Genomic DNA, 57671 nt, shown 5'->3' with positions numbered 1-57671 from the left:
CTGGGCGCGTCGCGTTCGGCACAGCTGCCGAACGTGCCGACGTATGCCGAGCTGGGCTTCAAGGACATGGGCGAGGGCGGCTGGTTCGGCATCGTCGCCCCGGCCGGCACGCCGCCGGCGATCGTCAACAAGCTGAACCAGGCTATCCACAAGGCCATGCAGAACCCCGAGTTCAAGCGCAAGGTGGAAGAGTCGGGCGGCACGCTGGTGCCGACCACGCCGGATCAGTTCAAGGCCCAGATCCAGCAAGCCATGGCGCGCTATGCCCGCGTGGCCAAGGCCGCCGAGATCAAGCTGGACTGAGGCATGGCTGAAGCGAATCATCAGGGCGCGCTGCCGCCGGTCATCGTGCGGCTGCCGGAAGGGAAGGCGCTGCCGCTGGTGTGCGACTCGCCGCATAGCGGCACCGTGTACCCGGCGGATTTCGGCGCGGCGATCCCTGCGGCGCGGCTGCGCGGCGGTGAAGACACGCACGTTGATGCGCTGTGGGCAGCGGTGCCGGCGGTCGGCGGCACGCTGCTGGCGGCTACGTTCCCGCGGGTCTATATCGACCCGAACCGGATGGCCGACGATATCGACCCGGACCAGCTGGACGGGGCGTGGCCCACGGCGCTGGCGCCGGGACCGAAGACCAGCCTGGGCTATGGCCTGGTCTGGAGCCGGATCGATGCGAGCACGCCGATCTACGATCGCCGGCTGTCCGTGGCGGAAGTGCAGGGGCGTCTGGACCGCTATTACCGCCCCTACCATGCGGCGCTTGCCGAGGCCGTGGAGGGCGCATACCGGCGCTTTGGCGCGGTCTGGCACCTGAACCTGCACTCGATGCCGAACAATGCCTATGAGCGCCTGAAGATCGACAGCCCGCACCCGCTGGCGGACTTTGTGCTGGGAGACCGGGACGGAACCACCTGCGAGCCGGGGCTGGTCGACCTGGTCGACCGGGAACTGCGCAACATGGGCTACACGGTTGCGCGCAATGACCCCTACAAGGGCGTGCAGCTGATCGCCCAGATCGGGCGGCCGGCCGAGCGGCGTAGCAGCCTGCAGATCGAGATCCGACGCCCGCTCTATATGGACGAGGCGACGCGGAAACGGAATGCCGGGTTCGATACCTTGCAGCGCGACCTTGGCAGGCTGGCGGAGCAGGTTGCAGCATATATCCGGGCCAGCCTCTGAGCAGCTTGTTCCACGTGAAACATTGGCCGGGCCTTGTGCCCGGCCTTTTTGTTTCACGTGGAACATCGTGGCACCCCAGGCGTCGCTTGCCGGCCACGCGCAGGTATCGTCCACATCATGTTTCACGTGAAACATGGTGCCGGTCGAAAAGCGGCCAGACGAATGCCGCTATAATTTCGCATTCCCGCATTTTCCCGCCAGCCTCCCGGAGGAGGTGTCCCATGCTTTACCCAAAAGAATTCGATGTCATCGTCGTCGGTGGTGGTCACGCCGGAACTGAAGCAGCACTCGCGGCCGCGCGCATGGGCTGCCAGACGCTGCTGCTGACCCACAACATCGAGACGCTGGGCCAGATGAGTTGCAATCCGTCCATCGGCGGCATCGGCAAGGGACACCTGGTCAAGGAAGTGGATGCGATGGGCGGCGCCATGGCGGCCGCCACGGACGAGTCCGGCATCCAGTTCCGCATTCTCAATTCCAGCAAGGGACCGGCGGTGCGCGCCACGCGCGCGCAGGCGGACCGTGTGCTGTATCGCAAGGCGATTCGTACTCGCCTGGAAAACCAGCCGAACCTGATGCTGTTCCAGCAGGCAGTGGATGACCTGATGGTCGAGGGCGATCGGGTCGTCGGCGCCATGACGCAGGTCGGCATCGCCTTCCGCGGGCGGGCCGTGGTGCTGACCGCCGGCACTTTCCTGGACGGCAAGATCCACGTCGGCCTGGACAACTACACTGGCGGGCGCGCCGGAGATCCGGCTGCAGTATCCCTGTCGGCGCGCCTGAAGGAACTGAAGCTGCCGCAGGGCCGCCTGAAGACCGGCACGCCGCCGCGCATCGACGGCCGCACCATCGACTTCTCGGTGATGGAAGAACAGCCTGGCGATCTGGATCCGGTGCCGGTGTTCTCCTTCCTGGGCCGTCCGGAGCAGCACCCGCAGCAACTGCCTTGCTGGATCACCCATACCAACAGCCGCACGCACGACGTCATCCGTGGCGGTCTCGACCGTTCGCCGATGTACACCGGCGTGATCGAAGGGGTGGGGCCGCGCTACTGTCCCAGCATCGAGGACAAGATCCATCGCTTTGCCAGCAAGGAAAGCCACCAGATCTTCCTGGAACCGGAAGGGCTGACCACCAATGAGTTCTACCCGAACGGCATCTCGACCAGCCTGCCGTTTGACGTGCAGCTGGAGCTGGTGCATTCGATCCGCGGCCTGGAGAACGCGCATATCCTGCGCCCTGGCTACGCCATCGAGTACGACTACTTTGATCCGCGCGGCCTGAAGTCATCCCTGGAGAGCAAGGCGATCCGCGGGCTGTTCTTTGCCGGCCAGATCAATGGCACCACCGGCTATGAAGAAGCCGCCGCGCAGGGCCTGCTGGCCGGCATCAATGCCGGTTGCTACGTGCGCGAGCGTGAAGCCTGGACGCCGCGTCGCGACCAGGCCTACCTGGGCGTGCTGGTCGACGACCTGATCACGCGCGGTGTGACCGAGCCGTATCGCATGTTCACCAGCCGTGCCGAATTCCGCCTGAGCCTGCGCGAGGACAACGCCGATATGCGGCTGACGGAAGTCGGCCGTGAGCTGGGTGTCGTTGACGATGCACGCTGGGATGCTTTCAACCGCAAACGCGACACTGTTTCACGTGAAACAGAGCGGCTGAAAAGCACATGGGTGAACCCGGCCATGCTGCCGCCGGAAGACGCCGTGCCGTTGCTGGGCAAGCCGATCGAACGCGAGTACAGCCTGGCCGACTTGCTGCGCCGGCCGGAAGTCCGCTATGAGTCGCTGATGGCGCTGCAGGGCGGCCGCCACGCGCCTGAAGCACCGCTCGACGCCGATGCCATGCTGGCCGACCAGATCCGTGAGCAGATCGAGATTGGTATCAAGTACCACGGCTATATCGCTCGCCAGGCTGCCGAGGTCGACAAGCTGGAAGCCAATGAATCGACCCGCCTGCCCGAGAATCTCGACTACACCGAGGTACGCGGGCTGGGCTTCGAGGTCAGCCAGAAGCTGAACCAGCACCGCCCGGAAACGCTGGGCCAGGCATCGCGCATCTCGGGCGTGACTCCGGCGGCGATCTCGCTGCTGCTGGTACACCTGAAGAAGAAGGGGCTCGGCCGAACGCGCGCCGACTCGGCTGCCGTTGGCGGCAACTCGGAAGAGGCGGCCTGAGTGGCGGGCGCTCGACACACCATGACAGACGACGCCACGCAGCGTCGTCGCCTCGAAGCCGGTCTCGCCGAGATCGGGCTGGTATTGGCACCGGTACAGATCGACAAGCTGTTCGACTACCTCGCGCTGCTGCGCAAATGGAACGGCGTCTATAACCTGACCGCGATCCGCCACCCCGATGAGATGCTTACGCATCACATGCTGGATTCGCTCGCGGCAGTGCCCGCGCTGGCCGCTGCCGCGCGTTCTGCAGAGATAGGTACGCCTGCGCGGGGCAGGGTGCTGGACGTCGGCTCGGGCGGCGGCATGCCCGGGCTGCCATTGGCGATTGCTTGTCCCGACGTGTCGGTGCTGATGGTCGACATCGTGCAGAAGAAGACCGCATTCCTGACGCAATGCCGCGCCCAACTCGGCTTGGTCAACGCCGCGGCGCACTGGGGCCCGGTGGAAAAACTGGACGATGCGGACGGCTTTGCCGTGATCACGTCACGTGCCTTTGCTGAACTGACCGACTTCGTGAACCTGTCGGGCCAGTTGCTCGCGCCGCACGGCAAGCTGATCGCCATGAAGGGCGTTTATCCACAGGCGGAGCTCGACCGGATGGAAGCCGCGGGACTGATGGCCAACTGGCAAGTCGACGAAGTACCGCGCCTCACTGTGCCGGGACTGGATGCCGAGCGCCACCTGGTGGTGCTGTCGCGGCGCGCAGGCGCGCACGCATGACCTACGCCGCGGCGCTGCAAGCAGTGCCGCGAACTGCCGGCCATGAGGCTGGCCGGATGAATTGAAGCAGGAGCCTCAGGAACATATGGCCAAGGTATTCGTGATTGCAAACCAGAAGGGCGGGGTGGGCAAGACCACCACGACGGTGAACCTCGCCGCCGGCCTGGCCGCGCAGGACCAGCGCGTGCTGCTGGTCGACCTGGATCCGCAGGGCAATGCCTCGATGGGTTCGGGCATCGACAAGCAGGCGCTGGAACACAGCGTGTACCAGGTGCTGGTTGGCCTGGCCAGCGTCCCGCAAGCGCGCCAGAAATCCGAGACCGGCAGGTACGACGTGCTGCCGGCCAACCGCGAGCTGGCCGGTGCCGAAGTCGAACTGGTCGAGCTCGATCACCGCGAGCGCCGGCTCAAGCAAGCCATCGACGCAGTCGACGACGAGTACGACTTCGTGCTGATTGACTGCCCGCCGTCGCTGTCGCTGCTGACGCTGAACGGGCTGTGCGCGGCGCATGGCGTGATCGTGCCGATGCAGTGCGAATACTTCGCGCTCGAAGGGCTGTCCGACCTCGTCAACACCATCAAGCAGGTGCACGCCAACCTGAACCGCGAGCTCAAGGTGATCGGCCTGCTGCGCGTGATGTTCGACCCGCGCGTCACGCTGCAGCAGCAGGTGTCGGCACAGCTCGAATCGCACTTCGGTGACAAGGTGTTCAAGACCCTGATCCCGCGCAACGTGCGCCTGGCCGAGGCACCGTCCTATGGCATGCCGGGCGTGGCATTCGATCCGTCATCCAAGGGCGCCAAGGCGTACCTGGACTTTGGCGCCGAGATGATCGCGCGCGTCAGGCAGCTGGGCTGAAGCTCGAGGAGGCATCGACCATGAGTACCGCAAAGACGCCGGCAAAGAAGAAGGGCCTGGGCCGGGGCCTGGAAGCATTGCTGGGCGGTCCCGCCGAGATCGTCGAGACAGCGAAGCAGGAGGGCGCGCCCAGCGTGTTGCACGTGGACCAGTTACAGCCCGGCAAGTACCAGCCGCGTACACGCATGGATGAAGGCGCGCTGCAGGAGCTCGCCGCCAGCATCCGCGCGCAGGGCCTGATGCAGCCGATCCTGGTGCGGCGCGTGGCCGAGCCGGATCGCTACGAGATCATTGCGGGCGAACGCCGTTACCGCGCGTCGAAGCTCGCGGGCCTGGACCAGGTGCCGGTGCTGGTCAAGGACGTGGCCGACGAAGCCGCGGCCGCGATGGCGCTGATCGAGAATATCCAGCGTGAAGACCTGAACCCGCTGGAAGAAGCGCAGGGCATCATGCGCCTGATCCGCGAATTCAAGTTTACGCACGAGCAGGCCGCCGAGTCGGTGGGCCGCTCCCGCAGCGCCGTGTCCAACCTGCTGCGCCTGCTGAACCTGGCGGCGCCGGTGCAGACCATGCTGATGGCGGGCGATCTTGACATGGGTCACGCGCGCGCGCTGCTTGCTGTCGACGGCGCCAATCAGATCACGCTGGCGAACCAGATCGTCAACAAGCGGCTGTCGGTGCGCGAGACTGAAAAGCTGGTGGCGTCCACGCTCAAGCCGTTCGACCTGAGGTCGCTCAAGCAGAAGGGCGTGAACAATATCCGCGACGTGGCGCGGCTGGAAGAAGAGCTGTCCGATGCGCTGGGGCTCTCGGTGCAGATCAAGGTGGGCGCGCGCGGCAAGGGCCAGCTCACCATCCACTTCAGCGACAACGATGCGCTCGATGGGGTGCTCGCGCGGCTGCGCGAATCGCGCGAAGGGCAGCAGGCAGCCTGAAATAGCGGGCGATAACCGGCCATTGCGAGGGTAACTGTTGCATCGAAGCAGCAGTGGCCGGTGCGATTATCGGTATACGTGAGGCGTACCCGCTAATCCACCATCATGCGCAGGGTCCACTGCGCAATCCAATTACGTCAAACATCATTGCGGCGCAATTTTTGTGAAGCCATCATGCAATCATGATGGCAACCGTTGTGCGCAACGCACTGCAAGCTAACTGTAAGCAGATTGACGCGAATCAGTAGTTCCCCTTAAAATCGTGCGGTTTGAATTCTGGTCGGGCCGATAAGTTCCGGCCTGAATGAGGCAGGCAGGTAGTGGTTCGAGACCGTCAGCAGCGCAGCGCCGGTTCCCGTCAGGAAGATGACTGGGACGACTGGAAAGAAGGCGCAGAACGTGAAGATGAAGCTGTCGATCCGCTGTCGCACGCCGATGCGGTGAAGCTGTTTGGCGAACGCGCGCTGCGTCCTTCGCGCATGACCCCGGGCAAGGTTGTCCTGGCGCAGGTGATCGTTTCCCTGCTGTCAGCATTTTGCTGGGCGTTGTTCGGGAAAGAGGCGGGGCCGTACGGCTGGTCAGCGTTGTTCGGCGGCATGGTGTGCTTCGTGCCGAGCGGATTCTTCGCATTCCGGCTGTGGGTGGCGCGGGATCGCGCATCGGTCGGCGGGCTGGTCCTGGGTGAGGCGATCAAGGTGTTCGCCACCGTGGCCATGCTGGTGCTGGTGGTGGTGCTGTACCGGGATCTGCGTTGGGTACCAATGCTGGTCACGTTCCTGCTGGCGCTCAAGACTTACTGGGTGGTGGCCCTCGCGATGCGCTAGGCCGCTGCACAAGACAGGTGCTTCATCCGGAGGTGGGGCACCGAAACGGAATATCAAGATGTTTCCGTGGCGGTTTCACCGTGGTTTCACAGCGGTGACACCGGACACGGTCAAGGTTGGAAACCCGCTTGCATTGCGGTGACCGGCGAATCCGCCGAAGGCAATGCAAGACGCGTACCGGGTGCCGCACAGGAGTAGCGGCGCGCGGCCCGAAGATTTCGCAATATACCGTTCGATTCGACAATGGCAGAAGCTACCCAAAGCGCGGAACACGTGCTGACACCCTCCGGCTATATCGCCGAACACTTGCAGAACTTGAACTCGGTCGGCGGCAAGCAAGCGTCGGTGGTCGATTTCTCCGTGATCAACTATGACACGGTGTTCTGGTCGGTCCTGTGCGGCGCCATCGCCGTGCTGTTCCTGTATGCCGCCGCGCGCCGCGTCACCTCGGGCGTGCCGGGCCGCTTCCAGGCCTTCGTCGAGATGATCGTCGAGATGGTCGACGACCAGGCCAAGGGCATCATCCACGGCGACCGTTCGTGGATCGCTCCGCTGGCGCTGATGGTGTTCTGCTGGATCACCATGATGAACGCGATCGACCTGATCCCCGTTGACTGGGTCAACGGCCTGAACAGCGTGCTGGGCATCTTCCACCTGCATATCCCGCACCACCGCGCGGTGGCCACGGCCGACCTGAACGGCACGCTGGGCATGTCGTTCGCGGTGCTGATCCTGATGATCTACTACAGCTTCAAGATCAAGGGCGCAGGCGGCTTCATACACGAACTGTTCTCGGCCCCGTTCGGCGCCAAGTGGTACCTGGCCCCGTTCAACCTGGTCCTGAACATCATCGAATTCCTGGCCAAGGCCGTTTCGCTCGGCATGCGGTTGTTCGGCAACATGTACGCCGGCGAACTGGTGTTCCTGCTGATCGCGCTGCTGGGTTCGATGTGGACGTTCGGCGCCGACCTGAGCGCGCTGGGCTTCGTTGGCCATGTGCTGGCGGGTGCAGTCTGGGCGATCTTCCACATCCTGATCGTGCTGCTGCAGGCCTTCATTTTCATGATGCTGACGCTGGTGTATCTCGGCCAGGCTCACGATCACCACTGATCAGTGCTGATTGCCGCAGGTTTCAAGTTTTTGGTTTTTTGGTTTTTTGATTTTTTGGTTCTAAGTCTCTCTAAATTAAAGGAGTCGTCATGCAAGAATTTCTCGCCAACATCCAGGGTCTGACCGCTATCGGTATCGGCATCATCATCGGCCTGGGCGCTATCGGCGCCTGCCTGGGTATCGCCCTGATGGGTGGCAAGTACATCGAAGCCTGCGCACGTCAGCCCGAGCTGATGAACCCGCTGCAAACCAAGATGTTCCTGCTGGCCGGCCTGATCGACGCGGCATTCCTGATCGGCGTGGGTGTTGCAATGCTGTTCGCCTTCGCGAACCCGCTGCTGGCTGTCATCAAGTAATTCTTTTCGGTCTGCATGATGCTGACGGGCGGCGCGGGCCACCAGCCCAGCCGCCTTTTGTGCATTTATCTGTAGTTTGATTACCGAAAGGAACACACCATGAATCTGAACGCAACGTTTTTTGCGCAGATGGTCGTGTTCTTCATCCTGTGGTGGGTTGTTGCCAAATTCATTTGGCCGCCGCTGGTGAAGGCGCTCGACGAACGCGCAACGAAGATCGCCGATGGCCTCGCCGCTGCCGAGAAGGGCAAGGCCGAGCTTGAACTCGCCAACAAGCGTGTGGACCAGGCCATGGCCGAAGCCCGCACCGAAGGCGCCCAACGCGTCGCTGACGCCGAGAAGCGCGCCCAGCTGACGGCCGAAGAGATCAAGCAGAACGCCCAGGCAGAAGCCGCACGCATCATTGCCCAGGCCAAGGCCGACGCCGAACAGCAGGTTACCCGCGCGCGCGAAGAACTGCGCGACCAGGTCGCCGTGCTGGCCGTCAAGGGTGCCGAGCAGATCCTCAAGCGTGAAGTGAACGCGCAGGTCCACAGCGACCTGCTCAATCAACTCAAGGCTGAGCTCTAATCATGGCTGAAACCGCAACCATTGCCCGTCCCTACGCTGAGGCGCTGTTCCGCGTCGCCAGTGAATCGAGCGCAGGCAACCTGGGTGCATGGTCCGAGCTGGTGTCGGAAATGGGGCTAGTTGCCGCCAATGCCGACATGAAGGCGGTCGCCGACGATCCGAACGTTCCCGGCGACAAGCTGGCCGAACTGTTCCTGTCGGTGCTGAAGTCCCCGGTCAGCGACGAGGCACGCCGCTTCGTCAAGCTGCTGGTGGAGAACGGCCGCCTGACGGTGATGCCTGACATCGCCGAACAGTTCCATGCGCTCAAGAACGCCCGTGAAGGGTCGTCGGATGTCGAGATCACCAGTGCTTTTCCGCTGGAAGATGGTCAGCTGAACGACCTGGTCGCCGCACTCGAACGCAAGTTCGGCCGCAAGCTGTACGCGCAGGTGGCGGTGGACCCGTCCCTGATCGGCGGCGTCAGCGTCAAGGTTGGCGACGAAGTGCTCGACACCTCCGTGCGTGCGCGCCTGGCAGCCATGCAAACCGCGCTGACCGCCGCCTGAGCGGCAGTCCGACGGATTGAAGAATTAGGAGCATTGTGATGCAACTGAACCCCTCAGAAATCAGCGAGCTGATCAAGACCCGCATCTCGGGTCTTGGCGCCGAAGCTGAAGTGCGCAACACCGGCACGGTGATTTCCGTGACCGACGGTATCTGCCGCGTGCATGGCCTGTCCGGCGTGATGCAGGGCGAGATGCTGGAATTCCCCGGCAACACCTTCGGCCTCGCGCTGAACCTCGAGCGCGACTCGGTCGGCGCCGTGGTGCTGGGCGACTACGAACACATTTCCGAAGGCGACACGGTCAAGTGCACCGGCCGCATTCTGGAAGTGCCCGTTGGCAAGGAACTGCTGGGCCGCGTGGTGAACACGCTGGGCCAGCCGATCGACGGCAAGGGCCCGATCAACGCGAAGCAAACCGACGTGATCGAAAAGGTCGCGCCGGGCGTGATCGCGCGTCAGTCGGTGAGCCAGCCGGTGCAGACCGGCCTGAAGTCGATCGACTCGATGGTGCCGATCGGCCGTGGCCAGCGCGAGCTGATCATTGGTGACCGCCAGACCGGCAAGACCGCCGTTGCCGTGGACGCGATCATCAACCAGAAGGGCAAGGGCATGTACTGCGTGTACGTCGCCATTGGCCAGAAGGCTTCGACTATTGCCAACGTGGTGCGCAAGCTGGAAGAGCACGGCGCGATGGAATACACCGTCGTCGTGGCTGCTGCCGCTTCGGACTCGGCCGCCATGCAGTACCTGGCTGCCTACGCCGGCTGCACGATGGGCGAATACTTCCGCGACCGCGGTGAAGACGCGCTGATCGTTTATGACGACCTGACCAAGCAAGCCTGGGCCTACCGCCAGGTGTCGCTGCTGCTGCGCCGCCCGCCGGGCCGCGAAGCCTACCCGGGCGACGTGTTCTACCTGCACTCGCGTCTGCTGGAGCGTGCTGCCCGCGTGAACGAAGACTACGTCGAGAAGTTCACCGACGGCGCCGTCAAGGGCAAGACCGGTTCGCTGACCGCGCTGCCGATCATCGAAACGCAGGCTGGCGACGTGTCCGCGTTCGTGCCGACCAACGTGATCTCGATCACGGACGGCCAGATCTTCCTGGAAACCGACCTGTTCAACGCCGGTATCCGTCCCGCCATCAACGCCGGTATCTCGGTGTCGCGCGTGGGTGGTGCAGCACAGACCAAGGTGGTGAAGGGTCTGTCCGGCGGTATCCGTACCGACCTGGCCCAGTACCGTGAACTGGCTGCGTTCGCGCAGTTTGCTTCGGACCTGGACGATGCGACCCGCAAGCAGCTCGAGCGCGGCCGCCGCGTGACCGAACTGCTGAAGCAGGCGCAATACCAGCCGCAGCAAGTGTGGCAGCTGGCCGCTTCGCTGTTCGCCGCCAACAACGGCTTCCTCGACAATGTGGAAGTGAAGGACATCCTGCCGTTCGAGAAGGGCCTGCACGACCATCTGAAGACCAAGTACGCTGACCTCGTCAACCGCATCGAAGAGACCAAGCAGCTCTCGAAGGAAGATGAACCCGCCCTGCGTGCCGCCGTCGAGGATTTCAAGAAGTCCGCCGCGTTCTAACCACCGCGTGATTCCACGACATCCCTGCCGCGCCTGAGTAGTCAGGCGCGGCAGGGACTCGGACGGAGAGGAAGATATGGCCGGAACGAAAGAAATTCGAACCAAGATCAAGAGCGTGCAAAACACGCGCAAGATCACCAAGGCGATGGAAATGGTCGCCGCATCCAAGATGCGCAAGGCGCAGGAACGGATGCGCAATGCCCGCCCCTATGCCGAGAAAGTGCGCAACATCGCGGCGCACCTGGCTTCTGCCAACCCCGAGTTCAAGCACCCGTTCATGCAAGAGCGCGAAGTCAAGCGCGTCGGCATGATCGTGGTCACGACCGACAAGGGGCTGTGCGGCGGCCTGAACACGAACGTGCTGCGTGCGGTGACCAACGAGCTGAAGAGCCTGCAGGGTCGAGGCGTGGATGTGCAAGCCACTGCCATCGGCAGCAAGGGCATGCAATTCCTGAGCCGCATCGGCGCCAAGGTGGCCTCGAATGTGGTGCAGCTCGGCGACACCCCGCACCTGGAAAAGCTGATCGGCGCGATCAAGGTCCAGCTCGACGCATTCACCAACGGTGAAGTCGACGCGGTGTACCTGGCGTACACCAAGTTCATCAACACGATGAAGCAGGAACCGATGGTTGAGCAGCTTCTGCCGCTCGCCGCCGACAAGCTGTCGCAGACGGAAGAAGAGAAGCGCGCCTACTCGTGGGACTACATCTACGAGCCTGACGCGCAGACCGTGGTGGAAGAGCTGTTGGTCCGCTACGTCGAGGCGCTGGTGTACCAGGCCGTGGCCGAGAACATGGCGTCCGAGCAGTCGGCGCGCATGGTGGCCATGAAGGCAGCATCCGACAACGCGAAGAACGTGATCGGCGAACTGCAGCTGGACTACAACAAGACCCGGCAGGCAGCGATCACCAAGGAACTGTCGGAGATCGTCAGCGGCGCGGCAGCGGTCTGAGGCGTCAAGAATTCAAGCTATCGGAGATACGAAATGAGTATCGGAAATATTGTGCAGTGCATCGGCGCCGTGGTGGACATCGAGTTCCCGCGCGACGCGATGCCGAAGGTGTACGACGCGCTGGTGCTGGAAGACAGCGGCGAAACGTCGTTCGCCGAAAAGGGCCTGACGTTCGAAGTCCAGCAGCAGCTGGGCGATGGCGTGGTGCGTACCATTGCCCTCGGTTCGTCGGACGGCCTGCGCCGCGGCATGCCGGTGAAGAACACCGAAGCGCCGATCTCGGTGCCGGTGGGTCAGGGTACCCTGGGCCGCATCATGGACGTGCTGGGTCGCCCCATTGACGAAGCTGGCCCGATCGCTTCGGACGAGCGCCGCGCGATTCACCAGAAGGCACCGAAGTTCGACGAACTGTCGCCTTCGACCGACCTGCTCGAAACCGGCATCAAGGTGATCGACCTGATCTGCCCGTTCGCAAAGGGCGGCAAGGTGGGCCTGTTCGGTGGTGCTGGCGTGGGCAAGACCGTCAACATGATGGAGCTCATCAACAACATCGCCAAGCAGCACAGCGGTCTGTCGGTGTTCGCCGGCGTGGGCGAGCGTACCCGTGAAGGGAACGACTTCTACCACGAAATGAAGGAATCCAACGTGCTCGACAAGGTGGCCATGGTGTTCGGCCAGATGAACGAGCCGCCGGGCAACCGTCTGCGCGTGGCGCTTTCCGGCCTGACCATGGCCGAGAAGTTCCGCGACGAAGGCCGCGATATCCTGTTCTTCGTCGACAACATCTACCGCTACACGCTGGCTGGTACCGAAGTGTCGGCACTGCTGGGCCGTATGCCTTCCGCCGTGGGCTACCAGCCGACGCTGGCTGAAGAAATGGGCAAGCTGCAGGAGCGCATCACCTCGACCAAGACCGGCTCGATCACCTCGATCCAGGCCGTGTACGTGCCCGCGGATGACTTGACCGACCCGTCGCCGGCAACCACCTTCCTGCACCTGGACTCGACCCTGGTGCTGTCGCGTGACATCGCCGCTCTCGGTATCTACCCCGCAGTGGACCCGCTCGACTCGACCTCGCGCCAGATGGACCCGCAGGTTGTGGGCCAGGAGCACTACACCGTTGCGCGCGCAGTGCAGCAGACCCTGCAGCGCTACAAGGAACTGCGCGACATCATCGCGATTCTGGGCATGGACGAACTGTCGCCGGAAGACAAGATGGCCGTGAACCGCGCGCGCAAGATCCAGCGTTTCCTGTCGCAGCCGTTCCACGTGGCCGAAGTGTTCACGGGTTCGCCGGGCAAGTACGTGCCGCTGAAGGAAACCATCCGTGGTTTCAAGATGCTGGTGGACGGCGAGTGCGATCACCTGCCCGAGCAGGCGTTCTACATGGTCGGCTCGATCGACGAAGCCTTCGAGAAGGCCAAGAAGATCCAGTAAGCCTTGTTTCGATGCCCCCGCTTTGGCGGGGGCGGCGGTGCATCGCGCCAAGCGGTGCAGCCGCCAGAAGCGAAGCGATTGGAGAAAGGATCAGATATGGCAACCATTCTTGTAGACGTCGTCAGCGCGGAAGCGTCGATCTTCTCCGGCCAGGCGAAGTTCGTGGCGCTGCCGGGCGAGTCGGGTGAGCTGGGCATCCTGCCGGGCCACACGCCGCTGATCACGCGCATCCAGCCGGGTGCGGTGCGCATCGAGAAGGAAGACGGCAGCGAAGAGTTCGTATTCGTTGCCGGCGGCATTCTCGAAGTGCAGCCCAAGCACGTCACCGTGCTGGCCGACACCGCTATCCGCGGTGGCGACCTGGACGAAGCCAAGGCCCAGGAAGCCAAGCGCGCGGCCGAAGAGCTGATGCAGAACCAGAGCAGCGACCTCGACCTGGCACGTGCCCAGAGCGAGCTCGCCGTGGCGGCTGCGCAGCTGGCTGCCATTGCCCGCCTGCGTCGTAAGAAGTAACGGCTTCGGTAGTCCTGTCGCGATGTTGTTTTTTCGATGCGACATTTAAAAAAAGGCAGCCGCGAGGCTGCCTTTTTTGTGGGCACAGCGATATGCTTTCGTCCTGCCTGGACAAAAAAAAGCGCGCGGGCCGGGGAGGCTCCGCGCGGACGGGAAAATCCCTTCGAGGGGTCAATTCGAAGGAACGGGTTCGGTCCAGGTGACAATCAAGGCGCATCGGATACCTGGTATCCGCAACAGGCTGCAAAGGCCACGCGCTAAAACGGTCTTCCTGGTGTTCCGGTCCAGCGGCAATTTTGCTGGATCGGAAAATCGGGTTGCTGCAAGAAACGCTACAAAAAGGCTTTCTTCACCACGCCCCTTTAGGTCTGCACAGCAATCTTTGCTGGGGCGCCGCACCCCGGACAGCGGGTGTGTCAATGCATTGTGGGGGAAACTCCCCGGCATGGCAGTAACAAAATGTATCGTTTTGCAAGAAGTTGAAAGCCACTGGCACCAATGCCCGCCGTGCGCGCCACTTTTGTGCAAGTTACGAGCAAGTTTGCCGTTGTAACGTGCCGATAGCGTATCATTCCCGGCTTGTTTTTCGTGTTCGCTCTCGCACCATGTCCATGTGGCGATTCGCGGTTACGATTTGATACGTCCCCAGCGCTGGCCCGCCTCGGGCCGACGGAAGCCGGACAGTTATCCCCGGTTATCCTGCAGTTGTTCAGCCGTTATCCCAAGATTTATCCCGCAGTTATTCACAGTTTCACAGCCGGAGCCGCAATGCACCCAGAGATGCAGCCAGCGATACATGCCATGCTGGCGATGAAGACCGTGGCCGTGGTCGGCCTGTCGGACCGGCCGGAGCGCCCCAGCAATGAGGTGGCGGAATTCCTGCAGGGTCACGGCTTCCGTATCGTGCCGGTGAATCCACGCCACGCTGGCGAGCGCATCCTTGGCGAAACCTGTCACGCCAGTCTGCAGCAGGCGGCCGAGGCGATGGCCGCCAGCGGCGCACGCATCGAGTGGGTCGACATCTTCCGCCGTGCCGAGGATACGCCCGCGGTGGTCGATGACGCCATCGCCATCGGCGCGCGCGGGGTCTGGCTGCAGCTTGGCATCGTCAACGATGAAGCCGTGCGCCGCGCCGCCGCCGCGGGACTGCTGGCGGTCCAGGACTGCTGCAGCAAGATCGAGCTGACGCGCGCACTGGCGGCGCCGCGCTAGGTTGCCCAAGGCGCGCTCAGCCGCGCCGGCACTGGCCCGTTTTCGTTTTTACAAGCCCTCGCAACCATGGCCATCGATCCCGAACTGACCGCCTACTATCGCCGCCTGGCCGAGCGCTATGCCGGCGCGCCCGTGGCTGCCGACGCCGCCGCGCGCCGTACCCGCTTTGCCGAGATCGCCGCGGCTTCGCAGCTGCCGGACCCCGAGGGCATCGCCGTGCGGGACCTGCAGATCCCGCTGGCGGGCCGCACCCTTGACGCGCGCCTGTTCCAGCCGCAAAGCGAGGCCCGGCCGCGGCTGATCGTGTACTTCCATGGGGGCGGCTGGGTCATCGGCTCGCTCCAGACCCACCATACCGTGGCGGCATTGCTCGCCGCGGATACCGGTTGCGCGGTGGTCAGCGTCGACTACCGGCTGGCGCCCGAGCATCCATTCCCCGCGCCTTGCGAAGACGCCATGGAAGCGGTGGCGTGGCTGGCGGGCCAGCGCGAGGCGCTGGGCCTGGCACCAGCCTTCCTGGCGCTGGCCGGCGACAGCGCGGGTGGCCATCTGGCGGCGCAGGCCGCACAGCAGCTTAACGGCGGCAACGCGGTGCGGGTCGACGCCCAACTGCTGATCTACCCCGTCGCGGCGCCGGTACTGGCCACGGAAAGCTATCGGGCCTTTGCCGACGGTCCCGGCCTGACGCGCGACGAAATGGCATGGTTCTGGACCCAGTTCATCGGCGCCGGGGCTCTTGCGGAAGGAGTGGCGCATGCCGACCCGCGCGTGCACCTGATGGCCTCAGCGCCGGTTCGGCCGCCCGCGACGGTGATCGTGGTCGCGGCCCACGACGTGTTGCGCGACGATGGTCTGGCCTACGCCGACTTCCTGGTGCGCCACGACGCCGCGGTGATCACCATCGAGGCCAGTGGCATGGTCCATGGCTTCGCGCGGCTGCAGCCGGAAGCCCAGCGTGCGCGCGAATGGATGCGGCGTGCCGCCGATGCCTTCCGCGACCTGCTCGACGACGCCTGAGCGTGGCCGCAGCGCATCGGGCCCATACCCTGAAGCGCCGGCACGCTTCGCCCATCCCTTAGAATGGCGGTCTTACGAGGATGACCATGACCGCACTGCAGAACGATACCTTCCTGCGCGCGCTGCGCCGCCAGCCCACCGAATACACGCCGCTGTGGCTGATGCGCCAGGCAGGCCGCTACCTGCCCGAGTACAACGCCACGCGCGCGCGCGCCGGCAGCTTCCTCGGGCTGGCCAAGAACCCGGGCTACGCCACCGAGGTGACCCTGCAGCCGTTGGACCGCTATCCGCTGGACGCGGCCATCCTGTTCTCCGACATCCTGACCGTGCCCGATGCCATGGGCCTCGGCCTCTCGTTCGCCCAGGGCGAAGGCCCGCGCTTCGCGCATCCGCTGCGCTCCGAAGCCGACGTGCAGAAGCTGGCCGTACCCGACATGTCCTCGTTGCAATACGTGTTCGACGCGGTCAGCGAGATCCGCCGCGCGCTGGTGCAGGACGGCCGCCAGCGTGTGCCGCTGATCGGCTTCTCGGGCAGCCCGTGGACGCTGGCGTGCTACATGGTCGAAGGCGGCAGCTCGGACGACTTCCGCACGGTCAAGGCAATGATGTATGGCCGCCCGGACCTGATGCACCGCATCCTCGAAATCAACGCGCAGGCCGTCTCTGCATACCTGAACGCCCAGATCGAGGCGGGCGCGCAGGCAGTGATGATCTTCGACACCTGGGGCGGCGCGCTCGCCGACGGCATGTACCAGGCGTTCTCGCTGGCCTATATGCGCCGCGTGCTTGCCGGACTGAAGCGCGAGCACGCCGGCGAGCAGGTGCCGGCGATCGTCTTTACCAAGGGCGGCGGACTGTGGCTGGAAGCGCTGGCCGATACCGGTGCCGACGCGATCGGGCTGGACTGGACCGTCAACCTGACCGAGGCGCGCCGCCGTACCGGCGGGCGCGTGGCCCTGCAGGGCAATATCGACCCCACCGTGCTGTTCGCGCCCGAAGCGGCGATCCGCGAGCAGGTGCGTGGCGTGCTGGACAGCTACGCCGCGGGCGGCGGCAGCGATGGCCACGTGTTCAACCTCGGCCACGGCATCTCGCAGTTCACGCCGCCCGAGCATGTCACCGTGCTGGTCGACGAAGTGCATGCCTACAGCCGCAAGCTGCGCGACGCGCAGTAGTGACCCGCGTGATATGCGCCGCGGCCGTTGGGCTCGCGGCGCCCCGCGCTGCAGCGAAACGCGCCGGCGCGTACCCGGTGATGCGGGAGCCGCGCCGTTACGCCTGTCAAGTTAACTTTTTCGCCAGCATTCGCCAAAAAGGTGCTCGGAGTTGATTCTCGGGGCTTGACTTATGCACACCGATAGGTTTGCCGCAGTGCAAGAGAGGGTAATGCCTTAACCTATCCGGGGGATGTTTGCAAGGTCTTGATTTTTAAGGCTTTGGAAGATTTGCAAAGCGTGGGCCGATGCCAGTGGATCCCTTGATTTCCGGGCCTTCCGGGCGCTCCCGAGCGACTTTTCAACAAAGTTATCCACAGGGGCGATGGAATTAGTGGAAAACCAGTCATCTATCATCGACTTAGGGCCACATTTGAAGTTTTACTTTAAGTTGATGTTGCGCCGCACACAAAAACGCCTGCGGCCGCCGTGCTGCCGCCCAAAGCACAGCGATCGTGCGACTGGCGTGCACCAGGTCGGGTCCGATGGCGGACGATAGCGGCGCCAACGCCATATTGCGGGGCGACCCGGCCATCGCCCTGCCGATCGTCCGTGTAGCGCTGGATACACCCGCCGACGATTGCTTCGACTACCTGGCGACGCCCGAGGTCGCGACCGGCGACCTCGTCGTGGTGCCATTTGGCCGTCGCAGCCTGGTTGGCGTAGCCGTGGAGCGCGCTGCCACCTCCGATGTGCCGCCCGACCGGCTGCGCCCGGTGGCGCAGCGCCTGGACTGGATGCCGCCGTTGCCGACCGACTGGATCGCGCTGGCCGCGTTTGCGGCGCGATATTACCAGCGCCGCCTGGGCGAGGTCATGCTCCCTGCGCTGCCGCCGGCGTTGCGTGAAGCCGACAGTTGGCCGGGCCTGGCACAGCGTGCCCGCACCGACGAATATCGCCTGCTGCCCGGGCATGTGGATAACTTGCTGGCCGCCGTGCCGCCGCGCGCGCGCAGCGTGCGGGCGCTGGCGCAGGCGCTCGCCGAACGCGCGGCCGTCGGCACGCCAATGGCGCTGGCCGATGCGCGCGCGCTGTGCGCGGCGGCACCGGCCCGGCTGGCCGAATGGCAGGCCGCCGGCTGGGTCGAAGCCGATCGCACCGCGCGGCTGCTGCTGCCGACTGCGCCGATGCAGGCGCCGTCCGCGGCCCCTGCCTTGCATGACGAGCAGCGCGCCGCGGTGCAGGCGATCGCCGAAGCGCAGGGTTTCTCCCCGTTCCTGCTGCACGGCGTTACCGGCAGCGGCAAGACCGAGGTCTACCTGCACGCCATGCAGGCCGTGCTGGAGCGCGACCCGCACTCCCAGGTGCTGATGCTGGTTCCAGAGATCAACCTGACACCGCAGTTGCAGACGCGCATCGCCGCGCGTTTCCCGCACCTGCCGCTGGCGGTGCTGCACAGCGGCCTGGCCGACCAGGAGCGCAGCCTGCAGTGGCTGGCCGCGCATCGCGGCGAGGCCCGGATCGTGCTGGGCACGCGCATGGCCGTGATGGCGTCGCTGCCGGCACTGGCACTGATCGTGGTCGATGAGGAGCACGATACGTCCTACAAGCAGCAGGAAGGGCTGCGCTACTCGGCCCGCGACCTGGCGGTGTGGCGGGCCAAGCAGCGCGGCATCGCCGTCGTGCTGGGTTCGGCCACGCCGTCGATGGAAACCTGGTGGCGGGCGGGGCAGGGCACTTACCGCAAGCTGGTGCTGCGCGAGCGCGCCCAGGCGGATGCCGCGTTGCCAACCGTGCGGCTGGTCGACCTGAACCATGAGCGGCAGCGCCAGCGCGCGCTGTTCGAAGGCCTGTCGGTGCCGCTGCTGGAAGCGATCGACGCCCGCCTGGCGCGCGGCGAGCAGAGCCTGCTGTTCCTGAATCGCCGCGGCTACGCGCCGGTGATTGCCTGCGACAGCTGCGGCTGGTTGTCCGGCTGCCCGCGCTGCTCGGCGTACCTGGTGCTGCACCGGCCCGAGCGGCGCCTGCGCTGCCACCACTGCGGGCTGGAGGCCCCGGTGCCGCACCACTGCCCGGATTGCGGCAATGTCGATATCGCGCCGCTCGGCCGCGGCACCCAGCGCATCGAGGAAGCGCTGGCGGCACGCTTCCCGCAGGCGCGCATCGCCCGCATCGACGCCGACTCGACCCGGCGCAAGGGCAGCGCGCAGGCGATGTTCGATGAAGTCCACGCCGGCGAAGTCGACATCCTGGTGGGCACCCAGATGGTCGCGAAGGGCCATGACTTCCAGCGCGTGACGCTGGTCGGCATCGTGCACCCGGACGCCGCCATGTTCAGCCACGATTTCCGCGCCGCCGAGCACCTGTTCGCGTCGCTGATGCAGGTGGCGGGGCGCGCCGGACGCGCCGGGCTGCCGGGCGAGGTGCTGATCCAGACCCGCTACCCGGATACCCCGGCATTGCAGGCGCTGACGCGCCATGACTATGATGGATTCGCGGCCAGCCAGTTGCGAGAGCGGCGCCAGGCCGGGTTGCCCCCGTTCTGCTTCCAGGTGCTGGTCACCGCGGAGCACGGCGAGCTGGAGCGGGCGCTGCAGTTCCTGCAGGCAGCGCGGCGGCACGCCGATTCGTGCCGGATGGCGGCCGAGGTGCAACTGCACGACCCGGTGCCCATGTCGATGGTGCGCATCGCCAACCGCGAGCGCGCCCAGATGCTGGTCGAGGCGACCTCAAGGCCGGCACTGCAACGGTTCATGGCTGAGTGGGTACAGACTTTCGCAGAGGTAGGAACGGAGGTGAAGGGGGTGCGCTGGCAGCTGGAAATCGACCCGCTCCGGATATGAAGCGACAGCGGCGGGCTGCGCAGGTGCAACCCATTTTTCAGGGTTAACGCTAGGGTTGCACAAGGTTGCACCTTGAGGTTTTTCGGGAGTAAGATCGCGCCAGCTCACAGGCTGCGGCCGGTCGTGCGTCCATGCCTGCGGCATCGGCGCGGCGGTACCGGCGGCGCCCCAGTTTTCGGAGAACTGCCCGCATGGCCACCACCACTCTCGGCGTCAAGCTCGACGACGCCTCGCGCGATCGCCTCAAGCGTGTCGCCCAATCCATCGACCGCACGCCGCACTGGCTGATCAAGCAGGCCATCTTCACTTACCTGGAGCAGGTCGAGCGCGGGCACCTGCCGCACGAGACCAGCGCCGCCGGCTCGGCCGACTCCGATGGTTCCGACGCCCCCGACCTGGTCGCCGCCGACGGCGCGCCGCAGCCGTTCCTGGAATTCGCGCAGAGCATCCAGCCCCAGTCGGTGCTGCGTGCCGCCATCACCTCAGCCTACCGTCGTCCCGAGACCGACTGCGTGCCGGTGCTGCTGGAGCAGGCACGCCTGCCGCAGCAGCAGGCCGAGGCAGCCATCAAGATGGCCAAGAAGCTGGCCACCGCGCTGCGCGAACAGAAGGTTGGAACTGGCCGCGAAGGCTTGGTGCAGGGCCTGATCCAGGAATTCTCGCTGTCGTCGCAGGAGGGCGTGGCGCTGATGTGCCTGGCCGAGGCGCTGCTGCGCATTCCCGACAAGGCCACTCGCGATGCGCTGATCCGCGACAAGATCAGCGGCGCCAACTGGCAGTCGCACCTGGGCCAGAGCCCGTCGCTGTTCGTCAACGCCGCCACCTGGGGCCTGCTGCTGACCGGCAAGCTGGTCGCCACGCATACCGAATCGGGCCTGACCAAGGCGCTCACGCGCATCATCGGCAAGGGCGGCGAGCCGCTGATCCGCAAGGGCGTGGACATGGCGATGCGCCTGATGGGCGAGCAGTTCGTCACCGGCGAGACCATTTCCGAGGCGCTCGCCAACGCGCGCAAGTACGAGGCGCAGGGCTTCCGCTACTCCTACGACATGCTCGGGGAAGCGGCCATGACCGAGGACGATGCCGCACGCTACCTGGCTTCGTACGAGCAGGCCATCCATGCCATCGGCCAGGCTTCGCGCGGTCGTGGCATCTATGAAGGCCCGGGCATTTCGATCAAGCTGTCGGCGCTGCATCCGCGCTACAGCCGCGCCCAGCACGAGCGCGTGATCGGCGAGCTGTACGAGCGCCTGAAGTCGCTGACGCTGCTGGCCCGCCAGTACGACATCGGCATCAATATCGATGCCGAGGAAGCCGACCGGCTGGAGATCTCGCTCGACCTGCTCGAACGCCTGTGCTTCGAGCCCGAGCTGGCCGGCTGGAACGGCATCGGCTTCGTGGTGCAGGGCTACCAGAAGCGCTGCCCGTTCGTGATCGACTACCTGATCGACCTGGCCCGCCGCAGCCGCCACCGCCTGATGATCCGCCTGGTCAAGGGCGCCTACTGGGACAGCGAGATCAAGCGCGGCCAGGTGGAAGGACTGGAGGGCTACCCGGTCTACACGCGCAAGGTCTACACCGATGTGTCGTATGTCGCCTGCGCGCGCAAGCTGCTGTCGGTGCCGGACGCGATCTATCCACAGTTCGCGACGCACAACGCGCACACGCTGTCGGCCATCTACCAGATCGCCGGCCACAGCTACTACCCCGGCCAGTACGAGTTCCAGTGCCTGCACGGCATGGGCGAGCCGCTGTACGACCAGGTGGTCGGCCCGACCGCCGACGGCAAGTTCAACCGCCCATGCCGGATCTACGCGCCGGTCGGCACGCATGAGACGCTGCTGGCCTACCTGGTGCGCCGCCTGCTGGAGAACGGCGCCAACACCTCGTTCGTAAACCGCATCGCCGACGACACCATCTCGCTGGACGAGCTGGTGGCCGATCCGGTTGCCGTGGTCGAGGCCATGCACCGTGACGAAGGCACGCTGGGCCTGCCGCATCCGCGCATCCCGTCGCCGCGCACGCTGTACGGCAAGAGCCGTCCCAACTCGGCCGGCATCGACCTGGCCAATGAACACCGGCTGGCGTCGCTGTCGTCGGCGCTGCTGGCCGGCACCAGTGAGCGCCAGGTTGCCGAGCCGATGCTGGGCGCGGAGGTGCCGCGCGCGGCCGACGCCATCACCACGCCCGTGCTGAACCCCGCCGACCACCGCGACGTGGTCGGCCAGGTCACCGAAGCCAGCCAGGCCGACGTCGACGCCGCGCTGCAGGCAGCCGTCAATGCCGCGCCGATCTGGCAGGCGACGCCGCCGGACGTGCGCGCCGCCGCGCTGGAGCGCGCCGCCGACCTGATGGAAGCGCAGATGCAGTCGCTGATGGGCATCATCATGCGCGAGGCCGGCAAGACCTTCTCCAACGCCATCGCCGAAGTGCGCGAGGCGGTGGACTTCCTGCGCTACTACGCCGCCGAGATCCGCCGCGGCTTCGACAACGAGACTCACCGCCCGCTGGGCCCGGTGGTGTGCATCAGCCCGTGGAACTTTCCGCTGGCGATCTTCACCGGCCAGGTCGCCGCGGCGCTGGCCGCAGGCAACCCGGTGCTGGCCAAGCCCGCCGAGCAGACCCCGCTGATCGCCGCCGCCGCGGTGAAGCTGCTGCGCGAAGCCGGCGTGCCGGCCGGCGCGGTGCAGCTGCTGCCGGGCCGCGGCGAGACCGTCGGCGCCGCGCTGGTGGGCGATGCCCGCGTCAAGGGCGTGATGTTCACCGGCTCGACCGAGGTCGCGCGCATCCTGCAACGCAATGTCGCCGGCCGTCTCGACGCCGCCGGCCGCCCGATCCCGCTGATCGCCGAGACCGGCGGCCAGAACGCGATGATCGTCGACTCCTCGGCGCTGGCCGAGCAGGTGGTCGGAGACGTGGTCAACTCGGCCTTCGACTCGGCCGGCCAGCGCTGCTCGGCGCTGCGCGTGCTGTGCCTGCAGGAGGACGTGGCCGACCGCGTGCTGGAAATGCTCAAGGGCGCGATGCAGGAACTGACCATGGCCAACCCGGATCGCCTGTCGACCGACGTCGGCCCGGTGATCGACGAAGAGGCGCGCGCCAACATCGTGCGCCATATCGACGCCATGCGTGCGAAGGGCCGCCGCGTCCACCAGGCCGATCCCAATGCCGCGCAGGGCGCCAGCTGCCGCAACGGCACCTTCGTGCCGCCGACGCTGATCGAGCTGGACAGCATCGAGGAACTGAAGCGCGAGGTGTTCGGCCCGGTGCTGCACGTGGTGCGCTTCCCGCGCGCGGCGCTCGACACCATGGTCAGCCAGATCAACGGCACCAACTACGGCCTGACGCTGGGCATCCATACCCGCATCGACGAGACCATCTCGTTTATCGTCAGCCGCGCCCATGTGGGCAACCTGTACGTGAACCGCAATATCGTCGGTGCCGTGGTCGGCGTGCAGCCGTTCGGCGGCGAGGCGCTGTCGGGCACCGGTCCCAAGGCGGGCGGCCCGCTGTACCTGCACCGGCTGCTGTCCGTGTGTCCGCAGGACGCGGTGGCACGCAGCGTACGCGCGGCCGACGTGACCAACCACGCCGAGGCGGTCGGCCCGGACGATGAAGCCGTGCGCGCCGCCGAAGCCTTCCGCAACTGGGCCGGCACCGAGCTGCCCGCGGTCGCCGACGCCTGCGCGCGATTTGCCGAGGCATCGCCGTCGGGCCTGGCAGTGACCCTGGCCGGCCCCACCGGCGAGCGCAACACCTACACGCTGCTGCCGCGCGAACACGTGCTGTGCCTGGCCGCGCAGGAGGCCGACCTGGCGCTGCAGCTGGGCGCCGTGCTGACCGTCGGCGCGCGCGCCGTATGGCCGGAAACCCCCGTTGCGCGGGGGCTGTTTGCGCGCCTGCCTAAGGGCGTACAATCGCGCGTCCGCATGGTGGCTGACTGGACTGCCGCGGACATCGCCATCGATGCGGTGCTGCACCACGGCGACTCCGACCAGCTGCGCACGGTGTGCGAGCAGGTGGCGGCGCGCCCGGGGCCGATCATCGGCGTGCAGGGGCTGGCGCAGGGCGAGCCGACCGTCGCGCTCGATCGCCTGCTGATCGAGCGCTCGCTGTCGGTCAACACCGCTGCCGCGGGCGGCAATGCAAGTTTGATGACGATCGGCTGAGGCATTCTCGGACGACGCGTCTTGTCGAAGCGCGCACCGGTGGCGGCGATCCTGCCCCGGCGCGCATACCAAGGAGGGCGCGGCACTGCCAGGCCGCGCCTAGAAAAATACGCCGCCCAGGGCGCCATACCGGCACCACGCGGCACAGAGTGGCACCAATTGGGACCCAAGGAGATCTGATGAGCTCGACATTCCACAAGACGGCACTGACCGTTGCCCTGACCCTGGCCGGCCTGACCGGCGCCTCCGCCGCCTTCGCGCAGGCGCAGGAAATCAAGCTGGGCTACGCCGGCCCGATGACCGGCGGCCAGGCCCAGTATGGCAAGGACATGCAGAACGGCATCGTCCTCGCGATCGAGGACATGAACGCCACCAAGCCCAAGATCGGCGGCAAGGAAGTCAAGTTCGTGCTGGTCTCCGAAGACGACCAGGCCGACCCCAAGACCGGCTCGGTGGTCGCGCAGAAGCTGGTCGATGGCGGCATCCAGGGCATGCTCGGCCATTTCAACTCGGGCACCACCATTCCGGCGTCGATGGTCTACAACCGCGCCGGCATTCCGCAGATCGCCATGGCGACCGCGCCGGAATACACCAAGCAGGGATTCAAGACCACCTTCCGCATGATGACTTCCGACACCCAGCAGGGTTCGGTGATCGGCGCCTACGTGGTGAAGAAGCTGGGTGCGAAGAACATCGCCATCGTCGATGACCGCACCGCCTACGGCCAGGGCCTGGCCGACGAGTTCGAGAAGGCCGCCAAGGCCGCCGGCGGCAAGATCGTGCGCCGCGAGTTCACCAACGACAAGGCGGTGGACTTCAAGGCCGTGCTGACCAACATCAAGCGCAGCAACCCGGACATCATCTTCTACGGCGGCGCCGAGACCCAGTCCGCGCCGATGGCCAAGCAGGTCAAGGAACTGGGCATCAAGGCCCCGCTGGTGTCGGGCGAGATGTCCAAGACCGACAACTTCCTGAAGCTGGCCGGTCCTGCCGCCGAAGGCACCGTGGTGTCGCTGGCCGGCCTGCCGCTGGACCAGATGCCGGGCGGCGCCGCCTACGAGAAGAAGTACGAGAAGCGCTTCGGCTCCAAGGTGCAGACCTACTCGCCGTACTCGTATGACGGCGCCACCGCGATGATGACCGCGATGGTCAAGGCTGGTTCGGCCGATCCGGCGCGCTACCTGCCGGTGCTGGCCGCGACCAGCATGCAGGGCGTGACCACCAAGACGCTGGCCTATGACGGCCGCGGCGACCTGAAGGACGGCGGCATCACCGTCTACAAGGTGGTGGGCGGCAAGTGGACCGTGCTGGAAACGGTCGGCGGCAAGTAAGCAATCAGTGCCCGCCAGGCAGGACGCCACCCTCGGGTGGCGTTTTGTTTATGTGCAATGGCTTAAAGAAAGCGGCCGCCGTGCCGATGGTTGTCCGGATGCGGATCGCCCTCATGGCGCATAATCCCGCACTCGCTTACCAAAAATGCAGAAGGAGCAGTACGTGTCCGTGCCGGAAGTCAGCTACGACCACGCCATCGAGCTTGCCAACCAGGGCCGCTTTGCCGACGCCCTGCAGATCGCCGACCAGCTTGCGCAGGCCCGGCCCGAGGTGGTCGATTTCGTCACGCTGCGCGCGCGGCTGCACTTCGACAACGGCGATGCCGCCGCGGCGCTTGCCGTGCTGGACGAGGCACTCGCGCGGCTGGACAGCCTGCCGCTGCAGCCGCCGCACCGCTGGGCCTCGCGCGGCGTGATCGCGCACCGCTACGGCGCCATGCTGATGAGCCTGGGCCGCGACGCCGAGGCGCGCCCGTGGCTGCATGAGGCCGCGCAGCGCAGCGGATTGCTGTCGGGCGAATGGCCGGCGCATTTCCACGCCGGCCTGGCCGCGCTGCGCATGAACGACATGGCTGCCGCGGCGCGCTACTGGCACGACCTGATGTTCCGCAATCCCGACCTGGGCGCGGAAGACATCGCGCCGCTGGTGCAGGACTACATTGCCCGCGCCGAGGGCGCCGGCGTGCCGGTGGAGCCGCTGATGCGCGTCTGCCTGGGGCGCGTGGCGCTGGACAACCCGCACCTGCTGCAGCTCGACGCCGATGCCGGCGACGCGCTCGCCGCCGACCAGGCCGCCCGCGTGCTGGCCGAACATCCCGACCACCCCGAGGCGCGCCGGCTGCGCGCGCCGCTGCGCTGGGGCGTGGGCGACACGCAGGGCGCGCTCGACGACCTGGCCGTCTACCTGCGCCAGGTGGCCGACCCGCAGGCCCAGGTACGCGAACTGGCCTGGCGCCATCAACTGGCCAAGGCCGGCGCGCAGGATGCCGAACGCGAGCCCTGGCAGCGCTTCGCCATCACCGACAAGTCCGACGACGGCGCCGCCTACTACCGCGCCGCCATGGCGCTGGGCGAGTTCATCGATGAAGTCCCCGCCGCCGAGGCGGCGCTGCGCCCCGCGCTGGTGGCCGCGTGCCGCCATGGCGTGAGGTGCTACGACCACTATTTCGCCACCGGCCAGGGCGATGCCGCCGGGCACGGCGGCAATGCCGATCCGCACGTGTATTCATTGTTGTGCCGGCTGCTGGCGCGCAGCCTGCCTGCCGATGCCGCGCACCTGGAAGAGCGCATCGCGCTGCATCGCCAGGGCATGGCCGCCAGCGAGTTCATCGACCACTGGATCGACCTGCTCGACTGCCATGCCGGCGCGGGCCAGCACGGCAAGGTGGTCGAGCTGGCCGGCGAAGTGCTCAATCGCTATCCGCTCGAGCGCAACCCGGCCGATGTCACCTGGGCCTTCAGCCGCCTGATCGCGGCCTGGAAGTCCATGGGCGGCGCCGAGCCGGCCGAGGCGGCGCGCGCCGCGATGGCGCACATGGACGCGCGCCTGGATGCGCTGCCGGTAGAGGCCCGCAGCGAGGCCGCGCACCCGATGGCGCATGCGCGCGCTCACTTCGCCGCGCTTCTGCAGGCACAGATGGCGCGCATGGACGAGCATGACCGAGCCGACGCGCTGGCCGAGATCGAGGGCCAGCAGCGCCGCGCGCTGCTGGTCGAGGATGCCTGGCTGTACAACCGCTTCGGCCTGCTGTGGCGCGAGCTGGGCGAACCGGAGCGCGCGCTGCCGATGTTCGAGCAGGCGGTCGCGCTGACCGAGGGCGATCCCGAGGACCAGGCCGGGCCGCGCCTCCAGCGCGGCCTGGTCCACAACGCCTCGCGGCGCCATGAAGCGGCCATGGCGGACTTCGCCGCCGCCTTTGCCGTGCGCGACGACTGGGATGCCGAGGTATGCCTGCGCGTGGTCGAGTCGGCACTCGGGCTGCAGCAGCGCGAGACGGCGCTGGCTTACTTTGAAAAGGCCCGGGCACGCGGCGCCGCGCAGGGCGCCACGCGCACTTTGTACACGCAGGTCGAGACGGCGCTGAAGTCAACTCGCCCGCGCTGGAAGGTCTGGGGCGTCTGATGCGTCGCACGGGTGTGCGGACGCGCTGAGTTCCGCACAAAATGTAAAAAACGCCATCCAGAAGATGGCGTTTTTTGCGCGAACTTGACCGAAGTTCGTAAGGCGTTTGGTACGGTGTCGGACAATCACTGACATGGATTGTGATGTGCTTACATTACCATGTCGACCATGAACGGACTGAGCCAACTATTCCCAACTCTTCCCCTCGCCCCAGGCGGCTTGTTCTGGGTCGGGCTCGCGCTGGTAGGCGCGGGCCTGGCGGGGGAAGTCAGCCGCCGCTGGCTGCGCTGCCCGCGCATCGTGGGCTATGCCGTCGCCGGGCTGTTCGCCGGCATGCTCGGGCGCGGCATCGTCGACGAGAACATGATCAACCAGACCCGTATCCTGATCGATATGGCGCTGGCGCTGGCCCTGTTCGAACTCGGGCACCGGCTGTCGCTGACCTGGCTGCGCGCCAACCGCTGGCTGCTGCTGACCAGCGCCTTCGAAAGCGTGCTGACCTGGGGCCTGGTCGCGGCGGTGCTGCAATGGATCGGCGCCTCGCCCGGCGTGGCGATCCTGGCCGGCGGCATTGCCGTCAGCACCTCGCCCACCATCGTGCTGCAGCTCAAGAACGAACTGCGTGCCGAGGGCCAGGTCACCGAGCGGCTGATGGCAATGGCGGCGCTGAACAGCATCTACGCTGCCGTGATCGTGCAGGTGGCCACCGGCTGGCTGCATTCCGAATACGGCAACCTGGGCGCCGCCCTGCTGCACCCGCTCTACCTGCTGGTGGGCTCGTGCCTGCTGGCATGGGTGGTGGGCAAGGTCGGCCACGTGATCTATGAGCGCATGTCGGCCGATGATCACTACAGCTTCCTGGTGCTGGTGGGCCTGGTGCTGTTCACGCTGGCGCTGACCCGGGTACTAAAATTGTCGATGCCGCTGACGCTGCTGCTGGCCGGCGTGGTGTTCAAGCACCAGGACAGCCAGCCGCACGTCTGGCCGCCGCACTTCGGCAGTGCCGGCAGCCTGCTGATCATCGTGATGGTGGTGTCGCTGGGCCTGCCGCTGACCGCGCATGACTGGGCCGTGGGCGGCGTCTATGCCATCGTGCTGGTGCTGCTGCGCCACCTCGCCAAGTTTGCCGGCGTGATGTCGCTGGGATCGTTCTCGGGCCTGAGCATGCGCCAGTGCATGGCACTGGGGCTGGCGCTGGCGCCGATGTCGGGGCTGGCCTACCTGCTGATGAGCGACGTCGCGCGCATCTACCCCGGCACCGGACAGCCGCTGGCCGCTATCATCCTGTGCGCGCTGGCGATCGAACAACTGCTCGGCCCGGTGTTGGCAGCGTGGGCGCTGCGCTTCGCCGGCGAATCCCGGGCCAATGGAGGAGGGCGCTGATGTCGCTCGAATCGTTCAAGCAATCCGAGGCACTGACCTTCGGCGTGGAGCTGGAGCTGCAGCTGGTCAACCGCCACGACTATGACCTGGCGCCGTTCGCGCCCGACCTGCTGCGCGCACTCAAGGGCGCCGAGCATGCCGGCGACATTAAGCCGGAAATCAGCCCGTCGATGATCGAGATCAGCACGGGCATCTGCCACAGCTACCAGCAGGCGCTGGACGAGCTGACCACCATGCGCAACCTGATGGTGGCCGCCTCGCGCTCGCTCAACCTGGGCATTTCCGGCGGCGGCACGCATCCGTTCATGCAATGGGCCGACCGCACCATCTCGGACTCGCCGCGCTACCAGTACATCTCCGAGCTGTATGGCTACCTGGCCAAGCAGTTCACCGTATTCGGCCAGCACGTGCATATCGGCTGCCCGAGCGCGGACGAGTCGCTGTTCCTGCTGCACGCCATCGGCCGCTACGTGCCGCACTTCGTTGCGCTGGCGGCGTCGTCGCCGTATGTGCAGGGTGTCGATACCGGCTTTGCCTCGGCGCGCCTGAATTCGGTCGCGGCGTTCCCGATGAGCGGGCGCGCGCCCTTCCTGCTGACGTGGGACGCCTTCACCGCGTATTTCGAGAAGATGCGCAATACCGGCGTGATCGAGAGCATGAAGGACTTCTACTGGGATATCCGGCCCAAGCCGGAATTCGGCACCATCGAGGTCCGCGTGATGGACACGCCGCTGACGGTGCAGCGCGCCTGCGATATCGCCGCGTATATCCAGATGCTGGCGCGCTACCTGTTGTTGTCGCGCCCGTTCATGCCGCAGGAAGACGACTACCTGGTGTACACCTTCAACCGCTTCCAGGCGTGCCGCTTCGGGCTGGATGGCGAATATGTGCATCCCAACGAGCTGACCCGGATGCCGATCGCCGACCACATCCTCTCGATCTGCGATGCACTGGTGCCGCATGCAGAGGCATTGGGTTCGCTGGACGCGCTGGCCAATATCCGCGCGCTGGCCGAGCGCCGCGACGGCGATGCGGAATGGCTGCGCCAGACCGATGCCGACGCGCGCAGCCAGCGCGAGACCGTGCGCAAGGCCTGCGAGCGCTGGGCGGCGTAACACACCGCCCGTCGCCTAACCGCTGAACCGGCACTTACTTCACGCTGTAGCCGCGCCCTTGCATGCACGCGGACCAGGCCTGGTAGTACGAACCCATCGCCTGGCTGGTGTTGGCCTGCGCCTGCTGGTTGGCGGCGTTGGCCTGGCGCCGCGATTGCCGGTGCGCCACGCCGCCTGCCACCGTACCCGTTGCAGCGCCGACCGCCGCGCCTTTGCCGGCATCGCCCGCCATCGCCCCCACCACTGCGCCGGCAGCGGCGCCCCCCGCGGCACCGCGCACGCGCTGGCCGCTTTGCGGCTGCGCCGGGGGCGGTGCCGCGGCGGCCTGGGCGGGATCGACACCGCTCTGCTGCTTGGCCCAGCTGTAGCAGGCACCGTCGTCGCTGGCCTGCTGCTGCTGGCTCTGGCCCTTGGCCGGGTAGGCCACCGGCTTGCCTTGCGCGAGTGCCTGGACCGGGGCCAGCACCAGGGCGGCCGCCAGTACGCCCAGGCCGCGGTACAGCGTGCAGTTTTGCCTTCGCTTCATGATCGATCCCCCGCGGTTGCCGGCCGCGCCACCGTGTGCGGTGGCGGCCGTGTCTGAAGGCCAGTATTGCAGCCGGCGTGGCGAAGTCAATGCATCGTTTCAACGCGCCGGACCGGCTGGCGCCGATGCGTGCACCGCAGGTGCCCGGCAGCGCACGCGCGCATCAGCGGGACGCGGGCGGCGACAGCAGGAACGCGAGCGCGTTGCGCCACCATGCCTCGTCGACGTACCCGGTCCAGTCGTTGTGCCCGGCGTGGTCGATCACGGCCAGGCGGCGGGGTTCGTCCAGCGCTTCATAGAGCGCCTTGCCGAGCCGCGGCGGCACGATGCTGTCGCGTTCGGCTACGACCACCATGACCGGGCGGCCAAAGGCGGCCAGGTGGCTCACGCTATCGTAACGGTCGCGCAGCAGCCATCCGGTCGGCAGCCATGAGTAGTGGTGTGCGGCGACGTGGGCGAGCTTGTCCCATGGCGTGATCAGCAGCACGGCATCGACGTGCTCGCGCTGGCGCGCCGCGGCGGCCGCCGCAACCCCGGCGCCGAGCGATTCGCCGACCAGTAGCAGCGGGCCGTCGAACTGGCGCCGGGCCAGCGCAATCGCCTGCCCGGCATCGTCGACGAAGCTGCGCTCGCCAAGCGCGCCGTCGCGCGGGCCATAGCCGGGGTATTCGGCCAGGATCACGCGAATGCCCAGCCGCGTCAGCACGCTGGCGTAGTAGCCGCGATGGCCGGCGTGCCCGGCATTGCCGTGGAAGACGATGGCGGTGGCGCGGACGGGACCGTGCGGCTCGGCCAGCAGGCCGCGGAAATCATCCGGACCCGGCCATGCGCGCAGTCCCGGAGCAACCATATCGTCGACCGAGGCCCTGTCGGGAAAGTAGAGAAAACGATCCTGCAGCATCAGGATGCCTCCCAGCAGGACCGCGCCCGCCAGCAGCCAGCGCAGCAGGCGCCGCGCCGGCGCGGATCGTGCCGCGGGCAGCGCGGTGGCCGGCATGGCGCGTGCGCTAGGCGCCGGCGAGCACCGGTTCGCACCGCACCTCGGTCCGGACCGAACTGGCGATAAAGCAGGCATCGTGCGCGGCATGGTGCAGGCGCTCCAGCTCGTCGCGGGTGGGTTCGCGCTCGCCGGAGAAAGTGACCTGGGGGCGCAGGGTCACCACTGTCATCGCCATCTGGCCTTCGCGGTTCTTTTCCATCACGCCGGTGGCGGCATCGACATAGCGGTCGACGACAAAGCGCTGCTTCGCCGCCAGCGACAGGAACCACAGCATATGGCAGCTCGACAGCGAGGCGATGAACATCTCTTCCGGGTCGACCGCGCTGGCGTCCGACATCGGCAACGGCACCACATGGGGCGACGACGAGCCCGGGACTTCGGCGCCGCCGTCGAAGCGCAGCACGTGCCTGCGGCTGTAGCGGTTGCCGGTGAAATCCTGCCCGTCGCGTTGCCACAGGACTTCGGCGGTATATACGGACATGCGGTTGACTCCCAAGGTTGGAATGCTTCAGGCGCCGTGCGGCACGCTCTCGCCGTCGCGCAGGCCCAGGCGCTGGTTCGCCGGCACCGCGATATCGATCAGCCTGGGCCGCGGCAGGTTCAGGTTGCGCATCATCTCGATGAACTCCTCGCGCGTGCGGCCGGATACGCGGCTGTTGTGCGCGCGCTCATGGCCGATGGTCGAGCAGGTCTGGCCCTTGTAGTCGTGCGCGGGATAGACCCGGGTGTCGTCGGGCAGCGCGAACAGCTTGCGGGTCAGGCTGTCGTACAGCGTGCCGGCATCGCCCGACTGGAAATCGGTGCGGCCGCAGCCGTCGATCAGCAGCGCATCGCCCGTGAAGACGCGGCGCACGATGCCTTCGGAGGTGGACTCTTCCCACAGGTAGCTCATGCTGCCGGCGGTATGGCCGGGCGTATGGATCGCGCGCAGCACCTGCTTGCCGAATGCGACAGTGTCGCCGTCGATCAGTTGCTTCTGTGCCGGCTTGATATCGCAGCCCGACGGCGCCGCGGTGTGCGCGCCGGTCTGCATGGCCAGGTGGCCGGCCGAGGTGATGTGGTCGGCGTGGGCGTGAGTCTCGATGATCCAGGCCAGGTGTGCGCCGGTATCCTTGACCAGAGCCAGGTCGCGTTCGAGCTGGTGGTCGACCGGGTCGATCAGCAGCGCCTCCTTCGTTTCCGCATCGATCAGCAGGTACGTGAAGGTTGACGAGGCATCGTCAAAGAGCTGGTGGAAGGTCTGCATGGCGGGCCCTCTTGTTCTGCAGTCGGGGAACGCCGCAATGATACGCCGCAAACCATGCACGATGTACGACGGATTTCTCCCTTCTCCCGCGCGCGTGATAGGGGAGAAAACCGCCGCGCGTTTAGCACTCGACGATATTCACCGCCAGCCCGCCGCGCGCGGTTTCCTTGTACTTCGTCTTCATGTCGGCGCCCGTCTCGCGCATGGTCTTGATCACCGAATCGAGCGATACGTAGTGCGTGCCGTCGCCGCGCAGCGCCATGCGCGCCGCGTTGACCGCCTTGACCGACGCCATCGCATTGCGCTCGATGCACGGAATCTGCACCAGCCCGCCGACCGGGTCGCAGGTCAGGCCGAGGTTGTGCTCCATGCCGATCTCGGCCGCGTTCTCCACCTGCGCCGGGCTGCCGCCGAGTACCGCGGCAAGCGCGCCGGCGGCCATCGAGCAGGCCACGCCGACCTCGCCCTGGCAGCCGACCTCGGCCCCGGAGATCGACGCGTTGAGCTTGTACAGCAGCCCGATCGCGCCCGCTGTCAGCAGGAAGTCGACTACACCCTGCCGGTTCGCGCCCGGCACGAAGCGGTCGTAGTAATGCAGCACGGCGGGGATGATGCCGGCCGCGCCATTGGTCGGCGCGGTCACCACGCGGCCGCCCGCCGCGTTCTCTTCATTGACGGCGATGGCGTACAGGTTGACCCAGTCCATCACCGAGAGCGGATCCGACAGCGTGCGTTCGGCACGCTCGGTCAGGCTGCGGAACAACTCGGGCGCGCGCCGCTTGACCTTGAACGGCCCCGGCAGTTCGCCATCGGTGCGGCAGCCGCGCGCGACGCAGGCCTGCATCACGTCCCAGATATGCAGCAGGCCGTCGATGACCTCTTGCTCGCTGCGCCACGTCAGTTCGTTCTCCAGCATCAGCCGCGCAATGCTCTTGCCGCTGTCCTGCGCCATCTGCAGCATGTCCTTGCCGCTGCGAAACGGGTGCGGCAACTGCTGCGCGGCGTTGAGCACCTGGGTGTTGGGCGCACCGGCCGTGACCACGAAGCCGCCGCCCACCGACAGGTAGCGCGCTTCGCGCAGGCTCGCGCCGCTGCTGTCGAAGGCATGGAACTTCATGCCATTGGGATGCTCGGCCAGGGCCTCGCGGCGGTAGAACGCGATGTGCTCCTTCTCGACGAAGGGCACGATATGGCGTCCCAGCAGCGACAGCTCGCGCGACTTGCGCAACGCGGCGAGGCGCGTGTCGATGGAATCGGGATCGATGGTGTCGGGAGACTCGCCCATCAGGCCGAGGATCACGCCCTTGTCGGTGCCGTGCCCCTTGCCGGTGGCGCCGAGCGAGCCGTACAGCTCGACCCGCACGCTGGCCACCTGCGGCAGCAGGCCGTCGCGCTCCAGCCCCTGCGCGAACATCAGGGCCGCGCGCATCGGGCCCACGGTATGCGAGCTCGACGGGCCGATGCCCACCTTGAACAGATCGAAGACGCTGACTGCCACGGAATGTCTCCAGCAATGGGGTGGCCTTGCAGAGGCTCTTTTCAGGCGGTCGAAGTACGGCAACGGACACCGCCGCCGGCGGGCCCGCCATCTTGAGAATAGTGCGGCGGCCGAGCTACCGCAGATGCGATGGCACGGCCCGGGGGTGCGTCAGTCGACCACGTAGTCGCTGACCGGCACGCAGCTGCAGAACAGGTTGCGGTCGCCATATACGTTGTCGGCACGGCCGACCGGCGGCCAGTACTTCTGCGTGCGCAGCGACGCCACCGGATAGGCGGCTTCCTCGCGCGTGTACTTGTGGGTCCACTCGTTCGCGGTCACCACCGCGGCGGTGTGCGGCGCGTGCTTGAGCGGGTTGTCCTCGCGGTCGAAAGTACCGTCGGCGACGCGGCCGATTTCCTGGCGGATCGCGATCATCGCGTCGATGAAGCGGTCCAGCTCATGCAGTGCTTCGGACTCGGTCGGCTCGATCATCAGCGTGCCCGGCACCGGGAAGCTCATGGTCGGCGCGTGGAAGCCGTAGTCCATCAGGCGCTTGGCCACGTCTTCGTTGCTGATGCCGGTTTCCTTCTGCAGCGGGCGCACGTCCAGGATGCACTCGTGCGCGACCAGGTCGTGCTGGCCGGTGTACAGCACCGGGTAGTACGGCGCCAGGCGCTTGGCTACGTAGTTGGCCGCCAGGATGGCGTTCTCGGTGGCGGCGGTCAGGCCGGCCGAACCCATCATCGCGATATACATCCACGAGATCGGCAGGATGCTGGCCGAGCCGAACGGTGCCGCCGACACGCCGCCGATGCCGCGGTCGTCGCGGCGGTAGCCGACGCTGTCCTGGTTGGGCAGGAAATCCGCCAGGTGCGCGCCGACTGCGACCGGGCCAACGCCCGGGCCGCCGCCGCCGTGCGGGATGCAGAAGGTCTTGTGCAGGTTCAGGTGCGACACGTCGCCGCCAAACTGGCCCGGCGCGGCGGTGCCGACCATCGCGTTCATGTTGGCGCCGTCGACATAGACCTGGCCGCCGTGCTTGTGCACGATCTCGCAGATCTGCTGCACGCCCTGCTCAAACACGCCGTGCGTGGACGGGTAGGTGATCATGATCGCAGCCAGGTTCTTGCTGTGCTGCTCGGCCTTCTTCGCCAGGTCTTCCAGGTCGACGTTGCCGTTCTCGTCGCAGGCCACCACCACCACCTTCATGCCGGCCATCTGCGCCGACGCCGGGTTGGTGCCGTGCGCCGACGACGGGATCAGGCAGATGTCGCGATGGCTTTCGCCGCGGCTGGCGTGATACGCATGGATGATCAGCAGGCCCGCGTACTCGCCTTGCGAGCCGGCGTTGGGCTGCAGGCTGACCGCGGCGTAGCCGGTGGCGGCGCACAGCATGGCCTCGAGCTGGTCGATCATCTCGCGGTAGCCCACGGTCTGGTCCAGCGGCGCGAACGGGTGGATCTGGCTGAACTCGGGCCAGGTCACCGGGATCATCTCGCTGGTGGCGTTCAGCTTCATCGTGCACGAGCCCAGCGGGATCATGGTGCGGTCCAGCGCCAGGTCCTTGTCGGCCAGCATGCGCAGGTAGCGCAGCATCTCGTGCTCGGCGTGGTGCGTATTGAACACCGGATGGGTCAGGTACTCGCTGGCGCGCGCCAGTTCGGCCGGGAAGGCGTCATTGATGGCGGCTTCGAGCTTGTCGAAATCGAGGCCCGCCGGCAGCGGCTTGCCTTGCGTGAAGATTTCCCACAGCGCAACCACGTCGTCGCGGGTGGCGGTCTCGTCCAGCGAGATGCCGACGCGCGTGGCGCCGGCATGGCGCAGGTTGATGCCGCGCGCGGTGGCGGCGGCATGGATGGCTTCGGTGTTGAAGCCGGTCTCCAGCGTCAGCGTGTCGAAGAAGGTGGCGTTGGTGCGGACGAAGCCAAGCTGCTCCAGGCCGGCGGCCAGCGTCGCGGCCAGGCGATGCACGCGCTGCGCGATGCGCTTCAGGCCCTGCGGGCCGTGGTATACGGCGTACATCGACGCCATCACCGCCAGCAGCACCTGCGCGGTACAGATGTTGGAGGTGGCCTTTTCGCGGCGGATATGCTGTTCGCGCGTCTGCAGCGCCAGGCGATACGCCTTGTTGCCCTGCGCGTCGACGGTCACGCCGACCAGACGGCCCGGCATCGAGCGCTTGAACGCATCCTTCACCGCCATGTAGCCGGCGTGCGGGCCGCCAAAGCCCAGCGGCACGCCGAAGCGCTGCGAGTTGCCCACGGCCACGTCGGCACCCCATTCGCCCGGCGCGGCGATCAGCGTCAGCGCCAGCAGGTCGGCGGCAGCCACCACCAGGCCCCCGGCGGCGTGCACCGCGTCGGCGATGGCGCGGTAGTCTTTGATGTCGCCGTTCACGCCCGGGTACTGCAGCAGCACGCCGAAGGCGCCTGCAGCAGCGGCGTCGGCGGCGGGGCCGACCTTCACTTCGATATCCAGCGGCAGCGCGCGCGTTCGCACCACTTCCAGCGTCTGCGGCAGCACGTCGTCGGCGACGAAGAAGATACTGGAGTCGTGCTTGTTCACGCGCTGCAGCAGCGTCATCGCTTCGGCGGCAGCGGTGCCTTCATCGAGCATCGACGCGTTGGCGATATCCAGCCCGGTCAGGTCGGTGACCATCTGCTGGAAGTTCAGCATCGCTTCCAGGCGGCCTTGCGAGATTTCCGGCTGGTAGGGCGTGTAGGCGGTGTACCAGGCCGGGTTCTCGAAGATATTGCGCAGCACGACCGCGGGCGTGACGGTGTTGTAGTAGCCCTGGCCGATAAAGCTCTTCAGTACGCGGTTCTTGCGCGCCAGGCCGCGCAGTTTGGCCAGTGCGGCTTCCTCGCTCAGCGGCTCGGTGAACTCGCCCATCGGCATGCCGTCGCGGCGGCGGATGGCGGCGGGGATCACGGCATCGATCAGCGCGGCGCGGCTGTCGTAGCCGAGCACCTTCAGCATGTGCTGCTGTTCGGGGGTATCGGGGCCGATGTGGCGGGCGGCGAAGGCGTCGCGCGCCTCCAGTTCGGCCAGCGTGGGCCGGTTACCTTGGGCGGCGGTCATGGGAAGCGGGGCGTTCATTGGCAAGAACCTCGTGGGGAGCGCTGCGGCAGGTGGTCAGCCGTGCCGCGGCGCTGCAAATGCTGTGTGCCGATCCCGGGTGCGGGACCGGCGGGGCGATCAGGCGCCGACGCTGGCCTTGTACGCGTCGGCCGACATCAGGCCGTTGACGTCGTCGCTGTTGGCCGGCTTGAGCTTGAACAGCCAGGCGTCGAAGGCATTGGCATTGACGCTTTCCGGCTCGGCCGTGGCGGCTTCGTTGACGGCGATCACTTCGCCGGCCACCGGGGCGTAGATATCGGAAGCGGCCTTCACCGATTCCACCACTGCCAGCGCGTCGCCGGCACCGACCGACTTGCCCACTTCGGGCAGTTCCAGGAAGACGATGTCGCCCAGCGCATCCTGTGCGTGGTCGGTGATGCCAATGGTGAGCGTGCCGTCGGCTTCGACGCGCACCCACTCATGCGACTCGGTGTATTTGAGGTCGGCGGGGAAATTCATGAAGGTTCTCCGGATTCAGATCTGTTTCTTGTTGGGTGATGCCTGCCCGGCAACGCTGCCGGCAGGCGAGGGCGACCGTTGGGTGAGCGGATGTTTCCCTTAGCTCACGAGTGCCTTGCCATTACGCACAAACGGCAGTTTAACCACAGTCGCGTTGAGTTTGCGGTCGCGGATCTCCACCTGCACGGTGTCGCCGACGTTCACGCCCTGCGGCAGGCGCGCGAACGCGATCGATTGCGACAGCGAGGGGCTGAAGGTGCCGCTGGTGATTTCGCCGTCACCGGCGGCGGTGATGACCTTCTGGTGGGCGCGCAGCACGCCACCTTTGTCGCGCAGGATCAGGCCGAGGAATTGCTGGCGCGAGCCGGCCGCGGCCAGTGCCGCCTTGCCGGTGAAGTCGCGCTCGCTCTGCAGGTCGACGGTCCAGGCCAGGCCCGCGTCCAGCGGCGAGGTGCTGATATCCATGTCCTGGCCATACAGGTTCATGCCGGCTTCCAGGCGCAGCGTGTCGCGCGCGCCCAGGCCGGCCGGGCGCACGCCCGCGGCATTCAGTTTTTCCCACAGGCCGGCGACGCTGGCCACCGGCACCACCAGCTCGAAGCCGTCTTCGCCGGTGTAGCCGGTGCGCGCGACCATGACTTCGCCAAGTGCGGGGTCCTGCACCACGACAGCGTTGAACGGCTTGAGCGCATCGGAAGGCTGGGTCGACGGGAAGGTACTCCACACCTTGGCGCGGGCGTTAGGCCCCTGCACCGCGACGATCGCCAGCGGCTGCGCGCCCGCGGGCGCAACATCTTCACGGCGCGGGGTGATGGTCACGCCGCTGCCGGTGGCGTCGTTGCGCGCACGGATCCAGTCGATATCGCCGACCGCGGTGCTGGCGTTGACCACCAGGCGGAAACGGTCCTCGGCAAAGAAATAGACGATCAGGTCGTCGATCACGCCGCCTTTTTCGTCGAGCATGCACGAGTACAGCGCCTTGCCCGGCGTCTGCAGCTTGTCGACGTTGTTGGCCAGCAGGCCGCGCAGGAAGGCGCGGGTATTGGGGCCGCTGAGATCGACCACGCACATGTGCGACACGTCGAACATGCCGGCGTCGGTGCGCACGGCGTTGTGTTCTTCGATCTGGGAGCCGTAGTTGACCGGCATGTCCCAGCCGCCGAAGTCGACCATGCGGGCGCCGAGGGCGCGGTGGATGGCGTTGAGGGGCGTGGCCTGGAGCGTCATGGAATCCTCGGGGGCAATGTCGGGTTGCGAAAACAAAAAAGGGCCACCCGCCGCAACGATCGCTATGCCAATGGCCAAGCAATCCGCTGCGGCGGATGACCCCTCTGTCCTCGATACCTGAGAGATTACGAGGCGGATTCGTTGAATCCCGTCCTCGCGCGCCCCTTCGGTGGGCACGCTCGCCACGAATGGCGGGTGCCGCTCTCCAGAGTGCGGCATGCATCGTGTGCATGTTGCATGCCGATCCGAGCGGTCCGTGGTGCCTGAGAGTTTTCGGGTGATACCCCTTCGGCGGCGCAGATATGCGCGCTCTCCCGGTCGGATGCGCGCAATGTACGGGAGGGCCCTGCCTTTGTCAACGCGGCAGGCGCCCCCCGCCAGCAGCCATTCGCCCTATCAACGGCGATGGTCGTCGGTCATTACGTTACCGACCACGCCGCCCAGGGCGGCACCGCCCAGCGTGCCTGCGGCACTACCGTGCGTCAACGCAGCACCGCCGGCCGCGCCCACGCCGGCACCAATGACCGTGTTGCGCTGCTTCGGTGTCATGTCGGCACAGCCGGTGGCCAGGGCCGCAACGGCTATGCCGGCCATCGTCGCTTTGGAAAAGGCTCGTAGCATTTTCATGATGGGCTCCGAAAGTAACTTTGAGTACGTTCGGGACGCAGGTCTGCCATCCCGCCATACTGGTTAGAGGAGGGCCCGGACGCCCGGTTTTGGGACTTACCAAGTGTTACTTCGGTAACGTCCCCGCCCCCGGAAAAAGCGGTTCCCGCTGACTGATCAGGGCCGGCCCAGCGTGTTAACATGATTAGCTTTGCGTCCGGCGCCGCCCCATGTGGTGTACAGGGCGCGACGCCGTCCCGACCACCCCACGCAAGCATTCCCGCGCATGAGCCACGGCCTCAACGCCGCCCAATCTGAAGCCGTCCGCTATCTGGACGGACCCTGCCTCGTCCTTGCCGGGGCGGGCTCGGGCAAGACCCGCGTGATCACGCAGAAGATCGCGCACCTGATCGAAGACAAGGGCTTCGAGCCGCGCCATATCGCCGCCGTCACCTTCACCAACAAGGCTGCCAAGGAGATGCAGGAACGCATCGGCAAGCTGATGGAAGGCAAGACCACGCGCGAGGGCAAGCGCATCCCGCTCAGGCAGCTCACAGTCTGTACCTTCCACTCGCTGGGCGTGCAGATTCTGCGCATGGAGGCGGAACACGTCGGCCTGAAGCCGCAGTTCTCGATCATGGATTCGGACGACTGCTTCGGCCTGATCCAGGAGCAGCTCGGCACCACCGACAAGAAGCTGATCCGCGGCGTGCAGAGCACGATCTCGCTGTGGAAGAACGGCATGGTCGACCCCGAGGCCGCGATCGCGCAGGCGGCCAATGCCGACGAGCACCAGGCCGCGCTGGTCTACCGCAACTACGTCGCCACGCTGAACGCGTACCAGGCGGTGGATTTCGACGACCTGATCCGCTTGCCCGCGGAACTGTTCGCGCGCAACGAAGCGGTACAGCTCAAGTGGCAGAACCGGCTGCGCTACTTCCTGGTCGACGAGTACCAGGATACCAACGCCTGCCAGTACCAGCTGCTCAAGCTGCTGGCGGGGGGCTCGCATCTGCGCGCGCCGGCCTTTACCGCGGTGGGCGACGACGACCAGGCCATCTACGGCTGGCGCGGCGCCACGCTGGACAACCTGCGCGGGCTGCAGACCGACTTCCCCGACCTCAAGGTGATCAAGCTGGAGCAGAACTACCGCTCCACCGTGCGCATCCTGGAAGCGGCCAACGCGGTCATCGCCAACAATCCCAAGCTCTTTGACAAGAAGCTGTGGAGCGAGCACGGCATGGGCGATCCCATCGCCATCCACCCGATGAACGACGAGGAGCACGAGGCGGAGTCGGTGGTGTTCCGCCTGTCGGCGCACAAGTTCGAGCGCCGCGCGCAGTTCCGCGACTACGCCATCCTGTACCGCGGCAACCACCAGGCGCGGCTGTTCGAGCAGATCCTGCGGCGCGAGCGCATTCCCTATGTGCTGTCGGGTGGCCAGAGCTTCTTCGACAAGGCCGAGATCAAGGACATCTGCGCCTACCTGCGCCTGATCGCCAATCCCGACGACGATCCCGCCTTTATCCGCGCGATCACCACGCCGCGCCGCGGCGTCGGCAATACCACGCTCGAAGTGCTGGGCACGTTTGCCGGGCAGGCCAAGGTGTCGTTGTTCGAGGCGGCGATGATGGGCGGCATCGAGGGCAAGCTGCAGCCGCGCCAGCTGGAGCCGCTGCGCGTGTTCTGCGAATCGATGGTGCGGCTGGCCGACCGCGCGGCCAAAGATCCGGCCACCGAAGTGCTCGACGACCTGATGGCCGGCATCCACTACGAGGCATACCTGTACGACAGCTTCGACGAGCGCCAGGCGCAGTCACGCTGGACCAACACGCTGGAGTTCCTCGAATGGCTCAAGCGCAAGGGCACCAAGCCGGAAGCGGCCGAGGGCGAGGAAGCCACCGGCTATGACAACGCCGACGGCTTCGGCAGCGAAGGCAAGAACCTGCTTGAGCTGACGCAGACCGTGGCGCTGATGAGCATGCTCGAAGGGCGCGAGGAAGATCCCGACGCCGTGCGGCTGTCCACGCTGCACGCGTCCAAGGGGCTGGAATATCCGCACGTGTTCCTGGTCGGCGTGGAAGAGGGCATCCTGCCCCACTGCCGCGAAGACGACGACATGACCGACGAGAAGATCGAGGAAGAGCGCCGGCTGATGTACGTCGGCATCACGCGCGCGCAGCGCAGCCTGCAGATCAGCTGGTGCAAGAAGCGCAAGCGCGCGCGAGAGACGTACTCTTGCCAGCCGTCGCGCTTTATCGGCGAGATGAAGCTGGAAGAAGCGCCGGCACCCAAGGACGAAACTCCGGCGATGAGCCCCAAGGACCGGCTCGGCGCGCTCAAGGCGCTGCTCGGCGGCCCAGGCAAGACGGCGGCAGGCTGATCTTAGGTACGAAGCCCGATACAAAACCCTACCAGGCCGACAAGACCGCGCGCGCCGCTGTCCTTAGCATGACGGTTGTGCCGCTCTGCGCTTTTCACGGTGTGCGGCTTGCGGCGGCAGGGGCTGCCCGGGTCTTGCCGCGCCAGATATCACGTCTGGTTTTTCCCTGTAATTGGCCCCCGCCGCGCCAGCGTGCGGGGGCAATTTTGGACGTGCTCGCCCTGCTACAGGCGGTGGTCGACGACGCCGCCGACAGCGGCCACGAGGTCGCGCTCAGCGGCCAGGCGCAGCCGCTGCTGGCGTGGCCGTCGGAGCTGCGGCGCGCGGTGGTCAACCTGGTCGAGAATGCGCGGCGCTATGGCGGCGCGGCCAGCATCGTGCTGACCGACAGCCCGGCGCGGGTGCTGATCGATATCTGCGACGACGGCCCCGGCATTCCGGAAGACCAGCTGGCGCGCGTGATGGAGCCGTTCTACCGGCTCGAATCGTCGCGCAGCCGCGCCACCGGCGGGGTCGGCATGGGTTTGTCGATCGCTGCCGATATCGCCGCGCGGCATGGCGGCGAGCTGGTCTTGTCCAACCGTCCCGAAGGCGGCCTGCGCGCGCGCCTGTCGCTACCGCGCGCCTGACACCGCCAGCGTGACGTACTGCGAGCCGCGCTGGCCGTGGCTGAAGTCGAGGGTAAAGTCCCCCACGTCGACACGGCCTTGCAGCGCGCGGCGCAGCTCGGCGGCACCGCCGGCGCGCACGCCGGCCAGCGCCCGTGCCAGCCATGCGGCGCCGATATAGCCGGCCAGCGTCGCCGAGGACGGCGGCTCATCCAGGTATTGCTTCATGCGCGCTACGTGTTCCCTGACCACGCGCAGCGTGGCCTGCTGCGGGCCGGGCGCGACCTGGGTCAGCACCATGCCGCCGGCGTAGCCGGTACCCAGGATCTCGCGCGCGGCCGTGGCACTGACCGACGACAGGCCGACCAGGAAGCCATACCAGCCCTGCGCCGCCAGTGCGCGGCCCAGTCCGGCATAGGCCAGCGTATCGCCCGCGACGATCACGGCGCCGGGGCGGGCGGCTGCAATGCGGCGTGCCGCGGCGTCGGCACCCGGGTCGGCTTTGGGATCGATCGGCACCGCACGCGTGCCGGTCTGCGCCTCCAGCCGGGCCAGCGATGGCGTGGCGAAGTCCGGCGCCACCGCCAGCGCGATCGCGCTCAGGCCATAGCTGCGCAACTGCCGCACTGCCGCGTCGAGTTCGGCCTGGTAGTCGGCGCGGGTGAACCAGACGTTGTCCGCTGCCAATGCCAGGCCCGACAGCGGCGCCACAATCTGCACGCCGCGCCGGACCAGCTCGGCCGATGACGCCAGCGCCGGCAGGAGACGGTCGCCGGCGCCGAACAGCAGCTCGGCGTGCTCGCTGTCGGCCAGCGCCACCGCCTGGGCCACCGCGCGGCGCGGATCGGGATCGGCGTTGCGCACCACGTGGGCGATCCGTACCGGGCCGTTGGCGGCATTGACCGCGTCGAACAGCACCTTGGCGCCGGCCAGGTAGTCGCGCGCCAGGTCCGCCTGCGCACTACCGCGGTCGATCATGTGGCCCACCACCACGGTGCGGCGCGCGGGAGACTGGGCCAGCAGCGGGGCAGTGGGCAGCGCCAGGGCCGCAGCGCCGGCCGCCAGCAGGCGTCGGCGCAGCGGTAGGTACGGCAGGGAAGGGGGCAGGGTGTCCGGGATCGGCATCGCGCAATAGGAAAAGGGGGCGCAAGTCGCGCCGGCGCGCAGCGTATCCGCCACGTATTACCGCCGTGTGACGCGGGGCGCCTGCGCACCCGTGCCGTGCCAACGCCGCGCTTGACGACGATCAACGCAACGCGCGGCGCGCAGTCCTAGCATGGGCTGTCAAACACCGTTCCCCCCGCGCCCCCCATGAACCCGCTTGCCATGACTACCCTTGCGCCCGACCGCCGCGCGCTGTCGGACTTTCGCGCTCTCGCCGGCCGCATCGACGGCAACGGCCCGCGCTACACCTCCTACCCGACTGCCGACCGCTTCAGGAACGGCCCGGACCTGTCGCTGTACCACGACGCCCTGGCCGCCTGCCGTGCCGATGCGCCCGCGCCGCTGTCGCTCTACCTGCATATCCCGTTCTGCGAGAACATCTGCTACTACTGCGGCTGCAACAAGATCATCACGCGCGACCACGGCCGCAGCGCCCGCTACGTCACCTACCTGGGCCGCGAGATGGCGCTGCTGGCCGCGCGGCTCGGCACGCGCCGGCGCGTGCTCCAGTCGCACTGGGGCGGCGGCACGCCGACCTTCCTGGATCCCGAAGAAATGCGCCGCGTGATGGCGCTGCTGCACGAGCATTTCGAACTGCCGCCCGATGGCGAGCATTCGATCGAGATCGACCCGCGCCGCGTCGATGACGCGCGCATGGCGCTGCTGGCCGAACTTGGGTTCAACCGCGTCAGCCTGGGCGTGCAGGATTTCGATCCCGAGGTGCAGCAGGCCATCCACCGGATCCAGTCGTACGAAGAGACCCGTGCCGTGGTCGACGCCGCGCGCCGGCTGGGCTTCCGCTCGGTCAGCCTCGACCTGATCTACGGCCTGCCGCACCAGACTGCCGCACGCTTTGGCCGCACCATCGACCAGGTGCTGGCGCTGCGCCCCGACCGCCTTTCGGTCTACAGCTATGCGCACCTGCCGCATGTGTTCAAGCCACAGCGGCGCATCGACGAAAGCGCGCTGCCGCCTGCCGGCGAGAAGCTCGACATCCTGGTCTCCACCATCGAACGCCTGACCGCCGAGGGCTACGTCTATATCGGCATGGACCACTTCGCGCTGCCCGATGACGACCTCGCCGTGGCGCAGCGCGAAGGCCGGCTGCAGCGCAACTTCCAGGGCTACTCCACGCACGCCGGCTACGACCAGCTCGGCCTCGGCATCTCGGCGATCGGCGCGGTGGCGGGCCGCTACGTGCAGAACGCCCGCACGCTGGACGAGTACTACGGCGCGCTGGACCAGGAGCGCCTGCCGCTGGCGCGCGGGGTGGAGATGACCGCCGACGATCATCTGCGCCGCGAACTGATCGGCGCGCTGATGTGCAACGGCGTGCTGGATATCCCCGCGCTGGAGCGGCGCCACGGCATTGACTTCGGCACCGATTTCGCGCCCGAACTGGCCGACCTTGCCACCCTGGCGGCCGACGGGCTGGTGCAGGTCCAGCCAGCCCGCATCACGGTCACGCCGCTGGGACGCCTGCTGGTGCGGCGCGTGGCGATGGCGTTCGACCGCTACCTGCGCGACGATGCCGCACGCGTGGCGGTCGCCGGGCCCGAAAGCGAAGGCACTCGCCGGTCCGCCAACGACGGCGCGCAACCGATCCGCATCGTGCCGCGGGCGCGCTACTCGCGCGTCGTGTAACCGCCGCCAGGCATATCGAGTAGGGTGAGGGGTCACCCCCTCAACCGCCGCCGCACCCACCCGTCCAGTTCCTCCAATGGCCTCTTGCTCTGCGTGTACTGGAAATATCCAATCCACCCGCGCAGCACCGGATTCAGTACCGCTATCGTGGGGGCCAGACTCCTGCCTCGTCCCGGACGCACCAGTTCCCGCACCCGCTCAGTCAGCCTCTTCAGGCTTTCCGGGGCAATACGCAGCCGCGCCTGACGATGCACGGTCAGGCTGAAGCCCAGGAACTTGCGCACCCAAGGCCGCGCACACGCGCTCTTGGCCTCGTTGACCCGCGGTTTCAGTCGCTCCGCTAGGAACGCCGTCATGCCAGCCAACAACTGCTGTCCCGCCGTCTTGCTACGCACGCAGTAGCGCCTGCTGGATCAGCCGGTCCACCACCGTCGGGATGCCCAGTGTCCTCACCCCGCCCGCGGGCTTGGGAATGTCCACCGCGCGCACCGCCTGCGGGACGTACTGGCCGGCCAGCAACGCCGCCTTGACGCTCGGCCAGTGCGCCTTCAGCCAGTCGCGCAACGCTGTCACTTCCAGGGCATCCACCCCAGCCGCGCCACCATTGCTGACCACCCCTCTAGTGAGTGCGCCCTGCCGGGCGCACGAAAAAAAAGCCCGCGAATTTCGCGGGCGTTGTTGTTTGCGGCGCAGTCGTGCCTTACTTGGCTGCGTTCGCCATGTAGTCCGACGCGGCGATCACGTCGGCGTCCGGGCCGGCGTAGCCACCCTTGGGCGGCATCACTCCCTTGCCCTTCAGTGCGTAGTTGTGGACCGCGTCCATGCCTTCCTTCAGGCGCGGCGCCCAGGCGGCCTTGTCGCCAAACTTGGGCGCACCGGCCACGCCGGCGGCGTGGCAGGCGGCGCAGACCTGGTCATAGACCTTCTTGCCGACGTCGGCCGACGCAGCGGCTGGCGCCGCAGCTGGCGCCGCGGCAGCGGCTGCCGGAGCCGCAGCAGCGGGTGCGGCCGGTGCGGGCGCAGCAGCAGCCGCAGCGGCTTCCGGCGCCGCAGCGGTCGTCGGGGCAGCGGCAGCCGGTGCCGGCGGCTCGGGGAACTTCGCGCCACCGGCGTCGGCCATGTAGACCACGGCGCGGGCCAGTTCGTAATCGGTGTAGTCGTCAGGCGTGCTGCCGGCGCGCGGCGGCATTGCGCCCTTGCCGCCCAGCACCGACTTCATCAGGCCGTCAAAGCCCTGGCCGATACGCGCGCTCCAGTCGCCGGCAGTACCATACTTGGGCGCTCCCGCCGCGCCAGTGGCGTGGCAGGCCGCGCAGATTTCCTTGTAGACCTGTTCGCCGGTCTTGAACACGCGCGGTGCATTGGGGTCCTTGATTTCGAGCGACGCGACCGGCTTGATGCGGTCGTTGACGGCTTCCGCGGTGGTGGCAGTGCCGGCACTTTCAGTGGAGCCGTGTCCCACAAAGTTGACCAGGAGGACGATCACGAGGATCGGTACCAGGAAAGCCGCGACCACCACAGCGATCAGCTGCTTGGGGGTCTTGATGGGAGACTCGTGTTCGTGGTGTTCGTTGTGGACGTCGCTCATACAGAACTCTCAGTTTTGCAGGAAACCTTCTGGCCGCTCACCCTCGGCTTGCTTTATCTGGCCCTAGTCTGACCACTACCTGGCCCGCAGGGACCCGACAGAAGTCCGCCCCATGCTGCCTTGCGGCCATTGCCTGGCTCGGGTCTGTCGCTATTTGCGCACTTCGGAGTGTCTCCCGGGCCGGGCCCCGGATTGTCGCCGAAACCAAGCCGCAAAGCCTTGATCCTGGTCGACTGCGTGAGGGGCACGATTTGACGCAAATAGCTGGCGATTATAGCCCCATTCCACCCTTCGCCAGTGCCAAAAGCGGCGGTTGCGAGACGTAAGGCGGACCCTCCGGAGAGGCCCGCATGGACGGCGCGGGGCAAACGCGGTATCCTATGCGACTTTCCTGCGGCGGCATTCGCGCGCTGCATTGCTGTACCCGCAATACCGGTTTAAAAAACCGTCTCTGTGCGCCCGTAGCTCAATGGATAGAGTACTGCCCTCCGAAGGCAGGGGTTGCTGGTTCGATCCCAGCCGGGCGCGCCAATCTGATACGTCGCTGGGCACTTCGCCGGGCTTCCCCTTGAAGTGCGAAATTGCTGACGCCAATTGGGCGCGGTTGCCATGAATACGACATTTCTTGGCATCAACACGAATGTCCGTCACTAGCGTCCGCAGGAACTGCCGCGCAAGCGGGGTCGTCGGATCTTGCAACGCAGCCTTTGCGGCGGTGATAAACTTTTCAATCTGGCTTCGACCAAATTTTAGAAACGGCAGGTGTTGCCTCGCGTTCAGCGCCTGCAGTTCCGCCTCAGTGACTTCGATCTGCTTTTGTTTTGCTCGGATGAAGTCCTGACATGTGGAATCGAGATCCAAGCGTTTCTCATATATCCTGCTATAAAACTGCCCTAAAGCAGCTCGCAACGTGCCTGCACGAGTCTGCAAAGCAAGGACGCGTTTAGGGTCGGGCTTTTTTACATCTTTCCAGATCTGCGCTAGCTCATCCAAAATGAACTCTACGCGCGCGGGATTGAGTACGTGGTTAATAACAGCCTCGAGAATAAGCTTGTCCGTTTCTTCCTTAGGAAGATTGGGGCTGGTACAGGCATTCGGGCTGACCTTTATCTTTGTTTGGCATTTGTAGTACTTGTATTGCCCGGATTTTCCGGTAGTCACCGCAAAGCCCTTCTTGCAGATATTGCACACGAGCAAGCCTGTCAATAGCGTGGGAACCTGGGCAGCGCGATTCTCTGTATTGGGCGGCCTTCTGCTTTCCAGTTTCTTTTGAACTGCATCAAAGATGCTTTTATTTAGAATTGGGGGAATGTTTGTAGTAATCCATTCCGACTGCGGGTGCATGCCTCCTTTTCGGGTATCTCGCTGAAACGTAACTAGTTTTCCGATATAAGCAGTATTTTTGAGGATCTTTTCCACGTGCCCCATGGTCCAGGTTACGCCTCGGTGCAAAAGCCCTCGTTCGTTCAGGTCTTCCGTGATCCGTTTCAGGCCCATAACCAATCCATTTTTTCCAGACAAGGACAGTGCGAAAATCTCGCGAACTACCTCTGCCTCACTCTCTTTGACAATGAGTATCTTCTTTACACCGCTGCGGGAGGGAATGTTTGTCGCCTGAGTTTGATATCCGTACGGTGGTAGAGATCCGTTGAAATAGCCCGCCTTGGCGTTTGCAATCATACATTCCGCGACGCGCTTTCCACCTGTACGACTAAAAATTTCATCCATCACGCCAGTAAAGTTTCGCATCATAAACGCGGACAAGTCGTCTTCGGGGCGTGGTTGGCCAAGCGTTACGACGTAAACGCCATGGCTTTCTAACGTTCGCTCCAAAATCTCCCGGTCTGCATTCCGGCGATAAAATCTGCTTTGCGTAAAAACAACAATAAGCTCAAATTGTTTCTCGTCGGATAGCGCGGCATTAATCATTCGTTGAAATTCAGGCCGCGTTTTTGTGAAAGAATATGCGGAACCCTGATCTTCAAAGATCTCTACGACTGTGTGGCCGTGCTCCTTACACCATTTTTTGCAGGCGGCTAACTGGTCACCGATCGACATGCCTCGTTCCGCCTGCCGGTCCGTCGAAACGCGGACATACACTGCGGCTTTCATTTGAAGCTCCGGTTTAGAGAGTCTCCCTAAGCAGGCGTTCTTTCGCCAGCGGGAGCTGTGAGTGACCGTTCATCAACTTCCTCGGCCAACTCTTTCGTCGACCGATCGTTGAAATCGTCACTGCACTTTTCGAGTGCATGAGCGTATTGAGTCAGTAGGGCGACGAACACGTCTTGCTCACCGGGAAGGAGATGAGCTTCCTCATACGCCTTGACAAGGCGCACTGTGACCTGCGCGTCTCGGATCGACAAAACAATCGTTTGTCGCGTGGACATGCTGCTGTTCGATATCCGCGGAAGTTTGTCAGGTGATTCCCTATACTCATGGACCGACGAGGCCTGGCGATGCGCGGTATTGGGGTGACCCTATTTCGAAGTCTAGGTTGGAGAAACGGGTTTTTCTATAGAAATGCGGTGTTGAAGCGAAACCCTATTGACGAAACGTATGTAGCGTCTAATCTGCTCATGAAGTCTCTTTGGAGGTGCAAATGGCAAGACGCCCCGTCTCTGCTCGCATCCAGTCCCCCGAAGTCGACACTGCGGAGGTAGGGGAGCCGGCGACAAGTCGTATCAAGCGACAACGCATTCAAGTTACGGGGGCGAGGTTGGCTCCGCGCGAGCGCTACATGGCCATCCTCGCCGCGCGCGACCAGCATCGGTCGCTGGGGCAGTTCGTTGCGTGGGCTGTCTCAGAGAAATTGAAATCGCTCGCTTTCCGCGTCATACGCGACAACCGGCCGGAACAGGTTTCCATTGAAGACGCCGTTGCACTGCTGTGGTCGGTTGAGGAGGCTGATCGAATCGTCAAGCTTGGTATGCATGCCCCCCATTTGATGACGTTCGCCGAGCAGGTGGCATATCAGCGCATTGCAGAGGACGAGGCAGTATGGCCGGCAAAAGACGACCCCGACCTGCCTAGAATCCGCGCCAAGTGGGCCGTTTATACGGAAGGGTTAGCCTTGGAGCACGACAACCCATGATCAGCGGAATTCCCCCTAGACGCGAGCGGCGCCGCGATACCTTACGCGAACCTCGCCACACAGTGACGGTCTCGCTTTCGCTGGCGCGCTACGATCTGGTGCGCCGTCTGGCCGAGCGGGGGAACCGTCGTCCCTCGCAGTGGATAGCCCTTGCAATAGAAGAGACGCTGAAGCGCGATCTGGCGCCGCTCTGCAAACCGACGTCAGACTGTTTGCCAGTTGTATCGCGCTATCTCTTCGGAATCATGGAAATTGACTATCTGAAAGCGTTGCTCAATTGCTTTCCGGAACTTGTCAAAGACGAAGACCTCGAGCGACTACGGGTGCTCATCGACGCGGGCAACGGCGTACCGTCTCTTGACCAAGCTTTGACCACCCAGCGGGCGCCAGCCCATCCGCCTTCCGACGGGACATCCTGATGAGCGGTTTGCCCAGCTTCTCCGCCCACGGCTGGGCCGCCGGCGGGAATCGCCGCGCCCCCTGATCGAAGTCATAAACGCCTGAGATGGCGTCCTGGCGCCGAGCCGCTTACTTCGGCGAAAGCAAATCAGTTGCAGCCACTCCTAGCGCAGTTGCAACTTTCTCCAGCGTGTCTAAGGCTATATTGGTTGTACCCAGCTCGATTCTCGAAATGTGATTGCGGTCTAGCCCCACCCTGTCTCCTAGCTGTCGCTGAGAGATATCCTCCGCCTCTCTCAGGCGGCGGACTGCCGCTCCCACGAGTTGGGGCGAGGGAGATACACCGCGGGTTGAGGTGGCCCTGACCTCGTGGACTCCTGTAGAGAGCAACTGCCGGACATCAACCTTTAGCGCCAGCGCCAACTGCACCACCTTATCGAGCGCAACGTTTGGCGCCACTCGTTCTATCCGGCTTATGGAAGTTCGGTCCGTCTTAAGGCACTCGGCTAGATCATCTTGTGACCAGCCTCGTTCCTCGCGAAGTTTCCTTAGATTGTGAGCGAAGGTCTGCCGGAGCGACGCCATCCCATGGAACCGTCAGTTCTAAAGTGACGATATATCCATGATTACAACGCCAGCGTCTATAGCATATGAATTGTCACCATCTGAGTTGTCGTCATTTACATATACAACTTATATGCCTACAATCGAGATATCGGCACTGCCGATGGGGCACGTTGGAGCTAAGTTGCACACAACTGAGCCTTCCTTCGTTCAGTACGCTTGCATGTGGTGGATGGATGCCACGGATTCCCACCGACGTCTGGCGGCGCGCAGGGAGGTATGCGACGCGTCTGGGGGGTTAAGGATGACCTAGTCGGTGTGACCGACGGCCGCGTTAAGTCCACGCATACGGTCGGACCATGATGATGTGTGCTTGCCAGGCATCGGTGCAGCGGATACCCAGGCATGACGGCCGGTTGAGTGGTGAAGCGAAAGATGTGAAAGAGTTGCGATGAGATCGGATTTAGTACAAGACGGGCCACCGCCAATCGGTGCAAATTATTTGCTTGCCGCGGTAGTCGGGAGGAGTGAAGGACGGCTCAAGCTAGAGGGGAACCTTTCGCCCCTGGCGTGGAAAATCTGCGACTACCTGTATTTGCTTGCCTATCGGGACAGGCACTCAGCAGAGGCAAGTTCAGTGTCATATCACGAACTCATGTCGCTATTTCGGCATGGAGAGGGCGAAGAGGAGGTTGCCGCGGCGCTGCGCAGTTTGCAAACAACGTTGCTCGAGATTGACCGTGGCATGGACTTTTACTATTCAGCCCAGGTCGTGATGACAGATGAGCTTTCCCCACATCTCCTTCGCTTTAGGGTACCTACTGCCATCCAGTGGTTCTGGGCGCAATTAGAAGCTGAGCAATTAAATTAAGCCCCCGTATCTGGTCGAGCAGATCTCGCGGGACTGGAACGACTTTCACGCGTGCCTTAGATGAGAGGAGGAGTTGATGTTCTGGCAAACACCTGACGTGGCGCTAAAGCCCGAGATCGATCTTGCTTGCTGGGCGGTGATTGAGACCGACAAGGGTGAACGGCACTTGGTCGGGATCGACCTAGCAACAGGGGCGGGGCAGGTCAGCAGTGCCATTGAGGTCTTCGATGCGAGCGTCATGGAGTTCGGAACTGTCAGTGGCCGACTCTATCGGATGCGCGACGCCCGCAACTTAGCGGACGATGCTCGTTATGCATGGGATCGCTGGGCTGCCTTTAACGGGGTGCAGTCATGGCGGGACGTGACCACCGACTACGCACCAGCCATGGAAGCGTATCTGAGGAATCATTGATGTTCCGACACGCCCCTGACGTGCCAACAGGGCCTTCGATTGAGCTGGCAGCCTGGCTGATGATGGAGACGGAGCGTGGCGAGCGATATCTGGTGGGTATCAACTTGTCCAGAGGAACGGCTCGGGTCAGCAGCGTCATCGAGACGCTGGACGCGAGCACCATGCAGGTCACCACCCATAGCGGCCGTGTCTACTCGCTTCGAGGCATCGGAAGCGTCGCAATGGAAGCTCGCTTGACGTGGAGTCTATGGTGTCGCGGCAATGCAGTGCTGTGGTGGCGCGATGTCACGGATGAGTACGAGCCGGCAATGCGGGCATCCTTGTCCGGATCAGGTTACGGGACCTCGTTGCGCGCAGCATTGCGGTCGCGCTGACGGGAAAGGAGGAGCTGCCTCCACGGCCTCAACTACCGACAGGTGCCAGTTCATACCTTCGATGGCGGAATGCGGATTGTTCACCTCGATGAAATCCCAGAACCGACCCGGACCTTCTTCGCGCAAAACCTGCGTGGCTCAGGCACCCCCGGAGCGGGGATGGCGTTTGCTTGGGATTGGGACGACTTCCTGGCTGGTCAGCGATGAACGATGGCTTGGAAGTCGCCGCGCGCGAAATGGTTGCTCGGGCGCCTTCGCCTTGACCAGCTAAGAAGGCGAGCCGGCAACGAACTTGCGATAACGGCCTTTGTGGCGAGTTTGCCGCGACCGGTCTCGTACACGTTCGCCTGGCGCGCGCCCTGAGCGTGGCCGGATCCATTGCGATCATGGCGGGGCGGCCCGCAGGGGACCCGGCGCGCCCGCCGCGCTCAGGCCGCCTGTTCCATGCGGCCCTCGTCCGGGCCGGCCGCCGCCATCTGCTCGACCAGTGTCGCGGCAAAGTTGCCTTGGCAGGTTTGCCGAGCCGTCAGCCGCGCGCGCAGGTCGGCACAGAGTTGGCGCAGTTCCGCCACCCGCGCGACGATGCGGATCTGCTCAGCAACTGGGGGCGTCGGAAACACACATCTCTTCAGCTCCGACATATTGATCGAAGCGAGGTTGGTTGTCTGTTTGGCAGACGACGCAAAATAGGCCCGGGCGTCAGGAGAGTTCAGGAACAGTTCCGCCCACTGGGGGGACCACTCATCGACGAGGCCCCTAGCCTTGAAGATGTGGTTCTGATGAAGGCATAGGTCAATCTCGTCTCGCCAAAGGCAGGTTCGGCCTACCTTGTCCCAGTCGCCACCTTCCGTAATTAGCAGGTCATGACGCAACAAACGAAAGCGCTCAATCTCGGTCCTGTCGATAATCACGTCCTTGACTTCCGAAAGGACTAGGTGCCAGCGCTGCACATTTGCGACGCGCAAATAGGGTAAAGACACAGGATCCTTCAAGGGAGTCTTTCTTCCGAGCGTGACACCGCTGGAGATCTGTACTACATCACCAAATCTCACCCAATCCCAGCCTTCGGGCAGGGCAAACGGCTTTTCGTCGTCGGCAATGGCCGGCAAAGGTTTGTCCCGCTTCATCTCGCCCCGCGCAATCGAGCGATCCTTTGCCATTCGAATTCGCTGGATCAGATCGCTGACCGGTTCATCCTTGGCGTTCTGTGTCACCAGCAGACCACGCACTGCGAGCTGCACAATCGTCTGCTCGAGCACGTCGACGGCTTCCGGGCGGTCGAGCAGCAGGTCGAAGTGAGAGGCAATCCGGGACCAGTCTTCCGCGAGCGCGTGCGTCGACTCGCTCTCGGCCAGCGTCTCGAACAGCGTCGCGGTCAGGCGGGCATGCTGCTCGGCTTCCAGGCCACCACGGCTTTCCAGGTCGTCGCATAGCCGCATTAGCTCTTCCACCTTGGCAATAATGCGGGCCTGCTCTCGCAGAGGAGGCAATGCAATCACAATGCTGTTGAGCTTTGCTTGGTTCATCTTCGGCTGTGCCGTTCCCGTGATATAGGGCTCCAGCGAAATCGCATTGATGAACAGGCAGAGATACTGCATGAGCATGTCGTGCGTTGTGTCGACTACGTGCGCGTGGTTGTTAACCCAATACTTCCCGCTCGCCAAGAAAGCAATTGGCGTCGAACGATTGATCAAGTTCGCGCCGTCCTCGCCGATGAGCAGCAGCGTCTTGTCGAACAAATAGCCGTCAATCTTGTCGATTACCCCCGACGCCCCGTAGTAGTCATAGATCTTTTGACGCTTCTCGCGTTCAGCCGAGGAAACCGGGACCCGCTCCCCATCCCGATTGATCGACACCTCACCAAACCGGGCCCATGACCACCCTTCCGGTATCGAGAATGGCTTTTCGGTCTCAGCGATCCTCGCGAAAGGTTGGATACGACTTAATTTTCCCTCCGTGACTAAGGCTTCCTTCGTACGCTGAATTTCATTGAGTAGTGCGGATGCCGGCTCATCACGCCGATCCTGAGGTACCAGCCTTCCTTGAATGGCCAGCGAAAGAACCAATTTTCGCAAACGGGATACGCCATCCGGAGCGGCAGCCAAAAGTTCAAATCCATCGGCTAGGTTCATGCCTTGCCCTCCAACGCATCCGCCAGAATACCCTTGAGCTGGTTACGCAAGCCTTGCGCCTCGGCAGTCAGCCGCTGGTACTGGGCGAGCAGCTCGTCGGGGTCGTGGCTGATTTCCTCGCCACGGTGCGGGTTCTTCTGGTCGAGGTTAAAGCCGTTGGTCCTCAGCGTCTCGATGCTGACCTTCCAGGCGAACTCATTCTCGACGCGGCTGGCAAAGCCGTCGGCCTCGCTGCCCCACCAGGACTTCTCCGGGGCGAACTCCTCGATGCGGATCGGCTTGGTCTTCGAGTAGCTCTTGTAGCCGGACGGGTAGGGATGCTCGTAATACCAGACCTCGTGCGTCGGCGTGCCCTTAGTAAAGAAGAGCAGGTTGGTCTTGATGCCGGTGTACGGCGCGAAGACGCCGTTGGGCAGGCGCACGATGGTGTGCAGGTTGCATTCGGTCAGCAGCTTTTCCTTGATGCGGCTCTTGACGCCCTCGCCAAACAGCGTGCCATCGGGCAGCACCACGGCCGCGCGCCCGTTATGCTTGAGCAGCTCGATCATCAGCACCAGGAACAGGTCCGCGGTTTCCTTGGTGCGCACGTCGGCCGGGAAATTGGCCTCGATACCGGCCTCTTCGGTGCCGCCGAAGGGAGGATTGGTCAGGATCACGTCGACCAGGTCGCGGTTGCCGTAGTCGACGAGCGGCCGCGACAGCGTGTTGTCGTGCCGGATCTGCGAGGGCACCTCGATGCCATGCAGCATCATGTTGGTCACGCACAGCAGGTGCGGCAACTGCTTCTTTTCGACCCCGGTGATGGCGTTCTGCAACACGATGTCGTCGTCGGCGCGCTGGCGCTGCGGCTTCAGGTGTTCGATGGCGCAGGCGAGGAAGCCACCGGTGCCGCAGGCCGGGTCGAGCACACGCTCGCCCAGGCGCGGATTGACCTGGTCGACCATGAACTGCGTGACCGCGCGCGGGGTGTAGAACTCGCCCGCGTTGCCGGCGCTCTGCAGATCCTTCAGGATCTTTTCGTAGAGGTCGTTGAACAGATGTCGCTCGGTGCGGTTGTTGAAGTCGATCTCGTTGATCTTGTTGATCACCTGGCGCAGCAACTGACCCGACTTCATGTAGTTGTAGGCGTCGCTGAACACCTCGCGCGCGACGAAGCCACGCGGGTTGCGCTTCGGGTCGGCATTGAGCCCCTTGATCGACGGGAACAGGTCGTCGTTGACAAATTCCAGCAGCTCCTCGCCGGTGATGCCCTCTGGATCGGCCGCCCAGGTGCGCCAGCGCAGCCGCTCCGGCAGCGGCGACTTGAATTCGTCACGCAGCAGTTCGAGCTCGGTCTCCTGGTCGTCGAAGATCTTGAGGAACAGCAGCCAGCTCAGTTGGGAGATGCGCTGGGCATCGCCGTCAACGCCGGCATCCTGGCGCAGGATGTCCTGCACGGACTTGATGAAGGAGGAGCTGATGGTCATGGGGTGTCGTCGTTATTGATAGAGGGCGCGTTCCAGATCCTGGAGAGCGGCCCGGTAGTTCGCTTTGCCGCCAAAGGCGGTGATGATCTCGACCGGCGTGCCGAACTCATTGAGCGGTGCCAGCTTGAGCACCTCGATGTGCTCGATATTGGTGATGCCCGCATCCGCATACTTGTCGAGCAGCGCCTGCAGCACGCGCCTGGCCGTCTCGCCGTACGTGCCGAAAATATTGCGCTTCTTGACCCGTTCGGCGCGTTCGCGCCGCGTCAGCGGCGGCTGATCGAAGGCGATATGGCAGATCAGGTCGAACGGGTCGAGGTCCTTGCCGGCCATTTCGGCCAGTTCCTCAAACAGCACGCCCTGTTTTTCAAGTTCGACCAGGATTGCTTCCTTGCGGTCCGCCGCGTTCCACGCCTGCAGGAAACCGTCGAGCGAGGCAAAGCGCTTGTTGAGCTGGATGCGGGTGAAGTCGCGCAGCGACTCAGTGATCAGCTTGCCGTCCGGGCCCAAGTACTGCACTTGCTCGTGCGCCACGCGCACCGGCACGTGATCCAGCACATAGCGGGTGCGTCCCGGACCCGGCTCCTCGGGCTCGCCGAGGCTGCCGCCAGGCTGAGCCGCGCCACCTTTCCCGGTGTCCTCACCCTCTGGATCCTCGTCGGGTGGCAGCACCGGCTCGTCGGGCGCGGGATCATACACCACGACCGGGTCGCCATCGAAGGCCGGGTCGGCGAACAGTGCCGTGGCCTGCTTGAAATCCAGAATGGTGAACCAGAGCTTGTCGTGCTCCTCGTCGATCCGCGTGCCGCGTCCGATGATCTGCTTGAACTCGGTCATCGACTTGATGGTGCGGTCGAGCACCACCAGCTTGCAGGTCTTGGCATCGACCCCGGTAGTCATCAGGCGTGAGGTGGTCGCGATCACCGGATAGGCCTTACGCGGGTTGATGAAGTTGTCGAGTTCGAGCTTGCCTTCGGCATTGTCCCCGGTGATCTGCATCACGTATTTGGAGTTGGCGCTGGCCAGATCCGGGTTGGCATTGATCAGCGCCTGGCGCATGCGCCCGGCGTGGTCGATGTCCTCGCAGAACACGATGGTCTTGGCCATGCGATCGGTGGCGCGCAGGAATTCGGTGATGCGCGCGGCGACCGCCACGTCGCGCTGGGTCAGCACCAGCGTGCGGTTCATGTCCGACTGGTTGT

The 57671-nt window shown here is 65.2% G+C and carries 49 protein-coding genes, 1 tRNA gene, 1 pseudogene and 2 riboswitches (2 of these 53 cut by a window edge); of the genes and pseudogenes, 33 read left to right on the top strand and 18 right to left on the bottom strand.

Annotation, left to right across the window (positions count from 1 at the left end; all coding sequences use genetic code 11):
• The 24 genes from E1J61_RS31955 to E1J61_RS31840 form a co-directional block, all read left to right on the top strand.
• A protein-coding gene (locus tag E1J61_RS31955) for a tripartite tricarboxylate transporter substrate binding protein (protein ID WP_133097859.1) crosses the window boundary here: on the top strand, positions 1 to 303 show its 3' end. 693 nt of this gene lie to the left of the window's left edge; only the last 303 of its 996 coding nucleotides appear in the window; the start codon falls outside the window, past its left edge; its stop codon occupies positions 301 to 303.
• 3 nt (positions 304 to 306) lie between these two features.
• Positions 307 to 1176, top strand: a complete 870-nt coding sequence (locus tag E1J61_RS31950; RefSeq protein WP_133097858.1) for an N-formylglutamate amidohydrolase — start codon at positions 307 to 309, stop codon at positions 1174 to 1176.
• A 221-nt stretch (positions 1177 to 1397) separates the two neighbouring features.
• A complete protein-coding gene (gene mnmG / locus E1J61_RS31945; protein WP_133097857.1) occupies positions 1398 to 3356 on the top strand; it encodes a tRNA uridine-5-carboxymethylaminomethyl(34) synthesis enzyme MnmG in 1959 nt (652 codons plus the stop codon).
• A gap of 21 nt (positions 3357 to 3377) precedes the next feature.
• Positions 3378 to 4079, top strand: a complete 702-nt coding sequence (rsmG, locus tag E1J61_RS31940; RefSeq protein ID WP_195427205.1) for a 16S rRNA (guanine(527)-N(7))-methyltransferase RsmG — start codon at positions 3378 to 3380, stop codon at positions 4077 to 4079.
• Between the two features lie 85 nt (positions 4080 to 4164).
• A complete protein-coding gene (locus E1J61_RS31935) occupies positions 4165 to 4938 on the top strand; it encodes a ParA family protein (protein ID WP_133097855.1) in 774 nt (257 codons plus the stop codon).
• Positions 4939 to 4958: 20 nt separating this feature from the next.
• Positions 4959 to 5873, top strand: a complete 915-nt coding sequence (locus E1J61_RS31930) for a ParB/RepB/Spo0J family partition protein (RefSeq protein WP_133097854.1) — start codon at positions 4959 to 4961, stop codon at positions 5871 to 5873.
• Between the two features lie 320 nt (positions 5874 to 6193).
• Positions 6194 to 6697, top strand: coding sequence for an ATP synthase subunit I (locus tag E1J61_RS31925; RefSeq protein WP_133097853.1), 504 nt, complete (start codon positions 6194 to 6196; stop codon positions 6695 to 6697).
• Positions 6698 to 6940: 243 nt separating this feature from the next.
• Positions 6941 to 7807, top strand: coding sequence for a F0F1 ATP synthase subunit A (gene atpB, locus E1J61_RS31920; protein ID WP_063240865.1), 867 nt, complete (start codon positions 6941 to 6943; stop codon positions 7805 to 7807).
• Between the two features lie 89 nt (positions 7808 to 7896).
• Positions 7897 to 8163, top strand: a complete 267-nt coding sequence (gene atpE / locus E1J61_RS31915) for a F0F1 ATP synthase subunit C (RefSeq protein ID WP_010811268.1) — start codon at positions 7897 to 7899, stop codon at positions 8161 to 8163.
• Between the two features lie 99 nt (positions 8164 to 8262).
• A complete protein-coding gene (locus E1J61_RS31910) occupies positions 8263 to 8733 on the top strand; it encodes a F0F1 ATP synthase subunit B (protein WP_133097852.1) in 471 nt (156 codons plus the stop codon).
• A gap of 2 nt (positions 8734 to 8735) precedes the next feature.
• Positions 8736 to 9281, top strand: a complete 546-nt coding sequence (locus E1J61_RS31905) for a F0F1 ATP synthase subunit delta (RefSeq protein WP_133097851.1) — start codon at positions 8736 to 8738, stop codon at positions 9279 to 9281.
• Positions 9282 to 9319: 38 nt separating this feature from the next.
• Entirely contained in the window at positions 9320 to 10861 is a 1542-nt protein-coding gene (gene atpA, locus E1J61_RS31900) for a F0F1 ATP synthase subunit alpha (protein ID WP_133097850.1), read from the top strand.
• A 76-nt stretch (positions 10862 to 10937) separates the two neighbouring features.
• On the top strand, positions 10938 to 11813 hold the full coding sequence (atpG, locus tag E1J61_RS31895) for a F0F1 ATP synthase subunit gamma (RefSeq protein WP_133097849.1): 876 nt from the start codon (positions 10938 to 10940) through the stop codon (positions 11811 to 11813).
• Between the two features lie 33 nt (positions 11814 to 11846).
• Positions 11847 to 13250 (top strand): F0F1 ATP synthase subunit beta, encoded by a 1404-nt coding sequence (gene atpD, locus E1J61_RS31890; protein ID WP_133097848.1) that lies wholly within the window; start codon positions 11847 to 11849, stop codon positions 13248 to 13250.
• A 96-nt stretch (positions 13251 to 13346) separates the two neighbouring features.
• The gene (locus tag E1J61_RS31885) at positions 13347 to 13763 is read left to right on the top strand and encodes a F0F1 ATP synthase subunit epsilon (RefSeq protein WP_010811262.1); all 417 of its coding nucleotides are present in this window, start codon (positions 13347 to 13349) and stop codon (positions 13761 to 13763) included.
• Between the two features lie 768 nt (positions 13764 to 14531).
• Positions 14532 to 14975, top strand: coding sequence for a CoA-binding protein (locus E1J61_RS31880; RefSeq protein ID WP_133097847.1), 444 nt, complete (start codon positions 14532 to 14534; stop codon positions 14973 to 14975).
• Positions 14976 to 15041: 66 nt separating this feature from the next.
• Positions 15042 to 15992 carry an alpha/beta hydrolase gene (locus tag E1J61_RS31875; protein ID WP_133097846.1) on the top strand — a complete coding sequence of 317 codons (951 nt, stop codon included), beginning with the start codon at positions 15042 to 15044 and terminating at the stop codon, positions 15990 to 15992.
• Positions 15993 to 16072: 80 nt separating this feature from the next.
• Positions 16073 to 17167, top strand: coding sequence for a uroporphyrinogen decarboxylase (gene hemE / locus E1J61_RS31870; RefSeq protein ID WP_133097845.1), 1095 nt, complete (start codon positions 16073 to 16075; stop codon positions 17165 to 17167).
• Between the two features lie 524 nt (positions 17168 to 17691).
• Positions 17692 to 19989 carry a primosomal protein N' gene (locus E1J61_RS31865; RefSeq protein WP_133097844.1) on the top strand — a complete coding sequence of 766 codons (2298 nt, stop codon included), beginning with the start codon at positions 17692 to 17694 and terminating at the stop codon, positions 19987 to 19989.
• Between the two features lie 191 nt (positions 19990 to 20180).
• Positions 20181 to 24158: a trifunctional transcriptional regulator/proline dehydrogenase/L-glutamate gamma-semialdehyde dehydrogenase gene (gene putA / locus E1J61_RS31860; RefSeq protein WP_133097843.1), complete on the top strand. Its 3978-nt coding sequence runs from the start codon at positions 20181 to 20183 to the stop codon at positions 24156 to 24158.
• Between the two features lie 179 nt (positions 24159 to 24337).
• Positions 24338 to 25489, top strand: coding sequence for a branched-chain amino acid ABC transporter substrate-binding protein (locus tag E1J61_RS31855; protein ID WP_133097842.1), 1152 nt, complete (start codon positions 24338 to 24340; stop codon positions 25487 to 25489).
• Between the two features lie 163 nt (positions 25490 to 25652).
• Complete coding sequence (locus tag E1J61_RS31850; protein ID WP_133097841.1) at positions 25653 to 27611, top strand: tetratricopeptide repeat protein; 1959 nt, start codon at positions 25653 to 25655, stop codon at positions 27609 to 27611.
• A 159-nt stretch (positions 27612 to 27770) separates the two neighbouring features.
• A complete protein-coding gene (locus E1J61_RS31845; protein WP_165971590.1) occupies positions 27771 to 28994 on the top strand; it encodes a cation:proton antiporter in 1224 nt (407 codons plus the stop codon).
• A complete protein-coding gene (locus tag E1J61_RS31840; RefSeq protein WP_133097839.1) occupies positions 28994 to 30109 on the top strand; it encodes a YbdK family carboxylate-amine ligase in 1116 nt (371 codons plus the stop codon). Before E1J61_RS31845 ends, E1J61_RS31840 begins: the two co-directional genes overlap by 1 nt.
• Positions 30110 to 30143: 34 nt before the next feature.
• On the opposite strand, the gene E1J61_RS31835 is transcribed toward E1J61_RS31840, so the two are convergent.
• The 9 genes from E1J61_RS31835 to E1J61_RS31795 all read right to left on the bottom strand — a co-directional run bounded on the left by E1J61_RS31835 (position 30144) and on the right by E1J61_RS31795 (position 39794).
• On the bottom strand, positions 30144 to 30635 hold the full coding sequence (locus E1J61_RS31835) for a YMGG-like glycine zipper-containing protein (RefSeq protein WP_133097838.1): 492 nt from the start codon (positions 30633 to 30635) through the stop codon (positions 30144 to 30146).
• 163 nt (positions 30636 to 30798) lie between these two features.
• Complete coding sequence (locus E1J61_RS31830; protein ID WP_133097837.1) at positions 30799 to 31632, bottom strand: alpha/beta hydrolase; 834 nt, start codon at positions 31630 to 31632, stop codon at positions 30799 to 30801.
• Between the two features lie 10 nt (positions 31633 to 31642).
• Positions 31643 to 32116, bottom strand: coding sequence for an OsmC family protein (locus tag E1J61_RS31825; RefSeq protein WP_133097836.1), 474 nt, complete (start codon positions 32114 to 32116; stop codon positions 31643 to 31645).
• A gap of 27 nt (positions 32117 to 32143) precedes the next feature.
• On the bottom strand, positions 32144 to 32881 hold the full coding sequence (locus E1J61_RS31820) for an MBL fold metallo-hydrolase (RefSeq protein ID WP_133097835.1): 738 nt from the start codon (positions 32879 to 32881) through the stop codon (positions 32144 to 32146).
• Between the two features lie 121 nt (positions 32882 to 33002).
• Positions 33003 to 34379, bottom strand: a complete 1377-nt coding sequence (locus E1J61_RS31815; RefSeq protein WP_133097834.1) for an L-serine ammonia-lyase — start codon at positions 34377 to 34379, stop codon at positions 33003 to 33005.
• A 150-nt stretch (positions 34380 to 34529) separates the two neighbouring features.
• The gene (gene gcvP / locus E1J61_RS31810) at positions 34530 to 37460 is read right to left on the bottom strand and encodes an aminomethyl-transferring glycine dehydrogenase (RefSeq protein WP_133097833.1); all 2931 of its coding nucleotides are present in this window, start codon (positions 37458 to 37460) and stop codon (positions 34530 to 34532) included.
• Between the two features lie 99 nt (positions 37461 to 37559).
• Positions 37560 to 37940: a glycine cleavage system protein GcvH gene (gene gcvH / locus E1J61_RS31805; protein ID WP_133097832.1), complete on the bottom strand. Its 381-nt coding sequence runs from the start codon at positions 37938 to 37940 to the stop codon at positions 37560 to 37562.
• A gap of 99 nt (positions 37941 to 38039) precedes the next feature.
• Entirely contained in the window at positions 38040 to 39167 is a 1128-nt protein-coding gene (gene gcvT / locus E1J61_RS31800; protein ID WP_133097831.1) for a glycine cleavage system aminomethyltransferase GcvT, read from the bottom strand.
• Between the two features lie 94 nt (positions 39168 to 39261).
• Positions 39262 to 39386, bottom strand: a riboswitch (glycine riboswitch).
• A 21-nt stretch (positions 39387 to 39407) separates the two neighbouring features.
• A riboswitch (glycine riboswitch) is annotated at positions 39408 to 39494 on the bottom strand.
• Positions 39495 to 39563: 69 nt separating this feature from the next.
• Complete coding sequence (locus E1J61_RS31795) at positions 39564 to 39794, bottom strand: glycine zipper 2TM domain-containing protein (protein ID WP_133097830.1); 231 nt, start codon at positions 39792 to 39794, stop codon at positions 39564 to 39566.
• A 265-nt stretch (positions 39795 to 40059) separates the two neighbouring features.
• On the opposite strand from E1J61_RS31795, the gene E1J61_RS31790 reads away from it, so the two are divergent.
• Both E1J61_RS31790 and E1J61_RS31785 read left to right on the top strand, forming a co-directional pair.
• Positions 40060 to 42156, top strand: coding sequence for a UvrD-helicase domain-containing protein (locus E1J61_RS31790; RefSeq protein ID WP_133097829.1), 2097 nt, complete (start codon positions 40060 to 40062; stop codon positions 42154 to 42156).
• A gap of 212 nt (positions 42157 to 42368) precedes the next feature.
• Complete coding sequence (locus E1J61_RS31785; protein ID WP_371704911.1) at positions 42369 to 42785, top strand: sensor histidine kinase; 417 nt, start codon at positions 42369 to 42371, stop codon at positions 42783 to 42785.
• On the opposite strand, the gene E1J61_RS31780 is transcribed toward E1J61_RS31785, so the two are convergent.
• Entirely contained in the window at positions 42771 to 43889 is a 1119-nt protein-coding gene (locus E1J61_RS31780) for an ABC transporter substrate-binding protein (protein ID WP_133097872.1), read from the bottom strand. The two genes, E1J61_RS31785 and E1J61_RS31780, sit on opposite strands and share 15 nt — an antisense overlap.
• 201 nt (positions 43890 to 44090) lie before the next feature.
• On the opposite strand from E1J61_RS31780, the gene hemN reads away from it, so the two are divergent.
• Positions 44091 to 45572: an oxygen-independent coproporphyrinogen III oxidase gene (gene hemN, locus E1J61_RS31775; RefSeq protein WP_371704910.1), complete on the top strand. Its 1482-nt coding sequence runs from the start codon at positions 44091 to 44093 to the stop codon at positions 45570 to 45572.
• A 32-nt stretch (positions 45573 to 45604) separates the two neighbouring features.
• Here hemN and E1J61_RS38500 read toward each other — a convergent pair whose 3' ends face one another.
• The 3 genes from E1J61_RS38500 to E1J61_RS31765 form a co-directional block, all read right to left on the bottom strand.
• On the bottom strand, positions 45605 to 45967 hold the full coding sequence (locus E1J61_RS38500) for a group II intron maturase-specific domain-containing protein (protein WP_243737065.1): 363 nt from the start codon (positions 45965 to 45967) through the stop codon (positions 45605 to 45607).
• Positions 45960 to 46160: a hypothetical protein gene (locus E1J61_RS38495; protein ID WP_243737064.1), complete on the bottom strand. Its 201-nt coding sequence runs from the start codon at positions 46158 to 46160 to the stop codon at positions 45960 to 45962. Before E1J61_RS38495 ends, E1J61_RS38500 begins: the two co-directional genes overlap by 8 nt.
• A gap of 112 nt (positions 46161 to 46272) precedes the next feature.
• Positions 46273 to 47160 (bottom strand): cytochrome c5 family protein, encoded by an 888-nt coding sequence (locus tag E1J61_RS31765; RefSeq protein ID WP_133097827.1) that lies wholly within the window; start codon positions 47158 to 47160, stop codon positions 46273 to 46275.
• Positions 47161 to 47615: 455 nt separating this feature from the next.
• Between E1J61_RS31765 and E1J61_RS31760 the strand changes: the two genes are divergently transcribed.
• A tRNA-Arg gene (locus E1J61_RS31760) sits at positions 47616 to 47691 on the top strand.
• A 513-nt stretch (positions 47692 to 48204) separates the two neighbouring features.
• Here E1J61_RS31760 and E1J61_RS38985 read toward each other — a convergent pair.
• A pseudogene (locus E1J61_RS38985) lies at positions 48205 to 49272 on the bottom strand (recombinase family protein); the annotation flags it as partial.
• 625 nt (positions 49273 to 49897) lie between these two features.
• Between E1J61_RS38985 and E1J61_RS31745 the strand changes: the two are divergent.
• Together E1J61_RS31745 and E1J61_RS31740 are read left to right on the top strand one after the other, a co-directional pair.
• Complete coding sequence (locus E1J61_RS31745; RefSeq protein ID WP_133097826.1) at positions 49898 to 50251, top strand: hypothetical protein; 354 nt, start codon at positions 49898 to 49900, stop codon at positions 50249 to 50251.
• Positions 50248 to 50670, top strand: coding sequence for a hypothetical protein (locus tag E1J61_RS31740; protein WP_133097825.1), 423 nt, complete (start codon positions 50248 to 50250; stop codon positions 50668 to 50670). Before E1J61_RS31745 ends, E1J61_RS31740 begins: the two co-directional genes overlap by 4 nt.
• Positions 50671 to 50779: 109 nt before the next feature.
• Here E1J61_RS31740 and E1J61_RS37945 read toward each other — a convergent pair whose 3' ends face one another.
• Positions 50780 to 51235, bottom strand: coding sequence for a helix-turn-helix domain-containing protein (locus E1J61_RS37945; protein ID WP_207951288.1), 456 nt, complete (start codon positions 51233 to 51235; stop codon positions 50780 to 50782).
• Between the two features lie 430 nt (positions 51236 to 51665).
• Between E1J61_RS37945 and E1J61_RS31725 the strand changes: the two genes are divergently transcribed.
• From E1J61_RS31725 to E1J61_RS31715, 3 genes are all read left to right on the top strand, one after another.
• Positions 51666 to 52085, top strand: coding sequence for a hypothetical protein (locus E1J61_RS31725; protein WP_133097824.1), 420 nt, complete (start codon positions 51666 to 51668; stop codon positions 52083 to 52085).
• A 76-nt stretch (positions 52086 to 52161) separates the two neighbouring features.
• Complete coding sequence (locus E1J61_RS31720; RefSeq protein WP_133097823.1) at positions 52162 to 52497, top strand: hypothetical protein; 336 nt, start codon at positions 52162 to 52164, stop codon at positions 52495 to 52497.
• Complete coding sequence (locus E1J61_RS31715; RefSeq protein ID WP_133097822.1) at positions 52497 to 52871, top strand: hypothetical protein; 375 nt, start codon at positions 52497 to 52499, stop codon at positions 52869 to 52871. Before E1J61_RS31720 ends, E1J61_RS31715 begins: the two co-directional genes overlap by 1 nt.
• Positions 52872 to 53299: 428 nt before the next feature.
• Here E1J61_RS31715 and E1J61_RS31710 read toward each other — a convergent pair whose 3' ends face one another.
• The 3 genes in view from E1J61_RS31710 to hsdR are tightly spaced (at most 12 nt apart) and all read right to left on the bottom strand, a layout consistent with a single transcriptional unit that may run on beyond the window.
• Entirely contained in the window at positions 53300 to 55003 is a 1704-nt protein-coding gene (locus E1J61_RS31710; protein ID WP_133097821.1) for a restriction endonuclease subunit S, read from the bottom strand.
• Complete coding sequence (locus tag E1J61_RS31705; protein WP_133097820.1) at positions 55000 to 56469, bottom strand: class I SAM-dependent DNA methyltransferase; 1470 nt, start codon at positions 56467 to 56469, stop codon at positions 55000 to 55002. Before E1J61_RS31705 ends, E1J61_RS31710 begins: the two co-directional genes overlap by 4 nt.
• A 12-nt stretch (positions 56470 to 56481) precedes the next feature.
• Positions 56482 to 57671, bottom strand: partial view of an EcoAI/FtnUII family type I restriction enzme subunit R gene (hsdR, locus tag E1J61_RS31700; protein WP_133097819.1) — the 3' portion only. It continues 1153 nt past the right edge of the window; only the last 1190 of its 2343 coding nucleotides appear in the window; the start codon falls outside the window, past its right edge — the gene reads right to left on this strand; it ends in the stop codon at positions 56482 to 56484.

The sequence above is a fragment of the Cupriavidus sp. L7L genome (assembly GCF_004353535.1).
Lineage (GTDB): Bacteria > Pseudomonadota > Gammaproteobacteria > Burkholderiales > Burkholderiaceae > Cupriavidus > Cupriavidus oxalaticus_A.
The sequence above is the reverse complement of the archived record's forward strand: the minus strand, read 5'-3'. Positions and strand labels throughout refer to the sequence as shown.

Bases quoted from the DNA above. Each gene is read 5' to 3' on its own strand.
- E1J61_RS31950 (WP_133097858.1), top strand. From the start codon at position 307: ATGGCTGAAGCGAATCATCAGGGCGCGCTGCCGCCGGTCATCGTGCGG.
- mnmG (WP_133097857.1), top strand. From the start codon at position 1,398: ATGCTTTACCCAAAAGAATTCGATGTCATCGTCGTCGGTGGTGGTCAC.
- rsmG (WP_195427205.1), top strand. From the start codon at position 3,378: ATGACAGACGACGCCACGCAGCGTCGTCGCCTCGAAGCCGGTCTCGCC.
- E1J61_RS31935 (WP_133097855.1), top strand. From the start codon at position 4,165: ATGGCCAAGGTATTCGTGATTGCAAACCAGAAGGGCGGGGTGGGCAAG.
- E1J61_RS31930 (WP_133097854.1), top strand. From the start codon at position 4,959: ATGAGTACCGCAAAGACGCCGGCAAAGAAGAAGGGCCTGGGCCGGGGC.
- atpB (WP_063240865.1), top strand. From the start codon at position 6,941: ATGGCAGAAGCTACCCAAAGCGCGGAACACGTGCTGACACCCTCCGGC.
- atpE (WP_010811268.1), top strand. From the start codon at position 7,897: ATGCAAGAATTTCTCGCCAACATCCAGGGTCTGACCGCTATCGGTATC.
- E1J61_RS31910 (WP_133097852.1), top strand. From the start codon at position 8,263: ATGAATCTGAACGCAACGTTTTTTGCGCAGATGGTCGTGTTCTTCATC.
- E1J61_RS31905 (WP_133097851.1), top strand. From the start codon at position 8,736: ATGGCTGAAACCGCAACCATTGCCCGTCCCTACGCTGAGGCGCTGTTC.
- atpA (WP_133097850.1), top strand. From the start codon at position 9,320: ATGCAACTGAACCCCTCAGAAATCAGCGAGCTGATCAAGACCCGCATC.
- atpG (WP_133097849.1), top strand. From the start codon at position 10,938: ATGGCCGGAACGAAAGAAATTCGAACCAAGATCAAGAGCGTGCAAAAC.
- atpD (WP_133097848.1), top strand. From the start codon at position 11,847: ATGAGTATCGGAAATATTGTGCAGTGCATCGGCGCCGTGGTGGACATC.
- E1J61_RS31885 (WP_010811262.1), top strand. From the start codon at position 13,347: ATGGCAACCATTCTTGTAGACGTCGTCAGCGCGGAAGCGTCGATCTTC.
- E1J61_RS31880 (WP_133097847.1), top strand. From the start codon at position 14,532: ATGCACCCAGAGATGCAGCCAGCGATACATGCCATGCTGGCGATGAAG.
- E1J61_RS31875 (WP_133097846.1), top strand. From the start codon at position 15,042: ATGGCCATCGATCCCGAACTGACCGCCTACTATCGCCGCCTGGCCGAG.
- hemE (WP_133097845.1), top strand. From the start codon at position 16,073: ATGACCATGACCGCACTGCAGAACGATACCTTCCTGCGCGCGCTGCGC.
- E1J61_RS31865 (WP_133097844.1), top strand. From the start codon at position 17,692: ATGGCGGACGATAGCGGCGCCAACGCCATATTGCGGGGCGACCCGGCC.
- putA (WP_133097843.1), top strand. From the start codon at position 20,181: ATGGCCACCACCACTCTCGGCGTCAAGCTCGACGACGCCTCGCGCGAT.
- E1J61_RS31855 (WP_133097842.1), top strand. From the start codon at position 24,338: ATGAGCTCGACATTCCACAAGACGGCACTGACCGTTGCCCTGACCCTG.
- E1J61_RS31845 (WP_165971590.1), top strand. From the start codon at position 27,771: ATGTCGACCATGAACGGACTGAGCCAACTATTCCCAACTCTTCCCCTC.
- E1J61_RS31840 (WP_133097839.1), top strand. From the start codon at position 28,994: ATGTCGCTCGAATCGTTCAAGCAATCCGAGGCACTGACCTTCGGCGTG.
- E1J61_RS31835 (WP_133097838.1), bottom strand. From the start codon at position 30,635: ATGAAGCGAAGGCAAAACTGCACGCTGTACCGCGGCCTGGGCGTACTG.
- E1J61_RS31830 (WP_133097837.1), bottom strand. From the start codon at position 31,632: ATGCCGGCCACCGCGCTGCCCGCGGCACGATCCGCGCCGGCGCGGCGC.
- E1J61_RS31825 (WP_133097836.1), bottom strand. From the start codon at position 32,116: ATGTCCGTATATACCGCCGAAGTCCTGTGGCAACGCGACGGGCAGGAT.
- E1J61_RS31820 (WP_133097835.1), bottom strand. From the start codon at position 32,881: ATGCAGACCTTCCACCAGCTCTTTGACGATGCCTCGTCAACCTTCACG.
- gcvP (WP_133097833.1), bottom strand. From the start codon at position 37,460: ATGAACGCCCCGCTTCCCATGACCGCCGCCCAAGGTAACCGGCCCACG.
- gcvH (WP_133097832.1), bottom strand. From the start codon at position 37,940: ATGAATTTCCCCGCCGACCTCAAATACACCGAGTCGCATGAGTGGGTG.
- gcvT (WP_133097831.1), bottom strand. From the start codon at position 39,167: ATGACGCTCCAGGCCACGCCCCTCAACGCCATCCACCGCGCCCTCGGC.
- E1J61_RS31795 (WP_133097830.1), bottom strand. From the start codon at position 39,794: ATGAAAATGCTACGAGCCTTTTCCAAAGCGACGATGGCCGGCATAGCC.
- E1J61_RS31790 (WP_133097829.1), top strand. From the start codon at position 40,060: ATGAGCCACGGCCTCAACGCCGCCCAATCTGAAGCCGTCCGCTATCTG.
- E1J61_RS31780 (WP_133097872.1), bottom strand. From the start codon at position 43,889: ATGCCGATCCCGGACACCCTGCCCCCTTCCCTGCCGTACCTACCGCTG.
- hemN (WP_371704910.1), top strand. From the start codon at position 44,091: ATGACTACCCTTGCGCCCGACCGCCGCGCGCTGTCGGACTTTCGCGCT.
- E1J61_RS31765 (WP_133097827.1), bottom strand. From the start codon at position 47,160: ATGAGCGACGTCCACAACGAACACCACGAACACGAGTCTCCCATCAAG.
- E1J61_RS31745 (WP_133097826.1), top strand. From the start codon at position 49,898: ATGGCCATCCTCGCCGCGCGCGACCAGCATCGGTCGCTGGGGCAGTTC.
- E1J61_RS31740 (WP_133097825.1), top strand. From the start codon at position 50,248: ATGATCAGCGGAATTCCCCCTAGACGCGAGCGGCGCCGCGATACCTTA.
- E1J61_RS37945 (WP_207951288.1), bottom strand. From the start codon at position 51,235: ATGGCGTCGCTCCGGCAGACCTTCGCTCACAATCTAAGGAAACTTCGC.
- E1J61_RS31725 (WP_133097824.1), top strand. From the start codon at position 51,666: ATGAGATCGGATTTAGTACAAGACGGGCCACCGCCAATCGGTGCAAAT.
- E1J61_RS31720 (WP_133097823.1), top strand. From the start codon at position 52,162: ATGTTCTGGCAAACACCTGACGTGGCGCTAAAGCCCGAGATCGATCTT.
- E1J61_RS31715 (WP_133097822.1), top strand. From the start codon at position 52,497: ATGTTCCGACACGCCCCTGACGTGCCAACAGGGCCTTCGATTGAGCTG.
- E1J61_RS31710 (WP_133097821.1), bottom strand. From the start codon at position 55,003: ATGAACCTAGCCGATGGATTTGAACTTTTGGCTGCCGCTCCGGATGGC.
- E1J61_RS31705 (WP_133097820.1), bottom strand. From the start codon at position 56,469: ATGACCATCAGCTCCTCCTTCATCAAGTCCGTGCAGGACATCCTGCGC.